The organism is Lawsonibacter sp. OA9 (genome assembly GCF_022440585.1).
Window position 1 is genome coordinate 1,997,201 of the sequence record NZ_JAKNTI010000022.1, and the last position, 56,320, is coordinate 2,053,520.

Below are 56,320 nucleotides of genomic sequence, written 5' to 3' on the forward strand. Positions count from 1 at the left end.
TGGCCTTCAGTACCGGTTCTTCCAATGCCGCTCTTCCTATGGGCTTCACCTGCCAGGAGAAGCGCTGCGGCGTACCTGAGAAAATTTACAGTTTTTCTCTCCCACTGGGCGCGACGGTCAACATGAACGGTTTTGCGGCCTCTCTTGGTATCATTGCGGTCACTGCTTTGGAGCTGTATAATGTTCCTCTGACTCCCGTTCTGGTGATTCAGGCAGTGGGCATGGGCCTAGTTTTATCCATTGGAGCCCCGGGTATCCAGGGTACTGCAGTAGTGATGTCAGCCATAATGTTTGAGGCTTTGGGTCTGCCCATGGGTATGCTGCCCCTAATCGCTGCCATCTGGCCACTGGTGAACATCGGTACCACTACCGTTAATGTGACCGGAGACCACATCGGTACCTGCGTTATTGCCTCTAATTTGGGTATGATAGACAAAAAAGTGTTTGATCAGAAGAATATGGATAAGTAATCCTGCGTGTAAGATTAGCATTTTATATATTAGGGAGAATCTGATACTATGGCAACTATACTTGCTGAACGCATGAGCAAATTCAGCGGTTCGCCTACCTCGGCGCTGATCGCCAAGGTGGCAGAGCTGAAGCGGCAGGGGAAAGATATCATTTCCCTGAACGTAGGGGAACCGGATTTTGGGACCCCGGACTACATCAAGGTGGCAGGGATAAAGGCTATTACGGACAGCTTTACTAAATACACCCCGGGCAACGGTATCTTGGAACTACGAGAGGAGATCATAAAAAAGCTAAAGAAAGAAAACGGCATAGAGTATGCCCTGAATGAGGTGACCACGGCGGTGGGGGCCAAGCAGGCCATTGCTAGCACCATGATGGTCATTGCTGGGCCAGGGGACGAGGTTCTGCTGCCCATCCCCTGCTGGGTAAGCTATACGGAGATGATCCGTCTGGCGGGTGCTGATCCGGTGCTCGTCCCGGTACGTGAGGACAACTATGAGCTAAATCTGGACTCCATTCAGTCGGCCATCACCCCCAGAACCAAGGCCATCATCATCTGCACCCCCAACAATCCCACCGGTGCGGTGTACAGCGAGGAAAGCCTGCGCAAGCTAGCCCAGTTGGCGGTGGAGCACGACTTCTTCATCGTAGCCGACGAGATCTACGAGAAACTGGTCTATGACGGCGCCAAGCACTTCAGTGTCGCCTCCATCTCTAAGGAGGTAAAGGACCATACCATCACCGTCAATGGCTTTTCCAAAGCTTATGCCATGACCGGCTGGCGCATCGGCTACGCTGCTGCCCGGGCGGATGTAATCAAGGGCATTATGGCGGTACAAAGCCAGACCACTTCCGCCACCAGCTCCATCTCCCAAAAAGCCGCTGTGGCCGCCCTCCAGGGTCCCCAACATGACCTAGAGGAAATGGTAAATGAGTTCAAACGTCGCAAGGACTATGTGACAAAGCGACTGAACAGCATCCCTGGGATCATCTGTCCCAACGTGAAAGGTGCCTTCTATGTGTATCCCGATATACAGTCTTATCTGGGCAAGTTTTTCGGAGTGAAAAAGATTGAGACATCTGTGGATCTATGTCAATATCTGTTGGACGAGGCGCTGATCTCCACGGTGCCGGGAGAGGCCTACAATGTTCCCGGAAAGATTCGGATCTCCTACTCCAACTCTATGGAAAATTTGAAAGAGGCCCTGGACCGGATGGAGTGTGCCCTAGCTGCACTTACTTAAGGAAAGATTCTGTTTCAATTGTGGGGTGACGCAATTTGCGCCACCCCACGCTGTATTTAAAGGGAGCCCCAGTGATTGACCGGGACGGTGGTTATGTGGTATCCTGTATTTATTAAATAAGGGTGGGGATATCATGGAAGAATTGGCAAAGAAAATTCAAAGCATGACACTGACCCGGACGGACGTGGAAATCGCGGAGTATATTCTAGCGCATTTGAGCACCATTGGGTTCCAGACCTCCACTACACTGGCCGAGGCTATAGGGGTGAGTGACACCTCGGTAATCCGCTTTATCCGGAAGCTAGGCTTTAAGGGCTACTCGGAATTCCGCAGTGAGATGAACGCCCGAGTGGCCAAGCAGATCGCTCAGGCCCACAAAGACCTTTCACCGGGAGAGAAATACGCCAAGAGTCTGGAGAAACTCAATCCTAGCAACCTGATTAACGATGTGAGCCGGTACACTCTGGAAAACCTGCAACGCACCTACTCTCAGATGGATCAGGACACTGTGGAGCGGATCGTAGATATCCTACTGAAAAGTGACCGGAAGTACATTGCCGGCTTTCGAGGAACCGCCTGCTGCGCCCAGTACATGGCCAGCAAGCTCCTGTTCCTTACCCCCCATGTAGTCCCTGTGGTCCACGGGGATGCCACCGCGGTAGAAAATATTTTGGATATTACCCAGCATGACTGCCTGTTCCTGTACAGCTTCCCCAAGTACTCCGAGATTAACCGCGCACTGATGGACATTGCCAGAGAGAATGGTGCCAAGATCATCCTGATGACCGACCGCCACACTAGCCCCTTAGCCAGCAAAGCGGACGTGGTGGTATTGGCCCAAGTGGAAGGTCTGGGATTCACCAACTCCTATGTGGCTCCTCTGAGTCTGTCCGAGGTAATCCTGCTGGCCATGAGCGACCGCAGAGATGTAACGCGCACAGTGCGCTTCAAACGTATCGACACAGTAATGGATAAGGAACACCTGTATTAATTTTCCAAAATGTTTTTACTGGTCAGTCAGAATTGTCAGAACTCAGTTTCATTGGAGAAGTTGTACACTTCTATTCAAAAGTTGGCTCATAATTTACAAATTTGCTGGTAATCTCCAAGCATAAACATCAAATAGTAGTCCCTACTGCTAGTCTGTTTTGTCAAGCTGGCACTCAGACTGTAGACAAAGCGGCTCTGGAATTTACATTCCAGAGCCACTTTGCTTTTATTAACTGAATTGCATTATAAAATAGAATTTTTGAGTGGGCCTTCTTCCCCAGAAGATCCCATTTTGCCTTAATTTTAAGATTCATGCAGGCACATGTAAGCCCGGCTTTCATTTCTCTTCTGGTTTTTCCAAGGATTTTTGACCGAACGGTGGCCATATTTAGAAAGTGTTGACAAACATCTGCTCTGTTTTGTGATAGGTCAATTTGGGGAAGAAAATTTTGTCCGGCTGAATATCCGCTATATTGTTATCATGGATAATATCGACATCGCAAATGGCATCAGCGACATCGTATCCTGGAGATGGAGGTCAGTTAGGAAGCCACTACGGACAAGACAGCTGACCTGCAGTGGTCCAATTGAACGGGCTAAAAAGGCGACCCGGTTGGCAGGCTTGACGTCTGAGATAATCCAATTTATTGAAAAACGTGGTGTCTAAGCCCGACAAGGTAGACAGCAAGCAGTATCACCAGGTGGACATTTACTACAACACCATTTGCCTACGAGCAGCGCCGGAGCCGGAACCGCTGGAACAGAAATATATGATCACCAAGCCAAAAAAGACATCGTAGCTGAAGCTATGCCGCTCGAATAGGTAATTTGTCATCTGCAACCCCGCCCCTTGGGGCAAATTCCTAACGGAATTTGCCCCAAGGGGCGGTTTTTTCAGGCCATTTTGGAAACCAGCTTGCTGAAGGCGCGGGGATCGACGTTGTCCTCCGCTACCACATGGGCCTTCTTCCCGATCAGGGCGAACAGCCCCAGCAGGGAGCGGGCATCCAGCATTACAGTGCCGGAACTGAGCCACACCTCATAGGGGGCCTTGGCCGCCAGCCGGTTTATTTTTTCGATCTGAGCACCATTCTTGATCTCGATCTCACAAATCATATCTATTACCTCCTTGATATCCGCCCGCGCGTTCTTAAGGTGCGGGCGGCCGTCGTGCCTCACCTCCATGCCGTCGGCCCGTGGAGGGAGGGGGCAGTTTCCTGTCGCTCTTGCCGTCGAGCGGACCGCCTCCTTCTGCGGTCGCCCGTATTGTATCAGGAAGGACTTGCCTACGTCAAGGACGATTTTTGTTGAAGTCGCATAATTTATATCTTCATTTTTTGTATATAAATCACAATTCAAATCCTCAGCCACAGTATGGCCGAGGGTCTGATACCTCTAATCTTCCGGTCCGGCCATGAGGTCCATCTGCACTGTTTTAAAGGTTTCATCGTCAAACAGATGGATCTGCCGGTGCTCCCAGGCCGACAGCAGGGGATAGCACAGCCAGCTATTCTGGTGGGTGTAGTCCATCTGGGATAAGAAGTATATCTTATCCTCCCCCTTGCCCCCCACATAGGACACATAGCCCCGGCAATTCTCTCCCCACAAGGGCAGGGAGAACTGGGCGGACATGTCCCGCTGGAGGTTCGGCCCAAAGGAAAAGCCTCTTGAGGTATACTCATCCCACCCCAGGCTGGTGTACTCTCCCGTAAAGGTCTGTCCCTCCCGGTCATAGAGCAGCCGTCCGGAGAACTCTGTGGGGTACTCCTCCCAAGCCGCATACTGACTTTCCGCCGTAATTGCGGCGATTTGAAGGCGGATGCTCTCCGTCCCCCGGACCTTGGGCTCCTCCTGCCAGAGGAAGTGCTGGATCACCTTCCACCGCCCATCAGGAAGTTCCAGCGCCACACTGGTAAGGCGCAGCTCATACACATCATAGACCCGGCTGATGTGGGTGCTGTTCCCCACAGTTTCCCGCACCTCACGGCCCTTATTCATGGGAAATTCCCTTTGCTCCACCACCGCCCGGATACTTTCGGCACAGTCAGCCAGATCCTCCGGAGCCAGGTCGGATGTCACGTCCTCCGGCACCCCCAGGTCCAGAAGGTGGGCTGCGGTTTCCTCCCATCCCGTCTGCTCCCCGGCAGGCCGCGGGACCCACTCCATAGGGAACCGGCCAAAAAGGAGGGTGGCCAGAGGCAGACAGACCAGCAGAGCCCCAAGCCAGGACAGGCACACCGTCCTATCAGACAGGCGGACAGGGGCCGCATTCACTTCATATCCGGCTCCGTCCAGGAGATTGGCCAGCCTGGCCAGGTTGCGGAGCAGGGCGATATAGCAGACCAGCAGGACCAGCAGCATCGGCCAGCCCTCCGCATCCAGGAAGGCCAGTCCGGTCAGGAGCAGATAAAACACGACCAGCGCGCCGGCGGCGCCGGCTCTTTGTTCCTGCCCGGCTTTCCGCTGGACAGCCCTGATCCCCTGCCACAGGCAGATATACTGCAGCAGAGGAATAAGCAAGGTCAGATACATCCAGGTGGGGGTCCCCTCGATTCGCAACAGGGTGGCGTTAGCCAGCAGCCGGAAAAATTGACCCATAACCCGGTATAGACTGATGGCCCAGCCCAGGGCAAACCACCCATTCTCTCGACGCAAAGTTCGGAAACCCAGCCACATCAGCATCAGGCCGGCGGTGGGCAGCAGATACTGCAGCCACAGGAAATGGATTAAAATGGTGGTCAGCCCCACGCCCCAGACAACACGCCTAAGGGCCCGCTTCCAGGGCGTGATCTCCTCCAGCACTTCCGCCGGAGGCGGTACAGCGGACATCCCATCCTCTACCATCTGGTCAAAGCTCCGGTCGTCAGACATTCCACTCACCTCTCAATTCCTTGCGCAGGCGTAGGCGGATTCGGCGCAGGCGCCCCTCTACGCCGCGCTCAGTCAGCCCTAATTCGGCGGCCATCTGGGCAGCAGACTGAAGGTAATAGTATTTCCGGTAGAACAGACTACAATCGATTTCACTCATCCGACGCACCGCCAGCAACAGGCGCTGGGTACGCTCCTTGCGCAGCAGCTCCTCCTCCGGTCCGGGGGCAGGGTCCAGCATACTGTCGTCCAGCGGCTGACAGTCCCCGGTCCCGCGGCGGGCGGCCCGCCGCCGGTTTAGGGCTGTATTCCGAGCAATGGCCGACAGCCAGGCGGTCAGAGAACCCCGCTCCGGGTCGAACTGGTCTGCCCTCTCCCATATCTGGAGGGCCACATCAGACAGACACTCCTCCCGTTCTCGCGGGTCGTCCAGGATTGGGCACAGGATATAGCGCAGCAGCGGGCCGTGCCGGACCAGCAGCTGATCCAGCCCCCGCTGATCCCGGCTCCGCAGCAGCCGGAGCAGCTCCAGGTCGTCCATGGGTTCCCCCCTCTCTGTTCTCTCTACCTTACTATACACCCATTGGAGGGGATATCCCACGAAAAATTATTCTTTTTAATAAATGGAGAGAGGACGCCGGTATGCGTCCTCTCCCCATTTGCTATTTCGCTCTTTAGAGCGCGAGATAGAGTTTTTCAATTTTCTCCACCGCTTCGTCAGCAGTCTGTGCGCCCATATCCAGCTCAAGATCACAGCCGCTTCCCCATTCCTGCCCTGTATAGTGCTCATAGTAGGCGCGGCGCCGCTTATCCATCCGTTTGACCATCCGGACCGCCTTGCCTGGAGAGAGCCCCTCTTGGGCCATCTTCCTCCGCACCCGGTATTCAAAAGGGGCACGGACAAAAACCTTCAGCAGCCGTACCTCCGCGTCCCGCAAAACGTAACCGGCGCAGCGGCCTACGAAGATACAGTCCTCCTCACTTGCCAGGCGGCGTATTTCATGGCTCTGAAGGGCAAAGAGCACCTCTGAGGTGGGCAATCCCCGGACAATGTGCTGGTTTCCCTCATATACTCCTTGAAACAGGAATGGGTTGGTCGCTGTTTCGTCCGCCTTTTCCAGCGTCTTGACCGCCAGCTCCCCATATTTGCAGGCCAGATGCAGAATGTCCCTCTCATAGACCCTGATCCCCAGCTTCGCTCCCGTTCTGACCGCAATCTCATGGCCTCCGCTGCCAAACTGGCGCCCAATGCAGATGATCTTATGTACCATGGTCATCCCTCCTCTCTCTTGACCGCCTCCTCCACTGGCGCCGGTATTGAAATCTCCTCCGTTTCCTCAGGGAAGGTAAAGCTTCCGGATATAGACACAGGGGCGTTGATAGATAGGACATGGACACTGCCACGAACCTGGAATGAGATACGTTCGATTCCCTGGTCTGTCAGTTCGATCTGGAGCTTCCCGGCAGTCAGGCTGGTGTCCAGCCCTTCCGCCTCCGGCAGGAGCGCCTGGATCACCTCTTCGATTTCCTCCTGCCGGAGGGAAAGGGTGTACAGACCGGTCCCGTTCCGCTCCTCATATTCCAGGCCGCCCTCCAGCCAGAGATGGAGCAGCACGCCCGGCAGGCTGACCAGCTCCTCCTGTCCAGACACGGAGCCTCCCTGCTCATCCAGGACCCCTCCATCCACCATATACAGGGTCTGGCCGCTTTTTCTCAGCCCGACCACCTCTCTGCCGTCCACATAGGTCCGGAACAGCTCCAGTTCGCTGTCCACTACCAGTGGGCCACAGTCCGCCTGGTAGGACAGTCTGGATACCAGTGGGTCCTCCGCGTTCAATCTCCGCCAAGCCAGGAGCAGCCGGAGCAGGTCTGGGGCCGTTTCCTTCTGGTCCCCGGCCAGGATACGGGCCCGTACAGGCTGGGGCAGGTCCACCTTCCCCTCCGCGGTGTGTATTCTCAGCTCAACGGCCAGGGATATACAGTCGTGATCCGTCGTATCTGCTGTTCCCTTCGTCCAAAGTCGGAGGGCAGAAAGCTCATTCCCCTTCGCGACCAAGTCTAAGTTTAGGCTCTCCAGGGAGGCCAGATACGATGCGGAATCAGGAAAGAGCGCTTTCAGAATGGAGGAGACCCGCTCACCGCTTACTGTAACGCTGTATATGTTCTCTCCACTGTTGGAAAAGGCGGAAATATCCCCATCCCGGTATAGCCCTGCCACTGTGTCCAGAAGGGCCGCGTAGTCCGGGAAGCCCATATCCACACGGACGGAGGTTCCATCTCCTAAATAGAGCATCCCATCACTGTAATATACCGCCGCTCCATCACGTTCTAGCCTCGTGGTAAGATGCTCCCCCACCTGAACGATGTCGATCAGGGCATCGATGCGGTAGCGCCGACCGCCTGCCTCCGCCTGGGCATCCATCTCTATCGTCAGATCGGGCTGTTGGGCATACCGGTGCAGCAGACGGACAGCGGCGACGGTATTCCAGCCTCCAGAAACAAGGAACCACGTCGCTCCCCCTATCAAACAGGCCAGCACCAGCACTGCGGCGGCCAGCCGAGTCCTTCGGGTCTTTTTTCCGCCGCCTGCTGATCCAGCCGGCGTTTCCCTGTCCTGTGCTACAGCCCTTTGGAGCAGCCTGCGGTGTTTCGCCCAGCCCACCGCACAAAACACGAGTCCGGCCACCAGGGCCGCCGCAATCGGCCAGACCCACCATATTGGAGTCCGGGTCACTACCGCAATCTCAGGGGTATCCCCCTCCAGCTGGACCAGCAGATAGCTGCCAGCCGTTTCTGTATCCAGACGGGTCCATCTACCCTCGGAAACAGCATAGAACTCCGTCCGCTCCGTCTTTCCGTTGGGAGATAGGTAGCGTACCGTATGAATAGACTGTCCATCCGCCGGTATGGTCACCTTCCACCGCTCTAAGACCCTACGGCGGTCCGCCAGGGTCTGGAGCTGTCTAGGATAATCCTCCCCCGTTTCCAGCAGCCTGGCTTCCAGACTGTCCCCCTGGTCGAACTCCCCCTCTACAAAGAGGACCGGCCGGCCGTCGTCCCGCAGTTGGGCAGAGGACAGCGCGGAGCGGTATGCGGTGTAGACCGCGGTCACATCTGTGTCAAACCGCAGATCCGTCAGATCCTCCCGGTCCCACACCGCAAAGCATCCCTCCTGGTGGGGGATCTCCGGCAAAATCGAATCGTCAAAGGAAGCGCCATAGTCAAAGGGGACCGTCTGGATCACTCGGCCATCCGCCCAGAAGCGCAGCTCCAGCCGCTTCATAGGGGTGGGGATATCCTCCATCTGGAGCAGTTGTTCGTAGGAAATAGGTTCCGCTCGGCCGGCGGCACTGACGCGGTTTAGGCCAGCCAAATCGTCTGACACAAATCGGTTATTCTGGAATAGGCCCTGATCTGTGCCGGATATCGCACCGGCATACTCCTCATACTCTGGGATAAGGACGAAGGAACAGCACCCGGTGACTGATCCCCCGGAGTCCCTGGCTCCGGCGGCCCCCACGATACCGCCCACATAACGCTTTCCGGACAGGGCGCATTTGGCAAAACTCTCCCGTATCGTCCCCACCGCATAGCCGGCGACACCGCCCACATAGTCTCCGTTCTCGCTCTCCGCGCTGCCGTAGGCCTCACACTCCAGGATAAGCCCCAAATCCATCCGGCCGCAGACACTGCCTACATGGTCCCGCCGGCCAACTACGGCTCCGGTGTTGGTACACCGCTGGAGGATGGCCTTCAGCTCATAGGCTCTCCGGTAGATAGGCGCGCTGTTGGAGATCAGGTCATCCTCAGGGTCCAGCTCATACTCCACTGCCATGGAGCCAGCCACTCCGCCTACATTGAGATCCCCGGAGATGGCCGCCGTGTTGGAGCAGGACAGGAGCCTGCCGCTGGTCACCTGGTCGATATTCTCCTCTGAGGTATCCGAGATACTGTCTTCCAAGTCGTAATTTTCGATCTCCCGGATGGCGTCAATCAGAGTATCTGTCACCACCCCGACCTGGGCACTAATGGCCCGGATGTCGCCGGTCAAGTCGCCTACTGAGGCGGCAGCCGTGTCATTCAGGAGGCCCATCTGGTCGTTCAGCCGTTCCATCGTGTCATAGAGGGCGTCAGAGGCGGCGCTGACCTCCTCCCCAGGGTGGGCGATCTGGATAGGGTCCACCCCAGCCAAGTAGCCGAACAGATCCTCCAGCCCAGCAAACACTTCTGTCCCAGTTTCTCCCGCCTGTTCAAACGAGCTCACGGCATCCGCCAGGGCGTCCAGGCCGTCACTCAGTTCCTGCCCCACGGCCTTCAACTCATCCAGGGCATCCCCCAGGCTGTCCACCGCCTTCATGGCCGCGCCGGAGGAGTCCACCACGTTTTTCACACCACTCCGGATCTGCCGCAGGCCCTCCCGGATATCCTCCAAATCGAAAGAGATGTTCAGACGCACGGTTTCCGCGCCGCCGCCCACCTGGGTCAGGGCATCAGAAATCTGCCCCATCTCTCCCCCCAGCTCCTCCATGCTCTGGGCGGCCACGTCTTCCACCACGCCGGACTGGGCCGCCAGATCCATGGCTCTTCCCAGCTCCTCTGCCGCCTGGGCGGTCTCTCCAACCCCCTCCTCAATCTTTTCCAGGGCCTCCCGGCTGCCAGTCTCATCCTCAATGCGGACGAAGTTCCGCAGCTGTTCCAACCCGTCGATGATCTTTCCTATGCCGCTTTTCAGCAGCCGGCCGGCCTTCTCGATGCTGTCCGCCGCCCGCTCCAGTTCATCTACCGCCTGAGAGCCATCGATCCGGGCCAAATCCCGCAGGGCATCCTCCATCAGGTCCAAACTGTCCGTCAGTTCTTCCGCAAAGCCGGTAGCATCGCTGGAGATGTCCGCCATCTGATCTAGGGCGTCAGCCAGGATGTCGCTGCCCCGGTTGATTTCTGTAATCACCTCGTCCCCGTAGTCTGACAGACGATCTGTCAAGTCCTTGGCGTGTCCGGTGGCGTCATCAACGGAGGCTCCGATGGCATCCAGATTGTCTGAGATCCGGCCGGCGGCTCCATCGGCGTGGTCCGCCGCCCGGTCTACCAGCCCTCCCAGGCGGTCCAGCTCCTTCTGAATGGTATCCAGCATATCCTCTGATAAATTCAGCACAATGTAGGGCTCTGCCTGGCCAACGATACCGCCGATATCCTTGCGGCCGAATACCTGTCCGCGGTTGACGCAGTAGGCCACATGGCCGCAGCTTCGCCCCGCAATGCCGCCTACGTTGTAGCCGATGTGGGGATATCCGACAACACCGGCATTGATGCAGCTGAGAACCAAACCAGATGAGTACCCTGCTATACCTCCAGTATCCGTGGCGATATTCACCGTATCCAGCGCGCTCAGGGTAAACAGGGACTTGGACACATCCAGATCCAAATTCGTCAGCTCGAGCCCAGGGTCTGTGCTGGTAATATTGACATAGCTATTGTTTCGGCATCCCGACAGCACACCGCAGTTTTCGCCAGCGATGCCGCCAGTCATGCTCTTTCCAGTGATACCTCCGGCGGCAGAACAACCCTGGATCTTACCTGTCAGCCCGTTCAGTCCGGCAATGCCTCCCACCCGGTCTGTCCCGGTAATCGTCCCGGAGAAGGAGCAGGCCGCGATCACGCCATAGTTCTCTCCCGCGATGCCCCCTATGGACGAGCCATGGCCAGACGGCTCAATACTGCCGGTCACATGGAGGTCCTTTACCACCGCGCCCTCCTGCAGGGTGCCGAACACGCCCGCCGGGGTCAGCCCGCTTGACAGGTCCAACCCGCTGATAGTATAGCCGCCACCGTCAAAGGTACCGCCGAACGTGGGGATCGGGGTATATCCCGTACCCGCCAGAGAGATATCCGCTGTCAGCGCCACGTGCTTGCCCTGGGACCAGGTGTCCAGCGCACAATTACGGGACAGTTCCAGAAGGTCCTCGGCGCAAGTGATCCGGATCACCCCGTCTTCCACCGCCAGTATAGGGCCTGCTGCCTGGGCACACAGGATAAGGGTGAGCAGGACACTGACCGCTCTCCTGATCCAATCAGTTCTCTTGCGTTTCATGCTCTGCCTCCTCCTGCGCATAACCTGAGATCAGGTTCAGATCCACATCTCCGTCTACGATGGCATGGACGGTGCCGCTGATGGTGCCAGATATCTCTCCCCGCACCAGCCCATCTACTCGGACCCGCCCGCTGGCCCTGTGTTTTTTCACCGCACTGGGCACGGAAAAGGATGTCTTTTCCACCACCGCGCCGCCAATCAACAGAATCTGAGGCAGGACAAACATGACCAGAACAATGGACAAAATCGTTCCCCGTCCAAGGCTTTGCCCGATACCCACGATGGCCGCCTCTGACGTCATCTGCCCGATGAGCAGGCCGGCCACGGTCAAAATACTGCCCGATGTAACAATGGTTGGAAAGGCAAAATTCATTGTTTCAATGATGGCCTGTCTGTGGTCCATTTGGTCTTTCAGCTCCATGTAGCGGCTAGCGATCACGATGGCATAGTCGATGTTAGCCCCCATCTGGATAGAACTGACTACCAGATAGCTGAGGAAAAACAGCGGGGTCCCGGTGAAGGCCGGAATGGAGAAATTGATCCAGATACTGCCCTGGATGACCAGGATCAACAGTACCGGCATCCCCGCAGATCGAAAGGTGAACAGCAGCACCACCAGGACGATGAGGATGGACACCACGCTGACCACCGTGTTGTCCGTGGCAAACGCGGCCTTAAAATCAGCCTCTGTGGTGGAGTTTCCAGCCAGGTAAATACTCTCTCCTGGGTAATATTTCTGGGCAGTTTCCTGGATCGTATCCAGAAAGGCGTAGGTCTCCTCTCCCCCCTCAGGCAGGGTCAGATAGACCAGCATCCGGTCATATTCGCTTCCTTGGAGCTGCAGCTTGGCATGTTCAATCTGCTCCCGCGCCTCGTCCAGATCGTCGGTCTGCTCCTTGTCTAAGGTGACATAGCCCTCGTCCAGCTGGTCACAGATAAACAGAAACATATCCATCAGCGGGACCCGGTAGGCGGAAATGCCGCCAATGATCCGTCCATAGTCCTCATTCTTGACCGCGTATGCTGTATAGACCAGCTTGGCCAACTCATAATCCAGATCCGCCAGTTCGGCAAACTGTCTGGGCGTTAGCCGGTCGGCCAGCATATAGCCGTCCATCGCCTCCACATTGGACAACCCCATGGTGTAGTCCACTTCCGTATATTGTTCCAACTCGTCCAGGATCATCCGTTCCTTCTCGTAGTCGCCGGTGGGCACCATAAGCGCCACAAGGTTTTTCGATGTAAAATTCTCCTCGATCATCTGGGAGGCAATCTGCACCTCATTCAGTTTCGGCGTTTCGATACTCCCGTACCCATAGACATAGGGACAGTCCGAGGAGAAATGGATACCCAGGACCACCAGGACCAGAAATACAGGCGGTATCACGAATCGGGACAGATAGGCAAATTTTCCTACAAAGGGGATCTTTGGGATAAAGCTGCGGTGCTGTGTCTTGTCCATCAGCGGACCGAACAGGATCAGCAGGCCCGGCATCACCACAAATACAGCCAGTAGGGCAAACAGGATGGCTTTAATCAGGCAGACCGCCATATCAGGTCCCAGCTTGAACTGCATGAACATCATGGCCACCAGCCCACCGATGGTGGTCAGTGAGCTGGCGCTGATCTCCGGAATGGCTTTGCTGAGAGCTATGATGGTCGCCTCCCGGATGGGAAGTATCTGATGCTCCTCTTTGAAGCGGTTACAGAAGATCACGGCGTAGTCCAGGGACAGGGCAAGCTGGAGGATGCTGGTCACGGAATTGGACACGAAGGAGATTTTTCCCAGCAGGAAATTGCTGCCCAGGTTCAAAATCATGGCCGTAACAAAGGTCAGGATAAGCACAGGGACCTCGGCGTAAGTCTGTGAGGTCAGCAAGAGCACCACTAGCACGATCACCGCCACATAGACCATGATGACATTGACTTCAGCGTCAATGATATCCCCCTTGGTGTTGCCCAGCTCCGTGGATACGAACACATCCCAGCCAGTGAGGCTCTCCCTGGCCCTGTCCAGGGCCTCCAGGCACCTCTCATCGTCCTCGTCATAGTCAAAGGTAAGCGAATAGAGGGCGGAGGCATGGGCATAGTGGTCTGTTGTGTCATCGAATTCCACGCTCTGCACGCCGTCCAGCTCCAGGAGCTCCGCCTTCACCCGACGGGCCTCCTCCAGAGAAATGTTGGCCACCATCAGATCCGCGGTACCGAAGGTGGTGAACTGCTCCTCCATCACATCCAGTCCCTGGCGGGTGGTGGAGTGGATGGGCAGATAGGAGGAGAGATCGTTCTCTACCTCCACCCAGTTCCTGGAAAACAGCGTGAATATGGTACCGATAATGACCAGCAGGAAAAACAGGTTCCGTTTGTCCACAACAAAGGTGGCAAGACGCACCATAACGCTCTCCTGATCCTTGTTTCCTTTTTTCATCTCTTGGCGGCTCCTTTACTACCCGCAATACACCATTATCATAACACTTTATTATATTCAAATAGAGGCGGCTCCAGCAAAGGTCAATCCCGCGGCAGTGTCATAAATCGGTCCTCTGTCCCATAGATCAGTTGAGCCTCCAGCCCCTTTGTGCTATACTAACAGGCACAGGAGGGCATTCTATGGAGAAAAAATGCTATGTCGCTTCCCAGCAGACAAAATGGGCTCTGGCTGCGGCGTTAAAAAAATTGATGGCTCAGAAGCCTTTGGAGAAAATTACGATCTCAGAGCTCACCGACCTATGTCATATCAAGCGGCAAAATTTTTACTACCATTTTGAGGACATCTACGACCTGATGCGCTGGATGTTTCAGAATGAAGCCGTATCTCTGCTGGAGCGACGGGAAGGAGCTCTCCTGTGGCGGGAGGGCCTTTTGGAGCTCTTTCACTATTTACAAAGCAATCGTGCAGTCTGCCTTTGCGCGCTGCGCTCTCTGGGCCGTGGGCATATCCGCCGCTTTTTTGAGGAACAGCTCCATACCATCATCTCACAGACCATTGAAGGCTTTCTTCCCGACCTGCAAGACCCATCGTCCTCAGACCATGTGGCTCTTCTGGCCCACTTCTATGTGGTGTCCTTGGCCAGCGTCATGGAGAGCTGGCTATTGGGAGAGATCGATCAGACTCCGGATGAGCTGATCAATTTTATCAGCACTGTTTTGGAAGACCACCTCCGGGGAGCCGCATTACGCCGAGGGCAGATCTCCTCTATCCCTTCTGGCGATCCCTCTTTTCCAAGAGGCTGCTCCTTAGAAGAGGAATAATGCAAAAAACGTCCCGGAACTGTGATTGTTCCGGGACGTTTCCTATTTCGATATCAGGTTGACCAGACAGCTGCCCCTCGCGCGGATTCTCTTTGTGTTTCAGTCCCAATCCGCTTCCCAGTCAATGATCGCGCCGGTTACGGCATCAATTTCAAACTCATACTCCATCCAGCCGCTTCGCATCTCACCTTCGTACAGCACACGCCCGTCGTCTACCTCCAGCTTGAAGTCAGTGTAAACCCCTGTGGTACCGGCAGCCTGTTCCACGATCTGCTTTGCCTTGGCCTCACCGATGTAATCGCTGTCCGTGGTGGAGATGGTGTACCACTCAATATCATAGTCAAAGCCCAAGATTTCCCCCGTAGCCGCGTCGATCTTGTAGTCGTACTCCTTATTTTCAGAGAAGAACTCTACATCATAGACCCGTAGTCCGTCGTCATAGTCCAGCTCCGCATAGAGGAACACCGTGTCCTTCGCCTTCACACCGGCATGGTCCAGAGCGATCACCTTGGCCTCTTCGGCGCCGATATCGCCGCTAGCCTGGGCCGGGGTCCCAACACCCATGTACCATTCAACATCATAGTCAAAACTCAGGATGTCTCCACTGGTTGCGTCGATCTCGTAATCATACTCCTTGTTGCCAGAGAAGAATTCCACGTCATATTCTACACGTCCATGGTCATGGTCCAGCTTGACATGGATCCAGGAGAGCTGGGATGCCTCTATCCCGGCGTGGTCAAGGGCGATTTCTTCCGCCCTGGATCTCCCGATAAAGTCTGTGTCAGCAGTCTGCCAGGGGCTGGATGCATTGGCACCCATTACGGGGGTAAGCAGGGCCCCAGTCACCATTACTGCGGCGGCGCAACCCACCAAAGTCTTTGAGAATGTCTTTTTCATTTTTATGTCCTCCGTCAAGTTGTTATTTCAGCAATTTTTGGGGGGCTGATTTGCTGTTCATCTATATAACGCACGGCCCTTCCATTTTATTGCACCAAAAGAAAATTTTTTCTATCGGCTCCATTTGCCCGAAGGTCTGCGCAGATCCCTAGCTGATGGCACGATTATATCGCAAATTCGGAACTGAATAAATAAACGGTGGTGGAGTCTCTGATTTCATAGCGAAAGCAAAATACGCAAGAATACCCAAAATGGTTTTCAGAAGAATAACAAAACCCCGGAGTCCTTTCAACGCAAGGATTCCGGGGCGTAAAGAGTACAAAAGACGGTTAAAGCCGATATTTTTTCAGAAACGAAAATAGCCGCCCATAGGGCGGCCCCAAATCAAAGCCCAACGCAGTGGGTTCGATTTGGAAAGGAGAAGCAAGGGAGCGGGCGGATGACGTCTTTTTGTGCCGTGGACATAAAAAGACGTCGGAGCAAAGCGGACTTTGCTCCGACGTGGTGCGGCTGACGGGAGTCGAACCCGTACGCCCATACGGACACAAGCACCTCAAGCTTGCCAGTCTACCAATTCCAGCACAGCCGCAAAGAGCGGTCTAACGACCGCTTGATTATTATACTGTCCCAGCGGAGATTTGTCAACGGGATTTTTCCCACTTTAGTCCTTTTCCGCCTTCTGGGCAGCAATGGCCTCCCGCTCCTTCTTCAGTTCCTCATAGAGCTGGTGGGTATCCCACTCCTGATTGGAAGCAGTCAGAACAGCCTTCAGAGGGATCGGAGGCAGCTTTGCCAGACGGATAACCTCCAGCACCTGGTTGAGCAGAGCGTTGTTCAGTCCGCAAAAAACCAGCATAGCTTCTGGAAGCGCCTCACTCATTTCTCCGCCCTCTCCTCTACCAGCAGCCAGATCAGACAGAGCTATGTGGTAACGGTCCGGCTCTACTACCCGCATCCGCAGCCGCAGCATGGCGAAAATCTGCCGCAGCTTAGAAAACTCCGGTCCGGAGAGGTTGTACATCAGGATAGTACCTGCGTTTCCTACACGCTTCATATCAAAAATCCTTTCCATGCCGGCACGGGGTTCGCCGCGCCGGGTCGTTTCTGATTCAGACTGCCTCCAGGGCCTGCTCGATGTCAGCGATCAGGTCGGCCGCGTCCTCGATGCCGCAGGACATCCGCACCAGGTCCGGGGTAATCCCAGCGGCGGCCAGCTCCTGGTCGTTCATCTGCCGGTGGGTGGCGGAGGCGGGATGGAGGCAGCAGGTCCGGGCGTCAGCCACATGGGTCTCGATGGCAGCCAGCTTCAGGTGCTTCATAAAGGTTTCAGCCGCCTTGCGTCCGCCCTTGACTCCGAAGGATACCACACCGCAGGTCCCGTTGGGCATGTACTTTTTGGCGACCTCATAATACTTGTCCCCCTCTAGGCCGGGGTAGGTGACAAAGCTGACCTTGGGGTGGTCCTTCAAAAACCTGGCCACAGCCAGACCGTTCTCACAGTGGCGGGCCATACGGACGTGGAGGCTCTCCAATCCCAGATTCAGCAGGAAGGCGTTCTGGGGGGACTGGATGGAGCCAAAGTCCCGCATCAGCTGGGCGGTACACTTGGTAATAAACGCGCCTGCCTGCCCGAACTTCTCGGCGTAGGTGATGCCGTGGTAGCTGTCGTCCGGGGTGGTCAGGCCAGGGAACTTCTCAGCGTGGGCCATCCAGTCAAAATTGCCGCTGTCCACAATGGTGCCGCCCACAGCCGCTCCGTGGCCGTCCATATACTTGGTGGTAGAGTGGGTGACGATGTCACACCCCCACTCGAAGGGGCGGCAGTTGACTGGAGTGGCGAAGGTGTTATCCATGATGAGGGGCACACCGTGGGCATGGGCCGCCTTGGCGAACCGCTGGATGTCCAGCACGGTGAGGGCGGGATTGGCGATAGTCTCGCCGAACACTGCTTTGGTATTGGGCCGGAAGGCGGCCTCCAACTCCTCGTCAGAGCAGTCTGGCTCTACAAAGGTAAAGTCAATGCCCATCTTCCGCATAGTTACGTGGAACAGGTTATAGGTACCGCCATAGATGGTGGAGGAGGCAACGATATGGTCGCCGCAGTTGGCGATATTGAAGATGGCGTAGAAGTTGGCCGCCTGACCAGAGGAGGTGAGCATGGCGGCAGTTCCCCCCTCCAGCTCACAGATCTTGGCAGCAACATAGTCGTTGGTCGGGTTTTGCAGCCGAGTATAAAAATAACCACTGGCCTCCAGGTCAAAGAGCTTGCCCATGTCCTCGCTGGTGGCGTACTTAAAAGTAGTAGACTGGACAATGGGGATCTGCCGGGGCTCTCCGTTTCCAGGGGTATAGCCGCCCTGGACACACTTGGTATTGATTTGATAATCACTCATAAAATTTCCTTCTTTCTTATGGGGCATGGCGGACAGGACCGCCCCAACATCTGGGGGATAGTTAAGCTTACCCTCCCGTCCGCGATTTGTCAAGTAGCCGAATCGGCCCCCTCCATCAGTTCTTCGGTCAGTACCGCCTCCCCAGCCTGAAGGAGCTGGTGGCTACGGTAGCTGGAGGTGTGACCCTCTGAACGTATCTCTACCCACTCTACGCCCTCTAATTGTGACAGGGTAAGGACGATGCAGTAGTCGGCAAGCGTCAGGGCCATATCGGTCAGTCCCCCGTATTGCTCTGACAGATAGACAGTGACCGTTTCACCCTCCCGCTCCCAGGAGCGCAGAGCTACTCCTCTGGGGAATGGGGAGCGCAGTCCCTCCTGTGAGGGACCGGACAGCAGAGCCAGAAGCAAGTCTTCCGGGGTGGGCCGTCCACGGTCCTCCGGCCAGTCCAGGGGCTGGGTATCCAGTGCCGGCCCGTGTCCTACCCCACTGCTCACGGCGAAATAGAGCTCATACTCTCCCTTCTCTTCCCCGCCGCTCCCGCAGCCCGGCAGCAGGCGCAAAGCAAGAAGGAGTACCAAAGCCAGAGCGAGGGTCCTTCTCATCCTTCTCCCTCCTCGTCCCGGTCCGGCTGGGCGGTATACTGGGGGAATCCCACGGTAAAGAGAGTCCCCTCTGGGTGGCGGGGCCTGGCAGTAATCCAGCCCCCGTGACGGCGGACCGTGTCCCGCGCGATGGACAGGCCCAGTCCGGTCCCGCCGGCCGCCCGGGAACGGGCCTTATCCACCCGGTAGAAACGGTTGAATATCTTGGGCAGGTCCTCCTCCGGGATCCCTACCCCCGTATCCCCCACCTCAAGCAGGACCTGATCTGTGTCCCGATAGACTGACACAAACACCTTACCGCCTGGGAAATTGTATTTCACGGCATTTTCGATCAGATTGAAACAGATTTGATACAGGTCGTCCCCTGTGCTTCGGACCATACAGTCCGCCTTCAGGTCCTTCTCGATGGTCACACCGGCAGCGTCAGCCACAGGAAGGAGCATAGACACCGCCCGGTCTGCCACTTGGGACAGGTCCACTGGCTCAGTCTGTCCAGCAGGCAGGCTGTCCAACCTGGTCAATGCCAGTAAATGCTCAGTGATGCGGGTCAGTCGGTCTGCCTCCGCGCCGATATCAGAGACAAACTCCCTTGCTGTGTCACGGTCAATCTGGTCGTTCTGGAGGATGGAATCCGCCAGTAGACGGATGGAGGCCAGCGGTGTTTTCAATTCATGGCTGGCGTCAGACACAAAACGGCGGCGGACCTCCTCCGTGGTCTGGAGCCGGTCGGTCAGCTGGTTGAACTCCTCAGCCATCTGGGCCATCTCGTCCCGCCCCTCGATCTGAAGCCGGTGGCCGTACTCCCCTTCGCCCACAATGCGGATGGCCCGCAGGAGGGCGGCAATCCGGGCGGTAAGCATCTTGGAGAAAAATGTGGACATGACCAGGGTGGCCGCGGCGATGACCAGTGAAATGGTGCGCAGGTTCTGCTGTAGGCTGCTCAAAAGCTGCCCCTGGGCCGCGTCTACCTCCAGAATATAGATGGAACCGATGATCATGCCTCGGTAGACGATGGGGGAGGCGGCGGTTGAGGTAAACACATCGTTCTCATAGCGGGAGTAGAACACATCCTTCCCCCGCAGCGCCCCCACCACCTCCTGGTAGAGGGCATACCGGTAGTGTGGTTCCTCTGGCTCCTCCTGGTTCTCCTGGTCCTTCTCCCCCGCCTCCAGGCTGTCATAGAGGATCAGACCTGCCGGATCAGTAACCAGGATACGGGACAGCCCCATGTTGTCCAGCATATTCATTACCCTGGCCACCTGGTCGGCGGAGAGAGACTCCAGCTCCATGAGAGCGGAGGCCATCACCGCCGTCTGGCTCTTCAGCGAGTCCCGTTTGGAGGTAAAGAGGAGATCTTGGGAGGCGATGACCGGATAGGTATTCAGCAGCACCAGCACCACGGCGAAAATGACCAGGTAGCTCATGGCATACTTGACCTGAAGAGAGGCAAAAAACGGCACAGTCTTGCCCGGCTTCTTCTGCTGCGGCCCCGCCATTTTGTCTCCCTCCTTCCTTAGTCTGTCCACCCACACCCACTCGAGGCCGTCGCTTAACGCTCCCGCTCCTCCGGCCGGTTAGACAGAAAGTAGCCCACGCCCCACTTGGTACGGATATACTCCGGGTTGGCCGGGTCCAGCTCCAGCTTCTCCCGGAGCCGGCGGACGTGGACATCCACTGTGCGGTAATCTCCAATATACTCATAGCCCCAGACCACATTGAGCAGATTTTCCCGACTGTACACCCGGCCTGGATTGCGCATGAGCAGCTCCATCAGGTCGAACTCCTTGGCGGTGAGCTCCACCATCTTGTCCCCCTTCCAGGCTGCCCGCTCCCCGGTATCCAGCCGAATGTGGCCTATGGACAGAACGCCGCCCGACTGCTTCTGTCCGGCGGCGCCGGAACGGCGGAGGAGCGCCCTCACCCGCGCCTTCAGCTCCAGGATGTTGAAGGGCTTGGTGATGTAGTCGTCCGCCCCGCTCTCAAATCCCATGAGCTTGTCCGCGTCCTCCCCCTTAGCCGTCAGCATGATGACGGGCACATTGGAGAACTCCCGGATACGCATACAAGCCTGAAGGCCATCAATCTTGGGCATCATCAGGTCCAGCAGGATCAGGTCAAAGCTCCCCTCCCGGGCCAGCTCAACCGCCTGCTCCCCATCGTAGCCCACCTCCACCTGGTAGCCCTCGTGCTCCAAGTTGAATTTGATGCCCTTGACCAGTACCTGCTCGTCGTCTACTACTAATATTTTCGCCATGGATAAAAACTCCTTATTCCCTGTCCTAGCCCACACAGGCATACTCCCGCAGCCCATCCAGGATCCCTGGTCCGATCCCGGACACATTGTCCAGCTCGTCCACCGACTGGAAGGGCCCGTGCGCCTCTCGGTAGTCTACAATGTCCTGGGCCCGCTTCTCCCCAATGCCGGGCAGGCGCCGCAAATCATACTGGTCCGCGGTATTGAGATTGATCTTCTCCCCGGGCAGAAGGCTGTCCGGCCTCCCCCCGAAGGAGGAAGATCCCTTTTCCGTCTCCTGGGGCTCCTCCCGGTCGTTCCGGGCGGCAGTCACCTGATAGGGCTGGGCCGCACTCCTCTGGGCCAGGAACCAGCCCCCAGTAAACAGCACAAACCCCGCGGTTAGCAGCAGTATCACCTTATCGAAGCGGGATATATCTCTCATCTTTCTCCCCCCTGCCGCTTGCGGACTGCCGCTGCTTTTGCTATAATACTGCTATCCGACTTTGCCAGATGAACGGATATAAAATTAGTATATCATACATACGGAGAATTTCCTATGAAAAAATATCGCTTTCTCTCTCTACTTCTGCTGTTCCCCATGGTACTGACTTTGTTCACCGCCCCAGCCGCTGCCCTGGAGGAGCCTGACCTGTTTTGCACCAACGCGGTACTGCTGGATGCCAATTACAACGAGGTACTGTACGACAAGGGGGCCTATGAGAAGGCCTATCCCGCCAGCACTACCAAGGTCATGACCGCCCTTCTGGTGCTGGAAGCCATTGAGAACGGTCAGCTCTCTCCCTCTACCATGGTCACCGCCGGCCCTACCCGGATGCAGGATATCCCCTCCGGCGCCGGCTATGTGGTGGCCAGCTTGAAGGAGGGCGAAGTCATGTCGGTGGAGGACCTGCTCTACTGTGTCATGCTCCCCTCCGCCGCCGACGCCGCCAATGTATTGGCGGTAGAAGTAGATGGTACCATCGAGGATTTCGTAGCCCATATGAACCGAAAGGCCGGGGAACTGGGTTGTCAGAACACCCATTTCACCAACACAGCCGGCATGCACAGCGAGGACCACTACTCCACAGCCTATGACCTGGCCCTGATCTTCCAGGCGGCCTTGGAATACGACCTGTTCCGCACCATCATCAAGACTGCCGCTTACACTGTACCCGCCACCAATCTGTCGGCGGAGCGGTATTTCTACAACACCAACGGACTTATCTCCAACCTCTGGTACTCCGGCTATGTCTATGACAAGTGTATCGGCGGCAAGACAGGCAACACGGACGAGGCTGGCCGCTGCCTCATCGCCGCCGCCGAGGACGGGGACACTCTGCTCATTTCGGTGGTGCTGGGCTCCGGCCCCATGGAGCAGGAGGGCTATGAGGACTTGCGCCAGGGACAGTTGGTAGAGAGCAAACGGCTGCTGGAATACGGCTTCAACAATTTTGAACGCGTCACCATCACCAAGGGGACCGAGCCCGTGGACAAGGTGGCGGTCACCATGTCCCGCCAGGCGGACGAGGTCAATGTCAAGCCCCAGGGCTCCATCACCCGCACGCTCCCCAAGGACATGGATTTGGACGCCATTGAAACCAAGATTGCCCTCTTTTCCCAGGAGGTGGAGGCCCCGGTGGAGGAGGGACAGGTGCTCGGCGTTATGACTCTGTCCTATGAGGGCGAGGTATACGGCAAGCTGGACCTGGTAGCGGTCAATTCCGTGGAACGGTCCGAGCTGTTGTATAAAAAGGAGCAGTTCATCTCCTTCTTCCAGGATACCTGGGTCCAGATCGTCCTGGCTGTCGTTCTGCTGCTGGCCGCCTTTATCCTGCTGAGGCTGCTGGTCTTCCGCAAGAAGCGGCGGTATCGCTCCGGCACCGGCGCCCGCTCCCGGAGCAATTATCGGGGCATTCGAAAATAACCTTCTCCTCCAGTGGGATAGAGCGGGACCTGTCAGCTAGTTTGACCAGGTCCCGGTCCACCCGTCAGGGCGCCCCTTTCCGCGGACCTCGCGCCCGTGCGACGTCATGTGCTCCAACATAAAAAAACAGGCACGGCTGGGCTGAGGACAGCTCCCTTCCGCGCCTGTTATCTATGGTCATCATGTCGAGCTCACCCAGCTCAAATGAGAGTTTTCAGTGCCTGGGCCATCTGGTCAGGACAGGAGGTGCTCTTAGCTCCGCAGCGGATGCCCTCCAGCCGCCCTATGGCTTCTTTGACTTCCATCCCCCGCAGCAGTGAGGACAAGCCCTGCAGATTTCCGCTGCAGCCGCCCTCTACCCGGACTGAGAGGATGCGTCCCTCCTCTACCTCTATTTCAAACAGATGGGAACAGACACCCTTAGGTCTGTATCTAATCGTCATATGGTTCACCCCATTTCCTCCGCTATCATAGCAAAATCGGAGGAAAAAGGCAAGTATTTCTCTCCTGTATCCGTTATGCCTGGTGTTTTCTCTGCAGTTGAAGCCGGTCGGCGATCATGGCGATGAACTCACTGTTGGTGGGCTTTCCCTTGGCGTTGGAAACGGTATAGCCAAAGTATTTCTGCAGCGTCTCTAAATCGCCCCGGTCCCACGCCACCTCGATGGCATGACGGATCGCCCGTTCTACCCGGCTGGCAGTAGTATTGAACCGCTTGGCCACTTCGGGATAGAGGACCTTGGTCACCGCATTGATCACGTCCATATCCCGGACCGCGATCAGGATGGCCTCCCTCAAATACTGATAGCCTTTGATGTGGGCGGGCACTCCCACCTCGTGGATGATGGCCGTGACCTGCTTCTCCAGATCGACGCCCCGATCACCCTCTGTTTCTATGGCTGTCCCACCGGTGAGGTCCCGAATCCGCTCACACAGGGCACTGCTTCGACAGGGCTTCACCATAAAATAGTCAGCCCCCTTTGCCGCAGCGGCATCCGCGATCCCGCCTCTGGTATAATTGGACAGCACCAGGATCTTGGGGCGTTTCTCCATCTTGTTCAGCTGTTCCAGCACCTCCAGGCCGTCCAGGCCCGCCAGCACAATCTCCATCACCACCGCGTCCGGCATCAGCTCGCTCACCATACGGACTAACTCAGCCCCATCGCCTGTCTGACCGGCCACTTGGATATCCGCCTCTCCGGACAGGCTGTCTACCAGACCCCGCCGGAAGTCCTCTCCAGCGTCTGCAATCAATATTCGTTTGATTGCTTCCATCATGATATCACTCCTACTGCTTCATATGTCCTCGTCCACAGTTGGGACGGGTTTCGACCGGCCACCTATAATCTAGCATAATCAGACAGCATATTCAAGCCAATTCTTCTATATTTTTCCATGAACTTTTCTTTAATTTTCGACATTTTTGGAATATTTTGGATGTTATCTGTGGAAGTTTGTGTCGTATTAGAAAGAAAAAGGGCCTCAGGTGTGGTATCCTGAGGCCCCTGGCTCAAGACATCTGGGCTTGGCGGCAGCTGTCGGCCTGTCGGATCATATTTTCCGCCAGGATGCCATAGCCCCGCTGGGGGTCGCTGACCAAGACGTGAGTCACAGCGCCCACCAGCCTGCCGTCCTGCAGGATCGGGCTGCCGCTCATTCCCTGGACGATGCCGCCGGTGGTCTCCAGCAGCTCCTGATCGGTCACCTGGACCATCAGGTTACGGGTCCCATCCCCATCCAGAAAGAGTTTGGTAATCTCGATGTCAAACTCTTCCACCTTGTCCCCCCGGATATTGGACAGGATCGTGGCTTTTCCAGTGTGGATCTGCTCCCTGTCAGCCACTTCTACCGGCTCCAACCCCTGGGTCAGCTCGTTTTGGTCCAACTGGCCAAAGATACCCAGATTGGTGTTGGCGTAGAGTGTTCCCAAGTCCCGGGTCAAATCAAATTGCCCATGGAGTTCACCGGGCTGGCCGCTGACCCCTTTTTTCACATCAGACACCGTCGCCTCCATGATAGCGCCCGATTCCAGCGGCATAAGCATGGCGGTATCCACGTCGTTGATGCCATGGCCTAGGGCGGCGAACACACCGGTCTCCGGGTCATAGAAGGTCACTGTTCCGATGCCCGCCATTGAGTCTCTCAGCCAGACGCCCAGTTGGTAATTCCCCTGACTGTTGGCTACAGGGGCGGTAGTCAGCTGCAACTGCCGCTGGCCCCGGACCGCCTGAATGGTCAGTTGCTCTCCCTGCTGCTGTGCCACCATCTCCTGTATTTCTTCGATGGTGTCCACCTCTTCCCCATTGATATGGGTAATCACGTCTCCCGCCTTCAAGCCGCAATCCCGCCCGGGGTATTGGGCGCCCCGCTCTGTTTCCACCGGTGAGAGGCCCACCACCAGCACACCGTCAGAAAAAAGCTTGATACCCACTGCCCGGCCCAGGGGGATCACCTGTTCGCCAATCTCGGTATCCACGGAAGCGGCGGCGGACAGTCTAGGCATTGTCAGCATGGCGGGCGCGGCCGCTTCCGAGGCCCTTCCCCCATCTCCGGTCAACAGGATAGCCGCTAGAAGACACAGCCCCAGCACACCCGCCAAAGCGCCGGCCATACCGGGGCCGCCCTTCTGTTTTGGTCCTTTCTCCATTTGTTCCACCCCCTTAAAAACGAAAGGGCGGACGGCACGTTCAAGCCGTCCGCCCTCTCATTATGACCGTGTCGGGGGAGATTCAATCAAGGGTAGACCTTCCACCCTTTCCAGCTGTCCGCGCTTCGTCCTATCTGGGACGGACAATGGAAAAAGGACCCTGGACCCTAATGTCAGCAAAGGAATATTTTTTAGCAAAGACAGACTGGAGGACCCCCAATGGAATCCCTCCAGTCTGTCCGATCCATTTCCTTTCCCTGAAGCTGGGCGCTTTTTACAGCCGCGCGGACCACTCCGCCTCTCGGAAGCCCACCAGCACAAAGTCATCCGCCACCAGGATGGGCCGTTTGACCAGCATTCCGTCGGTGGCCAGCAGTGCCAGCTGATCCTCCTCCGTCATGGTGGGGAGCTTGTCCTTCAGTTCCAAAGACTTGTACAATAGGCCGGAGGTATTAAAAAATTTTTTTAATGGCAAGCCGCTGGCCTGCCACCATCCGCGCAGCTCTTCCGCCGTAGGATTATTCTCCTTAATGTGTCTCTCGGTGTAGGACACGCCCCGGTCGTCCAGGAATTTTTTGGCCCGCTGGCAGGTGGTGCATTTGGGGTAACATACAAACAGCATGGTCGCCGCCTCCTTTTTTCCTATGGTATCATGTTTCTCAGGGCGGCGCAACCAAAAGAGAACATTTCAGCCAGAAGTTCTCTGCTGAAAAATATCATAGTTGGAATGAAAATCCTTTTTTACCTCATTTCGGGCGGTACGGTCGTATCCCGTCCCAGCTCCTCCCCCAGCTTTTGCAGCTCTCCCAGGGTCGATACGCTGATATCGCTCTCCAGCAGACGCAGCCGGGCCCGTGGGGGCATCTTGTCCCAGTAGGACAGCAGCACCGGGTCGTGGCCCACCACATCCTGTGGCAGACGGTAATATTGCTCCATAAGCTCTCCTCCTTCTCCCACAGCTTGCCCGAAAAAGGGGGAGAGCATACGAAAAAGAGCCTGCCATGTCAAATCATGGCAGGCCCCTAGCGGCGGTGTTATTCCTGGGGCGGATTCTCCTGGGCTTCTGTTTCCTGAACCTCCGCTTCCTGATGGGCAGACGGCTCCGCTGCGCGCTCCACAGGCTCCACCCGCGCGACCACCTCCACCTCATCGTCGGCAGAACTCTTCAGCTCGGCGATGCGGTCGTTGTTGGCCTCGATCGCCGCCTTGGCCGCAGTGATCTTCTCGCAGGAGGCGGCATAGGCCGCCTCAGGGGCGGCACCCTTCTCCGCGTAGTACAGCTTACCCAGCTCGATGTACGCCTTTTTGATGGTGTCCTCCTCGCCCATGTTGGCGGTCTTTAGCTTGGCGATCTCCGCCAGCCGCTTGGACTGGGCTACACCGGCCTGGGCCAGGTCAGTGGCCTTTTCCTTGAAATTATCAAAAAATCCCATGGTATCGTTGCCTCCTTCATTCCATACGGTCGCCCGTTTGATGGCTTCATTTTATCCTATTTTGTTTTCCCGCGCAAGGACCTTGCCCCCGATTTAATGTTTTTTTCATCTTTGCTATATCTTTCTTTCAGGAATGGAATAAAAACGGAGCCTCCGGACATTCCGGAGGCTCCCGTTTCCAACTACATGTATCGCTCAATACCGTCCAAAGTCACCGGAGCGGCCCTTGGTCACATCGGTGCCGAATTCATAGTCCTTGCCGGGCAGGATGGCGTTGAGGGCGATGCCAGCGATGGCCGCAATGGCCAGGGAGGTCAGCGTCACGGAGGCGCCGCCCACATGGAAGGTCAGTCCGGAGAACTCGTTGTTGTTGCCCCAGATCTTGAAGCCCAGGCCGCACACCATGATGACGGCCGCAATAATAAGATTGCGGGAGTTGGTGAAATCCACCCGGTTCTCCACCACGTTGCGCACGCCGATAGCGGAGATCATGCCATAGAGGATGAAGGACACGCCGCCGATAATGGCGGTGGGGATGGAGTTGATGACGGCGGCAAACTTGGGAGAGAAGGACAGCACCACCGCATAGACAGCGGCCAGCCGGACCACCTTGGGATCAAAGACCTGGGACAGCTCCAGCACACCGGTGTTCTCGCCATAGGTGGTATTGGCGGGACCGCCAAACATTCCGGCCAGGGAGGTGGCGATGCCGTCGCCAATGAGGGTGCGGTGGAGGCCCGGATTCTCAATAAAGTTCTCCCCCACCGTGGCGGAGATGGCAGACATATCCCCGATATGCTCCATCATGGCCGCCACGGCGATGGGGGCCATGACCAGGATGGAGGTAAGGTCGAACTTGGCCAAGACAAAGGGCTGCAGTCCGACCAGTTCCGCAGCGGCCATGCCGGAGAAGTCCACCTGGTTGGTAGCCAACGCTACCACATAGGGGATCACAACGCCCAGCAGAATAGGAATGATCTTGATCATGCCCTTGCCCCAAATGTTCGCCGCGATAACAACAGCGATGGACAGAAGGGCCAGCCACCAGTTCGTGGAGGCGTTATTGATCGCGCTGGGGGCCAGGGACAAGCCAATGAGGATGATGATGGGCCCGGTGACTACGGGGGGCAGGTAGCGCATGACCTTGCGCACGCCCAGCAGCCGGATCAGAGCGGCCAGCACCAGATACATCAGGCCAGCTATCACGATGCCGCCCAGGGCGTAGGGCAGCTTTTCCTCTCCGGTCATATTGGCATAGATGCCGGAATCTAGCTGGGCCACCGCGCTGAAGCCGCCCAGATAGGCAAAGGAGGAACCCAGGAACGCTGGCACCTTCAGCTTGGTACATACGTGGAAGAACAGGGTGCCCACACCGGCGAAAAACAGGGTGGTCTGGATGGAAAGGGGCAGCCCGTAGCCCTGGACCAGGATGGGGACCAGCACGGTAGCGCCGAACATGGCGAACATATGCTGAAGGCCGAGGATCAGCATTTTGGGCAGGCCCAACTGACGGGCGTCGCGGATAGGCTCGTGGTGATTCATTTACATTTCTCCCTTCACGTTTGGCACACAAAAAAAGACAACCACATTGTGATTGTCAGCGGCAGATAGAAATGAGGGCCCCGTCAAACTTAGGCCAGCTAAAAGGCTCATACATGGTCATGACGCGCTCCCCCTTTCTCGTTCCGAAGTATCATAACAGAATTTCCGACAGGACGCAAGAGAAAATGTTATGTTTTCGGGATTTTTTCTCGAAAGATAAAAGATTTTTTCTTCTCTGCCGGCTTGTTGGTCGTTCCGCGCATTGACTTTTTTCCCCTGGGGAGATAAACTAGTTTTGATTTTTCCCTCTTGGGGAGTTTTTTGCCTTCCCGCTGGGAAGGCTTTTCTCTGTCCCGCCCCATACCAAAGATAAAGGAGCGATCTGCCATGAAGCGGCCCTTCGTCACCCTGGAGCAGCTCCAGGAAATCGTCAAACAGTACCCCACCCCCTTCCACCTTTACGATGAGAAGGGCATCCGTGAAACCGCCCGCGGCCTGTACCGGGCCTTCTCCTGGAATCCAGGCTTTAAGGAGTATTTTGCCGTCAAGGCCACCCCCAATCCCCAAATTCTGAAGCTCCTGCGGGAGGAGGGCTGTGGCGTGGACTGCTCCTCCCTCACCGAGCTGATGATGAGCCAGCGGTGTGGCTTTGCCGGGGACGAGATCATGTTTTCTTCCAATGATACGCCCGCCGAGGAATTTCAGCTGGCCGCCGAATTGGGGGTCACCATCAATCTGGACGATATCAGTCACATCGACTTTTTGCGGAACACCATCGGCTATATCCCCAAAAAGATCTCCTGCCGCTATAACCCTGGCGGCACCTTTACCCTGGGCGAGAGCAAAGAGGGCTTTCAGGTGATGGATAACCCTGGGGAGGCCAAATACGGTCTGACCCGGCCCCAGATGACCCAAGCATTCCGCCGGCTGAAAGAGCTGGGCGCCGAGGAGTTCGGCATCCACGCTTTCCTGGCCTCCAACACCATTTCCAACGAGTATTACCCCGCCCTGGCCGCCATTCTCTTCCGCACCGCTGTGGAGTTGAAGGAAGAAACCGGCTGTCATATCACCTTTATCAACCTGTCCGGCGGAGTGGGCGTCCCCTACCGTCCGGATCAGCCTGCCAATGACATCGCGGTCATCGGCGAAGGGGTACGGAGGGCCTACGAGGAGATCCTGGTCCCCGCGGGGATGGGTGATGTGTCCCTCTGCACCGAGCTGGGCCGGTTCATGCTGGCTCCCCACGGCCACCTGGTCACCCAAGTTCTCCACGAGAAGCGCACCTATAAGGATTATATTGGGGTGGACGCCTGTGCCTCCAATCTGATGCGGCCGGCCATCTATGGGGCCTATCACCACATCACTGTGATGGGCAAGGAGGACCTGCCCTGTGACCACAAGTACGACGTCACCGGCGCCCTGTGTGAGAACAGCGACAAATTCGCCATCGACCGGATGCTGCCTGAGATAGACATTGGTGATCTGTTGGTCATCCATGACACCGGCGCCCATGGCCACGCTATGGGCTATCAGTACAATGGACGGCTCCGTTCCGCCGAGGTCCTGCTGTGCGAGGACGGCTCTACCCGCCTGATCCGTCGGGCCGAAACGCCGGAAGACTATTTCGCCACCGCTATTTGGGAGTAAGGCGTCTGCCGGGGACAGAGGGCTGTATACAACTCCGCGCCCATTTCCAGGGCGATTTGGAATTTGTACTCCATGTCCAGGCACAGCTGGTGCGTCAGACTGTTCATCAGCTGGTCCAAAAGCTGGCACCCCTCCTCATTCAGCCGCCCCTTCAACTGATTGTAATTTTTATCCACGATTTCACCACTAGCCCGATAGTCCGGGTCTTTCATCATTTCATTTCGGCATTCCAAGACATAGTCATACAGGATTCTTACCGTTTCTGTCATTTTTGTCTCTCCAAAAATACATCCAAACGGATTTATTTTATTGTAGTAAATCCGTTTGGATTTGTCAAGAGGTAAAATAATAAATGACCAAATTACCAGAAAGACTCCGCCTTCTTCGGAAAGAGCGCCACATGACCCAGGCGGAAACTGCCCAGGCCATGGAGATGGTCTATATCACCTACCGCCGTTACGAAACCGGAGAACGGGAGCCGGACGCCTCCACCCTGGTCCGGATGGCCGACTTCTACCAGGTCACCCTGGATTACCTGGTGGGCCGGTCTGAGAAAAGGAGCTAGTATTTTGAACATCATGGGTGAGATCGCCGTTGTGTTCGGCGTTTGTCTGATCTCCGAGGGCATCTCCTTTCTGCTGCCCTTCCCCTTTCCCGCCGGGGTCATCAGTCTGGTGCTTCTCCTGCTACTCCTCTTTTCTGGAGTGGTAAAGGAGCGGCACATTGGCCGGGTCTCCGGCTTCCTGGTGGACAATATGGCCTTCTTCTTCGTCCCGCCCTGTGTAGCCATCATAGAGCATTGGGAGAAGCTTCTTCCCTACCTGATCCCCTTCTTTTTTATTGCCGTAGTCACCACTCCCCTGGTCTATCTGGTCACCGCCTGGACCATCCAGCTACTCATTCGTCGGAAGGGGGGGAAAGGCCGGTGAGAGACATTCTTTTCTCCTCCCCCTTCTTTGGCATTGTGCTGACCTGCGCGGCCTGGAGCGTGGCTCAGTGGATCCAGAAACGGACCGGCTGTTTCCTGCTCAACCCCCTTGCCGTGGCCGTGGCTCTGATCCTGTCGGTATTGGCAGCCCTCCGTCTCCCGTATGAGGACTACCAGCAGGGCGGCGATGTCCTCTCCCTGCTCCTGGGCCCAGTGACCGCGGTGCTGGCCCTGAATATCTACCGCCAGCGTCAGCTACTAAAGGAGTATTTTTTCCCTGTCCTGGCGGGGTGCTTCACCGGCTGTCTCACTAGTCTTGGGTCCATCCTTCTGCTGTGCAAACTGCTGTCTGTGGACAGTGTCATTGCCTCCTCCCTCCTGCCTAAAAGCGTCACAACCGCTATCGCTGTTGCCATCTCGGACAGCAACGGTGGTATTCAGGGCATCACAGTCACCGCCGTGCTAGTGGCCGGAGTAATAGGCGCTATCTTTGCCCCCCTTTTCGCCAAACTGTTCCGCGTCACAGACCCGGTGGCGGAAGGGGTGGCCATCGGGGCGTGCAGCCATGCTCTGGGTACCTCCAAGGCCATGGAGATTGGCGCTCTCCAGGGGGCTATGAGCTCTATCGCCCTATGTGTATGCGGCATCATGACCTCCATCATCATCATGTTTTTCTAATCCGCATAAAAGCAGCCCGTGCCATCGGCACGGGCTGCTTTGTCTTTTATCATAAATTAGCGTTTCTTGCTGAAAATACGCTCCAAAATATCCCAGTCGTCGTCACTGACCTTGGGCTTCTCCGGTTCGGCAACAGGAGAAGCGGCCGACTGCCCCTCTCCAGCTGGCTGCCCAGCATCCTGGGACGGAGCCTGGACTGCGGGACGCTCCCCAGCAGCGCTGGGGGCAGTTGGAACACTGTTGGGCGCCTGGTCAAACCCGGTAGCGATGACAGTGACCCGAATCTCGTCCTCCAGGGACTCATCAAAGGCAGCGCCGAAGATGATATTGGCGTCGGGGTGAGCGGCCTCTTGGACCAGGTTGGCCGCTGTCTCTACCTCCTCCAGGCCGATATCCATAGAGCCGGTCACATTGATCAGCACGCCCTTGGCGCCGTTGATAGAAGTCTCCAGCAGGGGGCTGGAAATAGCCATCTTGGCAGCCTCCTCAGCCTTATTCTTGCCCGCGGCGCGGCCAACGCCCATGTGGGCGCACCCCGCGTCCTTCATGACGGCGGACACATCGGCAAAGTCCAGATTGATAAAGCCGGTGTTATTGATCAGGTCAGAGATGGACTGGACGGCCTGCTGCAGGACATCGTCCGCAATCTCAAAGGCGTTGAGCATGGTGATCTTCTGGTCCGTGGCCAGCTTCAGCCGCTCGTTGGGGATGATAACCAGTGAATCCACCTTGTTGCGCAGTTCAGCAATCCCGTTCTCCGCCTGCTTCATACGGCGCATTCCCTCGAACCGGAAGGGCTTGGTGACCACACCCACGGTAAGTATCCCCAGCTCCTTGGCAATATCGGCCACGATGGGGGCCGCGCCAGTGCCGGTGCCACCGCCCATGCCGGCGGTAATAAAGACCATGTCAGCGTCCTCCAGGACCTTGGAGATCTGGCTACGGTTCTCCTCGGCAGACTTGCGGCCCACCTCAGGATCGGAGCCCGCCCCCTGGCCGTTGGTCAGCTTCTCGCCGATCTGTATCTTCTGGCCTGCGCCAGAGAGCGACAGCGCCTGCTTGTCGGTGTTGACCGCGATGAAATCCACGCCCTTGGTGCCGGTACGGACCATACGGTTGACCACGTTATTGCCGCCGCCGCCGACGCCCACTACCTTGATGTTTACTACGCTTTCAGGACCCATATCCAATCCGAAGGCCATTGTCGTTCCTCCTATGTAAATGTGGAAGCTATCGCCGCAAAACAACCTGTTGTGGATAGCTTCCGCTTGTGAAGTCTACATTTTGTTATATTGTATCGCTCTTTCCTTTGCCGGTCAAGAGAAAATCTCGCTTCCGACGAAACTTTCCGTCATTTTCCAATACTTCCCATCAATCGGGAGAATACACCGCGGCGTAGTCCTGCTGTGTCAGGTCCATGGTGCCGGATGCCTGACTGCCAAACTCCTCCTCCGCCTTGGCCACCGCCTGCTCCAGCACTCGGAGCTTATAACTAAAGTCCGCGTTAAGGGGCATTTTTACCTCAAACCGCTCCAGATAGTGCAGTTTGACCTGGGTGTCACTCAGTTGGATGGAGGACACCCGGTCCACCGCCTCCATCTCCTCCAGAGTGGCCAGCAGATCCAGCAGGGCATCCAGTCTGGGCTGCTCCGCCTCTGGGATCTCCAGCATGGTACCCGCCTTTGGTGACAGGGCGGTGAGCCCTGTCACCTCGATGGCTCCGCTGTCGGCGGGCGCCGGCTCCAGCAGCTTGCCCCCCACACTGATGAGCCATGGCTCCGAAGCCGCCTGGAGGGTGGCCGGCTGACTGCCGGAGGAGCTGGCCTCTGGGTCCTCCGCCGGCTGCTCCGGTTCCTCCACTGTCACCGCCGCACCCGGTTCCGGGGGCAGGATCTGGGCGACAGCGTCCCACTCGGACACCGTAATGACGATGGTGCTGGGCAGAGAGCGGCGGATCAGAATCTTCTCCACATAGGGCAGCTGCCGCAGCACCTGATTCCCGATCTGATACTTATTCATTCGGTAGAGATTGTCGCCGATTTGGATGCCGGAGGCGTCTATCACCTCTTGCTGTGTATAGCGGCTGTTTCCTGTCACAGCGATGGTCTCCACCTGGAAAAATACTGTGGCCCCTATGGTCAGGGCGATGACCACAGCCAGGGCGCAGAGCAGCTTGAACAGAGGGCCAAAGCGCCCTCTGTTCTTCCTGCGTGTTCTGCTGTGGTTCTTTCTCGGCATACGATCCTCCCTGGCTCCGCCGGGCTCCCATCCGGTTCCTGCCGGAAGTCTGCACAGCTTCGCCGCTGGTTCTCTGTGTTCCCAATGGTCCCCCTCTGGTCAATCCGGAAGCTCCTGAATATCCGCTCCCAGGGCCCGCAGGTTCTGAGGCAGCTTCTCATAGCCCCGGCAAATATGGTGCAGGTCGGACACCTCCGTGGTCCCCTCCGCCCCTAGTCCGGCTACCACCAAGGCGGCCCCGCCTCTCAGGTCCGTGCTTCGGACGGCGGCTCCATGGAGCCTTCCTACCCCGGTGACTACCGCCACCCGGCCGTCTACCCGGATATCCGCCCCCATGCGGCGCAGCTCGTCTACATGGCCGTACCGGCTATCAAACATATTCTCCACAAACATGGTGGTCCCCTGCCCCCCAGTCAGGGCGGCCATCAGGATGGCCTGCCCATCGGTAGGGAAACCGGGATAGGGCGCGGTACGCACAGTTGGGATGCTCTGAAGCGGCCCCCGGCTCTCCAGCAGAATGTGGTCCGGTCCGGAAGTCAGGCGGCAGCCCGCCTCCTCCAGCGCACTGAGCACCGCGGTAAGCGTCTGGGGCTCCGCCCGGGTCAGCTCCACCTCTCCTCCGGCGGCGGCCGCCGCGCATAGATATGTAGCCGCCGCGATCCGGTCCCCCATGACGCAGTGCTCCGCCGGATGGAGCGGCACGCCGCCCCGGATGGTGATAACCGAGGTCCCTGCCCCCGACACCTCCGCCCCCATAGCCCGCAGAAACCCTTGCAGGTCCACAATTTCCGGCTCGCGGGCGGCGCCTTGGATCAAGGTGACCCCCGGACAGCCGCAAGCGGCCAGCATGGCGTTTTCCGTCGCGCCCACGCTGGGCAGGTTCAGGCAAAGCTCCCTTCCCCGGAGGGCTCCGCCTCCCTGGCAACGCAGGCACCCCTGGTCCTCCCGGATCTCCGCACCCAGACGGCGCAGAGCGGACAAGTGCAGGTCGATGGGCCGGGGGCCCAGCTCACAGCCGCCGGGATAGGTCAGCTCCGCTTCCCCCAGCCGGGCTAGCAGCGCGCCCAGAAAGATCACAGAGGAGCGCATCTCCCGCATCAGCCGGTCCGGAATGTCCGAACGGCACAGGGCAGAGGCATCCACCAGGACAGTATCCCCCTCCCGCTCCGTCCGGCAGCCCAGAAGGCGCAGGATGTCCAGGGTAGCAGATACGTCGGACAGGTCGGGACAGTTGTGGATGACACTCTGACCCGGGGCCAACACGGCGGCGGCCAGGATGGGCAGGACACTGTTCTTGGCCCCCTGAACGGACAGGCTGCCCGATAGGGGCCGTCCGCCCTCGATTCGATAAAAGCTCATGGGATAGCCTCCAAATTTCTTTGATTCAGGCTATCCTATGCGGAAACAGTCCATTTGGTTTATGAGGCGGTCCCGCCCCTTCTTATGCTTTGTCTCGCATGATTTCCCGCAGGGTCTGGTATATCTTCTCCCCGGCGTTGGGCACAGCCATGGCGTTGAGGGCCCGGACCATGGCGTCCCGCCGGTCCCGCTCCTGCATCAGCAGCTCCACAGTATCGTAGAGGGTATGCTCCCCGCAGTCCTGCTCCCGCAGGAGGATCGCCGCCCCCTGGTCAGCCAGCACCCGCGCGTTCTTTTCCTGGTGGTTGGCAGTGACATTGGGGGAGGGGACCAGCACCGAGGGCTTGGCGATGGCGGTGATCTCCGAGATCGTGGAGGCCCCCGCCCGGCACAAGACCACGTCGGCGGCGGCCATGACCAGGGGCATATCATAGATATACTCCCGGACCTCCACCCCGTTGTCCCCCAGCTTCAGCCCCCGGCGAAGAAGCTCCTCCCGCATCCAGGGGAAGTCCCGGCCGGCGCCATGGATATGGCGGATGGGAGCGCCCTCATAGCACTCCTTGGCGATGAAATCCACCATCTTCTGGTTCATGACCTCTGCCCCCAGCGAGCCCCAGTAGGACAGCAGCAGAGGCCGCTCGTCGGCGAGGCCCAACTTCTCCCGCGCCTCCTGGCGGGTATACTTGAAAAAATCGCCCCGGACCGGGGTGCCGGTGACCACCACCTTGGAGGGGTCGTCGTAGTGGGAACGGCTCTCCTCAAAGCCCACCATCACCCGGTCCACCACTCTGGCCAGGGCCTTTGTGGTCAGGCCTGGGACGGCGTTTGACTCATGGACGGCGGTGGGGATCTTCCGGCGGGCGGCCTCGTTGACCACAGGGAAGGAGGCGTAGCCGCCGGTGCCCACCACCAGGTCAGGCTTAAACTCATCCAGAATAGCCTGAGCCTGCTTTTTGGACTTCCGCATATTCATCAGGGTGCCCAGGTTGTGGGCGATATCAGCAGGGGCAAAGGAGCGGTGGAAATTGGTGATGGTAACGGAGCGGATCTCGTAGCCCTCCTTGGGCACCAGCTTATTTTCCATCCCTCCATCGGCCCCCACGAAGAGGACCCGGCAGCCTGGGTGCCGCTCCTGGAAGATATGGGCCAGAGCCACCGCGGGATTCACATGGCCGGCGGTACCGCCGCAGGTAAACAGAATGTTCATAAAACACCTCTTCTGTGAGCGTGAAGAACAGATGCCTTATCTTAGCTCTCCACGCTTTCTATCAGTCCTTTTTCGGCGCCGGAATCTGCCGGGAGATGCTCAAAATAATGCCCATCTCCGCCAGTTGTATCATCAGCGCGGTACCCCCGTAGCTAAAGAAAGGCAGGGAGATGCCCGTGTTGGGGATCAAGTTGGTGACCACCCCGATGTTTAGAAATACCTGGGCGGCCAGCAGCGTGATGATACCCACGATGGTCAGGGTGCCGAATTTGTCTCTGGCGTGGAGGGCCAGCCAATAACCACGCATGATAAGCAGGGCGAACAGGATCAGGACGATGGCCGCTCCAATGAAGCCCAGCTCCTCCACTACGATAGAAAAGATAAAGTCATTTTCCGGCTCAGGGATGTAGAGAAACTTCTGGCGGCTCTTGCCCAGCCCCAGGCCCAGCAGGCCGCCAGAGCCGATGGCATAGAGGGACTGGATGGGCTGATAGCCCGCGCCCTGGGGATCGGACCAGGGGTCCAGCCACAGGTTGATCTTCCGCGTCATATAGTCGGTGGCAAAGACCACAAAGGTAAGGGCGGCCACAGCAAAGGAGCCCAGCCCTACGAACCATCCCAGATTGATGCCTGATGCGAAAAGGACGGCGGCGGCCCCCACCATGATGAGGATGGTACCCGACATATGGGGCTCCATGACCACCAGTACCAGCACCAGGGAAAGCACTGCGCCGTAAGGCACCAGCTCCAAAAATCCGATGCGCTCCAGCCGATTCAGAGTCCGCCCGGTGAGCGTCCGGTTGGTAAACTTCTTTTTCCGCTCGGTGTCCCGCTTGGACAGCCGGGCCGCGAAAAACAGGACCACCGCCACCTTAGCAATCTCGGAAGGCTGAAAGGTGGGGCCGGCCACCAGGAAAAGATAGAGCCAGCGTTTCACCTGGTTGATCTCTACGCCGATGGGCGTCAATACCAGCACCAGCAGCGCAATCGCGCCCACCAGCACAAAGACAGACATCCAGCGAAAACGCTGGTAATTGATCTTGGATGTCACATACATCACCAGCAGACCTGCCGCGGCATAGGCGGCCTGCCTTCGGATGTAGAACATGGGGTTGTTCTGCACATTTTGGGACGAGTCATAGTAGGCCGAGGCAAAGGAAGCGGAAAACATCATGATGAGCCCGATCCCCACCAGCATGAGCACCAGCATCAGGAAGGGCAGGTCCATGGGGCCGCGGGCCAGCTGCTCCTCCATGGTCAGGTCACGTTTTGCTTTTCTGGCGATAATGTCCACCTCCTTTGATCAAATGGGGACGTACTCGGACAGGGATCCGGAAAAGCGCGGGGCTGCTCTCTCCCGGCGTCAGACCGGATAGCGGTTCATTACTCCCAGAAAGGCCACGACGCACAGCACCAACGTCAGTCCGGAAAAGACACAAAAGAGCTTGGTTTCGCTCCAGCCGCCCATCTCCAGATGGTGGTGGAGGGGCGCCATGCGAAAGAACCGCTTTCCGCCTGTTTTCTTGAAATAGACTACCTGGATAATATCGGACAGCACCTCAGCCACATAGACCAGGCCGATGATGGGGATGACCAGGGGGATATTCAGGGCGAAGGCCAGCCCGCACACCATACCGCCCAGAAAGAGGGAGCCTGTGTCCCCCATAAAGACCTTGGCGGGATGGAAGTTATAGAGCAGGAAGGCGGACAGACCGCCGGCCAGGGCAGCAGAGAGTACCGTCAGGTCATCCCGGCCGTACCAGGCGGATACGCCCACATAGAACAGGGCCACAGGGATGGTGACGCCGGTGGCCAGCCCGTCGATGCCGTCGGTCAGGTTGACGGCGTTGACAGTGCCCACCATGACAAAAGCGGCGAACACCATGTACACCACCCAGGGAAGGGCCAGCTCTACATTCAGGAAGGGGATATACAAATTGGGGGTCAGATAGCCGCTTCCGCGCAGCAGCACAGTGAAGACGATAGCCGCCGCAAGCTGGAGCAGGAACTTCTGACCGGCAGTCAGCCCCTCGTTGGCGTGGTGGCGCAGCTTCTGAAAGTCATCAATAAAGCCGATGATTCCGAAGACCAGAGCAAACAGAAACACATACAGGTGGTTTCGGCTTCCCCGAAGCAGGTCCTCCCACCCGGCTGTAAGCACGGCCACGCCGATGGCCAGGATAAACATGATGCCGCCCATGGTGGGGGTCCCCTGTTTGGCCATGTGCCAGGTGGGTCCATCCTCCCGGATGGACTGGCCCGCCTTCAGCCGGCGAAGCAGCGGAATCAGGATCTGGCCCGCGATAGCGGCCACGCCAAAGGCCACGATAAAGCTCAGTATATATGTCATGTCGGAACCCCTCCAGGTCGTCTTTCTCTCAAGTAAGTCAAACCGCGCATATGCGGCCTATTATTATACTATGCCCGCCGGAGTTTTTCCAGTCCTTTCTTGTCGTTCCGGCAGAGTTTTAAGCCTTTGCACACACTTTCCCGTCCCTTTTCTTGGAAATGGCACGCCTTTCTCACGGCTCCGCCCCACTCCCCGCCAGCGCCGTGCCGGCCCGCGCTTGGGCGGCCGCCTTAGGAGGCGTTTTTTGCGCGGCAAACCAGTCGGCTACGATCTCCCGCTCGTCCAGATGATGGAACACGCCGTTGATCTCCTGATAGGTCTCATGGCCCTTGCCCGCCAGCACGATCACATCGCCAAGCTGTCCCTGGGACAGGGCCCAGCCGATGGCCGCAGGCCGGTCCGGCTCCACATGGACCTTCTCCAGCTCCCCCTCCATACCGGACAGGATATCGGTGATAATGGCCTGGGGATCTTCCGTCCGGGGATTATCCGAGGTGACCACCACCACATCGGCCAGGTCCTGGGCGATGGCCCCCATAATGGGCCGTTTGGTTTTATCCCGGTCTCCCCCGCAGCCAAACAGACAGATGAGACGCCCGGCGGTAAAGTCCCGCGCGGTGGTCAGGATGTTCTCCAGGGCGTTGGGGCTGTGGGCGTAATCGATGATGACGGTATAGGCTGGAGGAACAGGGACCACCTCCACCCTGCCCTTTACCCCGTGGACCGCAGGCATGACCCGAGCCATCTCCTTCAGACCCAGGCCCAGGCACAGTCCGGCGGACAGGGCCGCCAGGGCGTTGTAGATAGAAAACCCTCCGGGGATGGGCAGGTGGACGCGGACTAACCTGCCGGTGGAGAGCGCGTCAAACTCCACGTGGCTGGGGAACAGGCGGATATTTTTGGCGCTCAAATTCGCCTGGGTCCTGTTTTCCGAATAGGTAAACACCGGACATCTGACCCGTTCCAGATACCAGCGGCCCGCTGGGTCGTCCAGGTTCAGCACCGCCTGGCGGCACTGGTCAAAGAGCAGTCCCTTGGCCGCTCGATATTCCTCCATGGTGTGGTGATAATCCAGGTGGTCTTGGGTCAGATTGGTGAACAGCCCCAGGTCAAAGGTCAATCCCGCCGTCCGGTGCTGGACCAGGGCGTGGGAGGATACCTCCATTACCACATAGGTACAGCCATTGTCCAGCATCTGGCGCAGAAGGGCTTGGAGCTCATAGCTCTCCGGGGTGGTGCGGTGGGCAGGCAGCTCCTCCCGCCCTATCATGTTCCGATTGGTGCCGATCAGGCCCACCTTGGCCCGGCGCGTCCCCTCCAGCAATTCTTTGATGAGGCTGGTGGTGGTGGTCTTGCCGTTGGTCCCGGTGACCGCCACCAGGGTCATAGCGTCCCCCGGATGTCCAAACCAGTTGGCCGAGAGAAGGGCCAGAGCCAGTCTGGTATCCTCTGTCACCAGCCAGGGACCCGGCCGATCCGGAGCCCGCTGGCACAGGACGGCCGCGGCGCCTCTCTCCAGAGCCGTGTCGATGTACCGGTGACCATCCGTCTTATCTCCGGGCAGAGCCACGAAGAGAGCGCCGGGCTCCAGGGTCCGGCTGTCATAAGAAATGGAATTTATTTCCATCTCCTGGTCAATGTTACCCCCCTTGAGGGGGACGCCGTTCAACAATTGGCGCAATTTCATGTCGTCACCCCTCAAGGGTGGGTTTGATTCTCTATAAATTTTGCCAAAATGATGCAGCAGTCTAGCGAGCCGGAGGGATCTCCCTATCTCGAGTCTACCGCACCGTCCTCCACAATGTTGGAGAACTGAACATCTACCACGGTGCCCATGGCGGCTGTTTCTCCGCCCAGGATGCTCTGGTCACTGGCAGTCGTGGTATTACTATAGTACACAGATACGCCGGAGGCCCGCATAAAGAACCCGGCCTCCTCCAGCCGTTTCTTGGCGCCCTCATAGCTCATGCCCACCACATCTGGGACAGTACCGCTCTCCTCGGGCACCGCGTCCCCTAGGTATAGCACCACAGTGGAACCTCCTGGGACGCTGGCCCCGGCGGCAGGGAGTTGAGCGGTAATGCTCTCTCCCTCGCCCACTGTGCGGTACTTCAGGTTTTTCTTGTCTAACGCCTTTTTGGCATCGGCCACTGTCATACCGGTGACTTTGGGGGTATTTACATCCACGGCGGCGGACTCGTCGGCGTTGTACTTCTTCTCCACTCCCATATAGTCCAAGATCTGGGCGATCAGGGGGCCAGCTTTTGGGGCGGCCATATTGCCGCCGCTGATGTACACCCCTGTGGTGGATTCTTTGGGGTTAGTGGCGCTCTCCTGAGGTTTGTCGTAGGCCAGCAGGACGATGACCTGAGGGTCGTCAGCCGGAGCGAAGCCCATAAAGGACACGATAGTGCGCCCCGTCTCCCCTGTTTCCGAGGAGCCCGTCTTACCGCCGATGCGGTACCCCGCCACATAGGCGTTCCTGCCGGTCCCCTTGGACACCACCTGCTCCAGGATATCGGTGGCCCGCTGGCTGGTCTCCTGGCTGACCACTTGACGGACGACCTCGGTCTCCGTGTTCTGGACCACGGTGCCATCCTTCGTACTGATAGACTGGACCACATAGGGCTTTACCAGGTTACCGCCATTGATGACGGCCGCAAAGCCTCGAATCATCTGGAGGGGGGTGACGTTGAATCGCTGGCCGAAGGAGGCTACCGCCAGGTCAGTGGGAATCATGTCTTCCCGCTCCCAGACCACGCCCTTGCCCTCTCCAGGCAGGTCAATGCCTGTTTTTTCCTTCATGCCGAAGGCCTCGAAATAGTCGTAGAACAAATCGATGCCCAGCCGCTGACCGATGGCGATGAAGGCGGGGTTGCAGGAGTTGCCCACCGCCTCCGCCAGGGTCTGGGAACCGTGGCCAGTGACCTTGGAACAGTGAATCGTGTGATCGGCGATCTTCACGCTGCCGGAGCAGTAAAAGGTGTCGCTCTCACTCACCACCCCCTCCTCCAGGGCGGCGGCCAGCACCAGGGCTTTGAAGGTAGAGCCCGGCTCATAGGTATCGTCGATGGCCTTACTCCGCCACTGGCTCATCACGGCCTGACTGTATGCCTGACTCTCTGCCTGTGCCATGAGCTCGGCGTCGGTCAGATTTTCCGGATTGTCCGCCTTCAACTGCTCGTAGATGGCCTGAGTGTTCTCATCCATCTTTCCATTCAGCATATCATCCAGAATTTTTGAGTAGTTATTGGGATCAAAGTCCGGGGAACTGGCAATCCCCAGGACAGCACCAGTGTTGGGGTCCATGGCAATGGCGAAGGCGCCGTTGCGCACGTCATAGTCCTGGATGCCCTCCTCAATGGTTTTTTCCAGATAGGACTGGATGGTAGCGTCGATAGTCAGGGTCAAGTCATAGCCGTCAATGGCGTCCACGAAATCAGAGTATGCGTTGTACATCTGGGTGCCCGCTCCGGTCTTGGTGGTGACCACCCGGCCGGCGGTGCCCTCCAGCACGTCGTTGTACGCCGCCTCGATACCGTAGGCGCCCCCCTCGTCATTGACAAACCCCAGGGCCTGGGCAGCTAGGCCGGAGTAGGGGTAGTAGCGTTTGGTCCCGGGAGTAAGGTATAGGTAGGCGGAGGTCTTGTTCTCGGTGATGTATTCCCGGATGGCCTGGGCCTCCTCCTCCTCGATGTTCTTCTTGATCTCACGGTAGGAATACTTGGTGGCGTGCACCTGGGTATCTACTCTCTCCTCGTCCAGGCCGGGGACGAGAGCCATCAGGTCCCGGACCATCTGGTCCTGCTTGGCGGCCACCGCCGCCTCGTAAGCCGCCTGGTCCAGATTGCCCTCCTCATCGGTAAAGTCCTTTTTGGACACGCTCTTTTCCAGGTCGTTGGGGGATAAGATCAGGTTGTATACTGTGGCTGACATGGCCAGCACGTTGCCGTTTCGGTCGTAAATGTTCCCCCGGCTGGAGGATACAGACAGGTCCAGCGTCTGCTGCTTGGTGGCCAGCTGCTGGTAGTAGTCATGGTTGACAATGGCGATGTTCCACAGCTTCCAAAACAGAGGGATGAACATAAGCACACCGCACACCGCCATCAGGAAGACCGTGCGCCGGAATATAGACCGTTTGGAGTGGCTGCCCCGGGTCCCGCCGCCCGCGCTCTGGCGGCTTTTTCTCCCGTATTCCTCCCGCATAACGCTTCCCTCCTTTGCGGTAGAAGGGCGCAAGAAATATCCTTTCTTGCGCCCCTTGCTCTATCTTTCGTCTTTCATCTATATGGCCGGTTCAGCGGAAATATTCAATCATTTCTCCCAACACTGTGCCCGCTGCCTTCAGGGCGCCGACGATGCCTCCGGAAGCCTCCTGCTCACCGTAGACCACCACGGTATCCGGCTCGGACAAATCGATGTACTCTACCTGGTCGCTGGTGGGCCGCACCATGCTCTCTCCCACCGCGGCCTGGATCGTCTCCATATCAAAGACCTTTTCGTACTGGGCGGACAAGGTAGCGTTCTCTGTCTGGAGTGTGGTCAGCTGGTTTTGGAGGGATACCACCTCCCCATTTAGGGCGGTAAACTGGGCAAAGCTGGTAATGAGCAGGGCCGCAAAGACTGCCACCGCAATGAATCCCACCACCGCGAAGGGAGCCACCTGACCGGCCTCTCGGACCTGGACCTGGGTGCGGGTCAGCTGCTTGCGGCGGACGTGCTCCCGTGTCTTGGGCTGGGGACGGCGCTGAAGCTCCTCCTCCCTTCTGGGGGCACGGACGGCAGAGCCGTCATAGGCGGGGGCATAGGCCACGCTGCCATAGGTGTTATATACGGTTGTGCTGCGACGGCGGGCGGCCATAGCGCTCACTCCTTCTCTTTGGTAGGAAGCGGGCACGCCGGACGTGCCCTTCACAATTTTTCCGCCACCCGCAGCTTGGCGCTGCGGGAGCGGGGATTCTCCTCCAATTCCTGGGCAGAGGGGAGAATGGGTTTTTTATTCACCAGCCGGATGTCCGGCGTCTTGCCGCAGACGCAGACGGGAAAATCCGGCGGGCAGGTACATCCCCTGGCAAAACCGGCCAGGCTGGTCTTGACAATGCGGTCCTCCAGAGAGTGGAACGTAATCACCGCCAGCCTTCCCCCTCTGTTGAGATGGGAGACCGCCCCCTGGAGCATCCGGTCCACAGAAGACAGTTCGTCGTTGACCGCGATCCGAATGGCCTGAAAGGTCCGCTTCGCGGGGTGCTGTTTTTCTCTCAACGCCTTGGCGGGCATAGCGCTTTTGATGATGTCCACCAGCTCCAGAGTAGAGAGGATAGGCCTCTCCGCCCGGCGGCGGACGATAGCAGCGGCGATCTGAGGAGCGCAGCGTTCCTCACCGTACTGAAAGAGGATGCGCCGCAGCTCCTCCTGGCTCCAGGTGTTGACCACCTCCGCGGCGGTCAGCCCCTCAGACCGGTCCATCCGCATATCCAGGGGGGCGTCAGCCATGTAGGAGAACCCACGGGAGCTGTCATCCAGCTGCGGGGAGGACACCCCTAAATCAAAGAGCATCCCATCCACACCGGACAACTCCAGCTCCTCTATAATCTGGCCCACCCGGTCAAAGTTGCTGTGGACCAGGGTGACCTTATCCATGTATTCGTCCAGCCGCCGACCCGCAGACTCCAAGGCCGCCTCGTCCCGGTCCACACAGATGAGCCGCCCGGTATTCAATCTCTTTGCGATCTCCCGGCTGTGGCCTGCCCGGCCCAAGGTCCCGTCCAGATACACGCCGTCCGGGCGGATATTCAGCCCCTCAATGCACTCATTGAGCAGAACTGGGTAGTGGGTAAACTCACTCATATCAGAATCCCAGCTCCGCCATACAGGCAGCCATCTTCTCCGGCGTCATTTCTTCCTCCTCCTGGGCATTCCAGGCATCGGCGGACCAGATTTCCGCCCGGTCATTGACTCCGATGATGACTACATCCTTCTCCAGGCCGGCATATTTGCGCAGCTTCTGGGGGATGACGATGCGCCCCTGGCTGTCCAGCTCGCACTTGGCAGCGTTGGCGAACAGCGGCCGCATGGCCTTGGACTGGCTCATTGGCAGGGAAGCGAATTTTTCAGTAAAGCGATCCCAGGTGGCTTGGGGATAGATGGCCAGGCAGGCATCCACGCCCATAGCCAGGTAGAAGGTGACCCCCAGCTCCTCCCGGAGCTTGGCGGGGATGAACAGCCGACCCTTAGCATCGATGCTGTGCTCGTATGTGCCGGTCATGTTCCTCACCTCTCCCCCACTTTAGTGGTTTATATAGGGATTTTACTCCACTTTACTCCACCTTGCCTTTTAGTATAAAAGGTGTTGACATAAAATGCAAGTCTTTTTTTCATGGTTTTTTATAGAAAAAACCGCCGCTTTCCTTCGAAATCGGCGGTTTCTTTACAAAAACATCTGTTCCATTTAGTTTACAATAACTTCCAACCAGTCCAGTCCCATTGATATCTTGTGCCACTCTCTTCTGTCCATCGCAATATGTTGTGCTTGTTTTTCTTTTCTGACAAAAAAAGTCCGTCCGCACCCGAAACGGGCGCGGACGGATCCATTGTCATCTCCGACAAACAGGGGTTCAGTTGACTTCAGCCTCATCCTCCAGCCTCTCCAGCTCCTCCAATCGCTGGGCTACGGGGGACTCTAGCGCGCTCTGGCTACAGGATGTCTGCATATAGGCGGCCACAGCGGTGGTGCTCTTCTTCACCGGAGTGATGGTTCCCGCGCCGGCCACACAGCCGCCGGGACAGCCCATCCCTTCCAATAGATAGCCATTATACTTGCCGGCCTTAGCCATTGCCAACATCTTCCGGCACTCCCGCAGACCATCGGCGTGCTCCACCAGAACCTCTCTTTCGGGGTCCAGCTCCTTGATGGCAGCCTTGACCGCGGCGGCCACTCCCCCCGTCACCGCGAAGCCACGGCCAGCGCCAGTGGCTCGCATAAAGTCGTTCTCGGGATCGCCGGGCATCTTGCTGGGGTCCACGCCCTTAGCGTCGAACACGCCCTGCATCTCCTCAAAGGTGAGGACGAAGTCCACATAGCTTCGGATGGTACGCCGGGAGGCCTCCAGCTTCTTAGCGGCGCAGGGGCCAATGAATACCACACGGGCCTCGGGGTCCTCCTTTTTGATGAGCCGGGCCGTAAGCACCATGGGCGTCAGGGCCATGGAGATGTTGTCCTTGAACTGGGGGTACAGCTTTTTAGCCATCACAGACCAGGAGGGACAGCAGGAGGTGGCCAGGAAGGGGAGCTCGTCCGGCACCTTCTCCAAAAAGTCCTTGGCCTCCTCGATGGTGCACAGGTCGGCGCCCACCGCCACCTCCCGCACATCGGCAAAGCCCACCTGGAGCATAGCCTCCCGCATCTGGGCGGCGGACACATTCTCACCGAACTGGGTGACGAAGGCGGGGGCCACAGCGGCGACGACTCGATCCCCCCGCTTGATGGCCTGGATCATCTGGAAGATCTGGCTCTTGTCCGCGATGGCGCCGAAGGGGCAGTTGACCAGACACATTCCGCAGGATACGCACTTGTCATAGTCGATCTTGGCCCGGCCCAGCTCGTCAGAGCTAATGGCATCCATGCCGCAGGCCTCGGCGCAAGGCCGCTCAAACTTGATAATGGCGTTATAGGGGCACTGGTCCACGCACTTGCCGCACTTGATGCACTTCTCCTGGTCGATGACGCTCTTACCCTGGACCACCTTGATGGCATCCTTAGGACAGACTTCCCGACAGGGATGGGCCAGACAGCCCTGGCACATATTGCTCACCCGGACCTGCTTTGGGGGGCAGGCGTTGCAGGCAAAGGGAATAATGTTGATCAGCGGGGGCTCATAGTACTTCTCCGCCACCACGCTGTCCTCCAGATGGTCGATGGTAGGGGCGTATTCATTCAGATCCCGCAGAGGCAGGCCGATGGCCAAGCGCAGCCGCTCGCTGACGATGGCGCGCTCCACCAAAATATTCTGGCGGTAACGGGCCACCTCGCCAGGGATGATCTTATGGGGCAGGCGTCTAAGCGTCTCCCCATAGTCGCCGCCCTCAAAGGACATCCTCGCCACCTCGGTAAAAACCTTGCGGCGAATGTCGTTGACTACGGTATGCACTCCTCGCATCCCAGTTTCCTCCTTAGAAAGATACAGATAAGATTCTTTTTCAATCGGTATCATACCACAATATCCTGTTGCTTGACAATGCCTCATCTGACAAGTATTCCCGTTTTTTTGCAGGAAAAATTGTATTTTTGTGTGAAGACTGGGATTTTCTAGGATGTGTTCTCTTTATTTGCAGAGTTTGATTCAGGAACTATCCTGTTTTTATAGGGTCTGGAGTAATCTTTTTCTTTGCGCGGCAGGTAAATCGTGTTATACTGAAAGCAAGGAGCTTTGAGATATAGAAAGGAGTGATCAGCGGTGGCGATGCTGGATTGGGGACCTCTGGAACAGGCCTGTATGTCCTGTCAGAAATGCGCCCTGGCGGACACTAGGCACAACGTGGTCTTTGGGGCAGGTGTGCCAAACGCGGAAGTCATGTTTATCGGGGAGGGCCCTGGAGAGAACGAGGACTTGCAGGGCGAGCCCTTCGTAGGCCGGGGCGGGAAGCTGCTGGACGATATGCTGGAGCTCATCGACCTGGACCGGAAGAGGAACGTATACATCGCCAATATCGTCAAATGCCGCCCGCCCCAGAACCGTGACCCTCTCAACTCGGAGCAGGACGCCTGCATCGGCTATCTCCGCAACCAGGTCGCCCTGATTCGCCCCAAAATCATTGTGTGTCTGGGGCGCGTCGCCGCCATCCGTCTGATCAAGGAGGACTTTAAGATTTCAAAGGAGCACGGCCAGTGGTTCGAAAAGGCCGGTATCCATATGACCGCCCTGTTCCACCCGGCGGCCATCCTCCGGGACCCCCGGCGGCGGCCGGAAACATTTGAGGATTTAAAGGGCCTCCAGGCCAAGATCCAGGCGATCTGTGAACGGACCTATTGACGTTGTTCTGCCGGCAGCTGCTCTGCCGGCAGATTTTTTTCGATACTGTGAAACGCCGCCCCACCCCCAGCCGTACCTATAAGCAGAACCAAACGTACGAATGGTCTACACCCTACTGAAACAGAGAGGAGGAAGCTCCTTGGACGAAACAGGTCTGGTCCTGGCGCTGGCCCAGGGCGACCGCGCCGCGCTGGAGGATACCATCCGGCGGTATACCCATTATGTGGCCGCAGTAGCCGCCAGGGCCCTGGCCCCTGAGCCGCTGAGGGAGGATTTGGAGGAGGTGGTCTCCGACACCTTTCTCGCCCTGTGGCGCAGCCGGGAATCGCTGGACCCGGTCCGCTCCCTCCGGCCATGGCTGGCGGTGACCGCCCGGAATCTGGCCATCGACCGGGTCAGAAGGCGGCGGGAAACGGACGCCATTCCAGACCATCTTCCCGACAGCCGGCCGGGCCCCGAAGAGCTGGCGGAGCGGCACCAGCTCCACAGTCAGCTCCGGCGGCTGGTGGACAGCATGGAGGAGCCGGACCGGACTCTGTTCCGGCGCTATTACTTTGAGGAGGAGCCGCTGCACCAGGTGGCCAAAGAGATGGGGCTGAACCAGGCCACTGCCCGGACCCGGCTGGCACGGGGACGGCATAAGCTGCGGGAGGCCCTGTGTGGGAAAGGAGGGACGCCCTGTGTCCAGTCACATTCATGAGCTGTGGAACGACTTAGGTCTGCCCGAGGAGTACCCCGAGCTGGACCCGGAAGCTATCCTCTCCCGTGTCGAGGCCGCACTGGAGCAGGAAGAGGCGGCTTCCGCTCCGCCGGAAGGTCCAAGGCAGAACAGTATGAAGAAAAAAATGAAATGGGCGGTCCTGCTGGCCGCCACCCTGGCACTGACCACGGGGGCCGCCCTGGCGGCGGCCTACCAGATGGGGGTACTGGACCTGTTTTTCACACGGGGGGATGCCAGCGTGGTGGAGCCCTATGTACAGGACACCATCAAAAGCGTGGAAAACGAGGACTACCGCCTGACGGCGGACAGTATGCTCTATGACGGTCAAAACGTCTTTGTTGTTCTCACTGTGGAAGGGCTGAATCAGCAGGCTATCGACGACCTGATGAGCAACCGGGCCTTTGCCGAGGCCCACCGAGAGCCCTGGGGGGAGGATATGGTAAGCAGGCTGCTGGAGAGCGGCAGCACCGGCCCCGATGGGATCTCCTACGATCTTCGCACCCATTCGGGCAGTATGGGAATCCATGACCTCCCCAATCCCAGCGGCACCAGCCGTTCCTGGCAGATCGACATTCAGTTCGGCGAGTATGTCGGCCCTTTGGAGGAGCCTCTGAATGTATGGCTGGCCTTTATGGGCCGGGATTACGCCGTACGGCTGCCTATGGATTCTGTGGTGGAGCCCATCCGCGTCACCCCGGACCTGGAGGTCATCTCCAATGAGTTTCTGGGGCTCCGGGGCCGGTTGAAGGAGCTTATCCTCACCCCAGTGTCCTACTCCTACGAGTTGGAACGCCTCGGGGACTGGTCCTCCTACGCCGACTCTATCACTGACCTGGGCGTTGCCACCGACCTGTTCTATCTGAAGATGAAGGACGGCTCCACCCTGACTCTGGCACAGTTGGGAGAAGTGGACCAGCAGTTTGAACAGGTGGTGGACCTGACCCAGGTGGATTCCATCGTCTTTGACCAGTGGGAGTTCCCCGTGGACGGCTCCCCCGCCAGAGAGGCGGAACTGGACCCCCGTCTGCGGCCCTTCCTGATGGACCCGCCCAGCCCGGTCTATGACCTGGAGGGGCTGCGCCTGGGCCATCTGTCCCTCCGCCAGCTCTGCGAGAGGCTGGGCGCGGAGTACCGCTGGGACGAGGACAGCCAGACCGCCACCGCTCGGTACCGCGGGGTGACCATCACCGCCACAGCGGGCAGTTCCACCATCCTGGTGGACGGACAGCCTATTGAGGCCACCTACTACTCCACCAAAACAGACGAAAACGGCGACGAGATGTATCTCCCCAACCCCGCCGTCCCCGTCCCGGACGGGTGCGACCTGCTGGTGGGGCACCATCTCCTGGAGGACGCCTGGAACATCTGGTGTCTGGGATGCTGGAGCCACGATGTTTCTCCCGAGGGCTTCCAGTTCGACGCCTGGCTCATCATCCCCTGATCCTGCCGCTTGCGCCCCTGCCTGAATCCAGGCGGGGGCGCTCTTGACTTTATTTTGCCAGTTCCTTATACTAAAAACGAATTCTGGCGAAGAACGCCGTCCATCACCCGGCTTCGGCCGGAGAGAGAGAAGTGTCCGCCTTGCACAACACCGCTCATCCGTCCGTCGGGCTGGAGCGTCCCCCCTCCCGCCTGCCTGTTTTAGATGACTTCAATGCCCTGTGCTGCCTGCTGGTCATCATGATCCACGTCATGTCTCTAGGCATCACCGACGCCGACCCCACCTCCTGGCAGGGGGCGGTGGTCTTTGTCCCCTGGCTTCTCAGCCGGTGTGCTGTCCCCGGCTTTCTGTTCAGCGGCGGGATGAAGATGGGGCTGGAGCTGGCGAGGGACACCCTGTCCCCCTACGGGCCCTATATCCTGCGCCGGGCCAAAAAGGTCTATTTCCCCTACCTCTTTTGGACTTTGTTCTACTATCTCTGCTTTCTGCCCATCGGCTATGTGCGGGGCAGTCTGGCAGAGCTGGGAAATTATTTATGGTTCGGCTCCCTGTCGGCCCAGTTCTATTATGTACTGGTGGTCATGCAGCTCTATCTCCTGCGCCCCCTGTGGCGGCAGCTGGTCCGGCGTGTGGGCTGGCTGGCCGGCTGTGCGGGCGCCCTGGTGGTCATGCTGGCCGCTCTCTGGCTCCAGGGCGCGGCCGCCCGGGCCCTTCCCTGGTTCGCGCCCTATCAGGGCAAGCTGTTCATTACCTATCTGTTCTATTGGGTGGCCGGTCTGTACGCCGGCTATCTCCGGCCGGAGCGCCCGGCCCCGACCCGCCGGCTGTGGGCCATCCTGGGCTCAGGGCTGGTGGTGCTGACCTATCTGGGCCTGTGCTATCTGGAATTTTCCGCCGGGGTGGTATTTTTTAACCTGGAGCTGATGAAGCCCCTCTCCAACCTCCTGTCCATTTACCTGCTGATGGAGCTGTGCGCCGCCTTGAAGAACTGCGGCCCTCTGCTCCGGCGGTTCCTCAACTGGCTGTACCAGGCCTCTCTCTTTGTGTTCTTTGTCCACTGCCTGGTGCTGACCTACGCCACCGCTATCCTGCAGAAGCTGGGCGTCCACTCCCTCTCTCTGCTGCTAATTGGCCGTCTAGTTGCCGCCTATTTGGGCTCCTTCCTTCTCTATTGGCTCTGGAACCGGCTGCGGCAGACGATTCACCCCCGCTGATTTTGTTCATAAACGAAAAAGAGCGCGGACAGGGTTTCTGTCCGCGCTCTTTATTAACGTCCATCTCACCTGGCCTTGGTTTCTCGCTGGAATTCCTCCATACAGGCGCTCTGGAGTAAATGGAATCGTTCCCGATCCCTGCCACCCACAGGGATGCCGTCGATGGACTCCACTCCCATGCACAGGGCGCTGGAGCTGGTGACAATGGCCTCGTCCGCGTTCATCAGCTCCACCATGGAGAAGGGTTCCTCCACCACCGGGACGCCGTTCTCTTTCGCCAGGGCAATCAGATGCTTCCGGGCGATGCCGGGGAGGATGAGCTCGTCTGTGGGGGCGGTGCGCAGCACTCCGTCCTTCAGCATGGAGATATTGCTGTGGGCGCACTCGGTGACTCGGCTGCCTCGATGGAGCACAGCTTCGTCACATCCCCGCTCCGCCGCCCGCTGGCTGGCCAGTACGCTTGGGATCAGATTCAGTGTCTTGATATGACACAGCTTGTACCGGTTATCCTCTAGGGAGATAAGCCGATAGGGCTGATTCAGGTCCTTCATCCTGTGGGGCCGCACATAGGCCAGCAAAGTGGGGGCCACCTCTGCCGGAGGGAAGGCGTGCCCTCTGGGGGCTACGCCCCGGGACACCTGCCAGTACAAGAAGTGGTAGGGGGCCTCCTCCGCCGCTTCGATGACCTTCTGCAGCTCGGCCCGCACCTGGTCCCGCTCCATCCGGAAGGGGATCTCCAGCAGCCGGAGGCTGTTATACATCCGGTCCAGATGGTCCTCCAGCGCGAAGGGGACGCGGTTAGCCACACAGGCGGCCTCATAGATGCCGTCGCCGAAGTAGAGGGCCCGGTCCCCCATGGGCACCTTCATCTCCTCCAGAGGGCCAATTTCTCCGTTGTAATAACCGACGTTCTTCCACATATCACTTGGCTCCTTTCCTATTTTCTTTCAACCGATCCGTCCTGTAACCGTCCAGCTTCAGTGCCACCCAGGCGCACAGTGTTCCGATCAAAGCCCCAGCCAGCACATCCGTGGGATAGTGGACTCCCACATACAGCCGGGACAGCCCCATCAGGACCGCCAGCAGTACAGCCCCGATCCGTCCCCAGCGCCAGGGCAGGGTCTTGGCCCAAGCCACCCCGGCCGCAAAGGCGGCACAGGTATGTCCGGAGGGGAAGGAATGGGGGTCGTTTTCCACCACCAGGGGAAGGATGGGCAGGTCCAGCCAGGGGCGGGTCCGCTCCACCAGCGGCTTTATGGTCACATTGGTAACCAGCAGTCCCAGCACCATAGCTGTCAGCGCCAGGGCCCCCGCCCGCCGGGTAGGCCGCCAGCACAGCACGGAAAGGGACAGTACGATCCACAGCAGCCCGGCGTTGCCAAGCTGGGTGTAGAAGGCCACGATGGGGTCCAGCCAGTCCAAGCGCAGGTCCTGAATGGCCAGCAGCAGCGAGGCATCCAAATTCAATAAGGCTTCCAGCATTCTCGTTTCCTTTCCAGACGGAGCCCCTGCCACCCCCGGCTCCGCCAGCCAGAGGGGGGCAGGAAAAACCGCCCGCTTGACGGTATCTCCCTCTCCATACTATAATAGGTAAAAAGGTCCCATAAGTCAATGTCATTTTACCGGGAGGTCTCCTCTTTGAAGCAGATCCTATGTCTATCCAATGAGCCCTGGAGCACCTCTCCGGGCCGGACCCAGCAGCTCCTCTCCCGGCTGCGGGACACACAGATCTTATATTTCGCTCCCCCTGCCGGCAGACGGGACCGGAGCTTTCGGCAGAAGGGGCAGAAGGTGCGCCCCAACGTGACGGTCTACACCCTTCCCCCCACCCTATTCCCGGTGTCGGAGCAGTATTCCCGGCTGTTCCTGCGCAACCAGAGGAAGCTGGGCCGATTCATCGCCGACAAGGCCGCCCGCCACCGTTTCCAATCACCCCTGCTGTGGACCACCAGTCCAGAGCAGGTCCACCTGCTGGACCACCTGGAATATGACGGGCTTGTCTACGACTGCGACCGGGATTGGGAGGAGCTGCCCCCACTGTGGGAGGGCGCCCTGGCCAACAACGCTGACATAGTCTTCGCCGCCTCCCCCCTGCTGGCCGACCGGCTGTCCCCCTGCAGCTCTAACATCGCTCAACTGCCCAATGGGGTCAACTACCCCATGTTTTCCGGCGAGGGGGGCTCTATTCAGTCGGACCCTCTGCCCCAGGTCCACGGCCCGGTGCTGGGCTGGGCCGGGGTCATCCACCGGGAACTCGATCTGTCCCCCATCCTTTACGCCGCCAGGGAGCGGCCTGGCTGGACCTTCCTGCTGCTGGGCCGGCAGGAGGACAATCCCCTCCTTCCTCGACTCAGGCGGCAGCCCAACGTGGCGCTGGCCGGCCCCTGCCCTCTCAATGAGGTACCCGACTGGCTGTTCCGCTGCGATGTGCTGTTGGAGCTGCTGCGGGAGGACCGGCCGGACAGCGATGTGATCTCTGGTCGATTGTATGAGTACCTGTCTACCGGGAAGCCCATCGTGTCTATGCTGTGGCCCGAGCAGGTAGAGATCTTCCCCGACGTGGTCTACGGAGCCCATGACGAGCGGGAGTTCCTCACCCTCTGTCAGCACGCCTTGGAGGAGGCCCCCGGCTTCGTCTCTCAGCGCCGCCAGAGCTACGGCGCAGCGGCGGCCTGGTCCCTCCGAGCCGCTGCGGTATCCCGTATTTTGGACACTGCCGGCCTGCTGTGAGCAGAGGATGCCAACTTTTTTGTCCCGTATTTCGCAATTCCTTGTACAAGCCTACGAAATTCATTCCCTCTCTTGCAAAGCCCGCGTTTTTTCGATAAAATGGAACCCTAATGGATGGAAGGGGGCTTAGTCATGGGCTTTATCCGGGTGTTTTCTCCTAGGTTCGTCACTGGCTACGGCCCCAATCTGCCCAAGGCCGAACACTAACATTCTATCAGGCTATCTGTACCCGCAGATAGCCTGAATCTTTTTTGACAAAGGAGAGGTTTTGATGAAAAAAGTCGCTGTCATCATGGGCTCGGATTCCGACTGGCCGGTGGTGAAGGGAGCCTGTGAGCAGCTCCAGAGCTTTGGCATCCCCTTCGAGGCCCATATCTTCAGCGCCCACCGCACCCCCGCCGCTGCCGCCGACTTTGCCAAAAGCGCCCGTAAAAACGGCTTCGGTGTCCTCATCTGTGCCGCCGGCATGGCGGCCCACCTGGCCGGGGCCTTTGCGGGCAACTCCACCCTGCCGGTCATCGGCATCCCCATGAAGGGGGGCGCTATGGACGGGCTGGACGCCCTGCTCGCCACCGTCCAGATGCCCAGCGGCATTCCTGTGGCCACTGTGGCCATCAACGGGGCTAAGAACGCCGCTGTACTGGCCGCCCAGATTTTGTCTGTCTCCGACGACGAGCTGGCCGCCCGGCTGGACCAGGCGAGGGAGAGCATGGCCGCCCAGATCGCCGAAAAGGAGAAGAAGCTCCAGGCCGAGCTGGGGTAGTAAGAGGCAGCCCGCTCACTGTGGAGGCGCGTCATGAAGAAGTCGATTCCTATCTGCTTGATTGGCGCTGCTCTCGGCGCCCTGTCCGCCCTGATCTCCCATCTGCAGAAGGTCTTTTACTGCTGCATCGCCCTGTGGTCCATCCCCGCGGGCATGGATATTTTCTTCGCCGCCCTCTTTACGGCTGTCTGTGCCGTGGCCATGGCCGCTCTCTATCTCCCCCTTGGGAGGGGACGGTATGGCGGGGTACTGCTCCTGTGGATCCTCTCCACCCCCCTCTGGGGAATGCTGTTCCCCACCCCGAATGAGATCTACCGGGCCGTCTTTCAGACAGAGGCCTCTCTGGGCGGTGGAGGCGGATTCGCCCTCCTCTTTGTTTCGTTGTGCTCCTTTTTTGTCTATATCCCCGTTTTCCTTTTCGCCTGTTCCATTTTTTATCCCAAATACACTCAGCATCCATTTCAATTTCATACATGGAGGAATGTCATCATGGAAAAGAAGCTTGTTTACACTGGTAAGACCAAGGACGTGTTTGCTCTGGACAACGGCAACTACCTGCTGAAGTTCAAGGACGACTGCACCGGCAAGGACGGCGTGTTCGATCCCGGCGAAAACTCTGTGGGCCTGACCATCGATGGCGTGGGCGACGTGAACCTTCGGATGTCCATTTATTTCTTTGAAAAAATCAACGCTGCCGGCATCCCCACCCACTATGTGTCCGCCGACCTGAAGAACACCACCATGGAGGTCAAGCCTGCCAAGGTGTTTGGCCACGGGCTGGAGGTCATCTGCCGCCACAAGGCAGTGGGCTCCTTCCTCCGCCGCTATGGGGAGTACATCGCCGAGGGTGCCGACCTGCCCGCCTATGTGGAAACTACCTTTAAGAATGACGCCCTGGGCGATCCCCTGGTCACCAAGGACGGTCTGGTCGCTCTGGGTGTCATGACCGAGGAGCAGTACGACGCCATCAAGGAGGAGACTCAGAAGATCACCCAGATCGTGGCCGACGACCTGAAGGAGAAGGGCATGGTCCTGTACGACATCAAGTTCGAGTTCGGCTACGACGCGGACGGCAAGGTTATGCTCATCGACGAGGTGGCCTCCGGCAATATGCGGGTCTACAAGGACGGCAAGTACATCGATCCCATGACCCTGTCCAAGCTGTTCTTCGCCTAAATCGTGGACGTCGGTATCATTGGCGGGCAGGACGGCCCCACCGCCATTCTTATCAGCAGCAGCCCCATCGCGTTGCCTTTCATGCTGCTGATCCTTGCGGGACTGGTTGGAGCTGCCTGGTTTTTCCTGCACAAACGCAAAAAGTAAGGAGCAAATAAATGGGTGGTTTTTTTGGGGCCGTTTCCAAGCGGGACGTGACCCTCGATATCTTTTTCGGAGTGGACTACCACTCCCATCTGGGTACCC

At 58.2% G+C, this 56,320-nt stretch carries 56 protein-coding genes and 1 tRNA gene (2 of these 57 cut by a window edge); 19 read left to right on the plus strand and 38 right to left on the minus strand.

The window, feature by feature from the left end; genetic code table 11:
* The 3 genes from MCG44_RS10880 to MCG44_RS10890 form a co-directional block, all read left to right on the plus strand.
* Nucleotides 1-470 carry the end of a dicarboxylate/amino acid:cation symporter gene (locus tag MCG44_RS10880; protein ID WP_240288229.1) on the plus strand. 736 nt of this gene lie to the left of the window's left edge, so only the last 470 of its 1,206 coding nucleotides appear in the window; its start codon lies beyond the left edge, outside the window; the stop codon is at nt 468-470.
* Nucleotides 471-518: 48 nt separating this feature from the next.
* Entirely contained in the window at nt 519-1,715 is a 1,197-nt protein-coding gene (locus MCG44_RS10885) for a pyridoxal phosphate-dependent aminotransferase (protein WP_240288231.1), read from the plus strand.
* 133 nt (nt 1,716-1,848) lie between these two features.
* On the plus strand, nt 1,849-2,706 hold the full coding sequence (locus tag MCG44_RS10890) for a MurR/RpiR family transcriptional regulator (RefSeq protein ID WP_240288233.1): 858 nt from the start codon (nt 1,849-1,851) through the stop codon (nt 2,704-2,706).
* Between the two features lie 172 nt (nt 2,707-2,878).
* Here MCG44_RS10890 and MCG44_RS10895 read toward each other — a convergent pair whose 3' ends face one another.
* The gene (locus MCG44_RS10895; protein ID WP_240288235.1) at nt 2,879-3,091 is read right to left on the minus strand and encodes a hypothetical protein; all 213 of its coding nucleotides are present in this window, start codon (nt 3,089-3,091) and stop codon (nt 2,879-2,881) included.
* A 273-nt stretch (nt 3,092-3,364) separates the two neighbouring features.
* Here MCG44_RS10895 and MCG44_RS10900 point away from each other — a divergent pair, with 273 nt between their 5' ends.
* Nucleotides 3,365-3,505, plus strand: coding sequence for a hypothetical protein (locus MCG44_RS10900; protein WP_240288237.1), 141 nt, complete (start codon nt 3,365-3,367; stop codon nt 3,503-3,505).
* Nucleotides 3,506-3,599: 94 nt separating this feature from the next.
* Here MCG44_RS10900 and MCG44_RS10905 read toward each other — a convergent pair whose 3' ends face one another.
* From MCG44_RS10905 to MCG44_RS10930, 6 genes are all read right to left on the minus strand, one after another.
* On the minus strand, nt 3,600-3,821 hold the full coding sequence (locus MCG44_RS10905; protein ID WP_147571468.1) for an HPr family phosphocarrier protein: 222 nt from the start codon (nt 3,819-3,821) through the stop codon (nt 3,600-3,602).
* A gap of 279 nt (nt 3,822-4,100) precedes the next feature.
* Nucleotides 4,101-5,576, minus strand: a complete 1,476-nt coding sequence (locus tag MCG44_RS10910) for a DUF3488 domain-containing protein (protein WP_240288239.1) — start codon at nt 5,574-5,576, stop codon at nt 4,101-4,103.
* Nucleotides 5,569-6,114 carry a sigma-70 family RNA polymerase sigma factor gene (locus MCG44_RS10915; RefSeq protein WP_186851942.1) on the minus strand — a complete coding sequence of 182 codons (546 nt, stop codon included), beginning with the start codon at nt 6,112-6,114 and terminating at the stop codon, nt 5,569-5,571. The genes MCG44_RS10910 and MCG44_RS10915 overlap by 8 nt, the downstream gene beginning before the upstream one ends.
* A 133-nt stretch (nt 6,115-6,247) precedes the next feature.
* Nucleotides 6,248-6,844, minus strand: a complete 597-nt coding sequence (locus tag MCG44_RS10920; RefSeq protein ID WP_186851941.1) for an AAA family ATPase — start codon at nt 6,842-6,844, stop codon at nt 6,248-6,250.
* Nucleotides 6,845-6,846: 2 nt separating this feature from the next.
* Nucleotides 6,847-11,661, minus strand: coding sequence for a hypothetical protein (locus MCG44_RS10925; RefSeq protein ID WP_240288241.1), 4,815 nt, complete (start codon nt 11,659-11,661; stop codon nt 6,847-6,849).
* Nucleotides 11,642-14,089, minus strand: coding sequence for an MMPL family transporter (locus tag MCG44_RS10930; protein ID WP_147571478.1), 2,448 nt, complete (start codon nt 14,087-14,089; stop codon nt 11,642-11,644). The genes MCG44_RS10925 and MCG44_RS10930 overlap by 20 nt, the downstream gene beginning before the upstream one ends.
* A gap of 182 nt (nt 14,090-14,271) precedes the next feature.
* Between MCG44_RS10930 and MCG44_RS10935 the strand changes: the two genes are divergently transcribed.
* Nucleotides 14,272-14,913 (plus strand): TetR/AcrR family transcriptional regulator, encoded by a 642-nt coding sequence (locus MCG44_RS10935; RefSeq protein WP_147571480.1) that lies wholly within the window; start codon nt 14,272-14,274, stop codon nt 14,911-14,913.
* A 99-nt stretch (nt 14,914-15,012) separates the two neighbouring features.
* Here MCG44_RS10935 and MCG44_RS10940 read toward each other — a convergent pair whose 3' ends face one another.
* The 8 genes from MCG44_RS10940 to MCG44_RS10975 form a co-directional block, all read right to left on the minus strand.
* Nucleotides 15,013-15,810 (minus strand): PepSY domain-containing protein, encoded by a 798-nt coding sequence (locus MCG44_RS10940; RefSeq protein ID WP_240288243.1) that lies wholly within the window; start codon nt 15,808-15,810, stop codon nt 15,013-15,015.
* A gap of 502 nt (nt 15,811-16,312) precedes the next feature.
* Nucleotides 16,313-16,399 (minus strand) — tRNA-Leu (locus tag MCG44_RS10945).
* A 72-nt stretch (nt 16,400-16,471) separates the two neighbouring features.
* Complete coding sequence (locus MCG44_RS10950; protein ID WP_186851937.1) at nt 16,472-16,864, minus strand: DUF3783 domain-containing protein; 393 nt, start codon at nt 16,862-16,864, stop codon at nt 16,472-16,474.
* 55 nt (nt 16,865-16,919) lie between these two features.
* A complete protein-coding gene (locus MCG44_RS10955; protein WP_240288245.1) occupies nt 16,920-18,203 on the minus strand; it encodes an O-acetylhomoserine aminocarboxypropyltransferase/cysteine synthase family protein in 1,284 nt (427 codons plus the stop codon).
* A gap of 89 nt (nt 18,204-18,292) precedes the next feature.
* Nucleotides 18,293-18,808 carry a GerMN domain-containing protein gene (locus tag MCG44_RS10960; protein WP_186851936.1) on the minus strand — a complete coding sequence of 172 codons (516 nt, stop codon included), beginning with the start codon at nt 18,806-18,808 and terminating at the stop codon, nt 18,293-18,295.
* Nucleotides 18,805-20,304 (minus strand): sensor histidine kinase, encoded by a 1,500-nt coding sequence (locus MCG44_RS10965; RefSeq protein WP_240288247.1) that lies wholly within the window; start codon nt 20,302-20,304, stop codon nt 18,805-18,807. The genes MCG44_RS10960 and MCG44_RS10965 overlap by 4 nt, the downstream gene beginning before the upstream one ends.
* Before the next feature lie 53 nt (nt 20,305-20,357).
* Nucleotides 20,358-21,062, minus strand: a complete 705-nt coding sequence (locus MCG44_RS10970; RefSeq protein ID WP_147571494.1) for a response regulator transcription factor — start codon at nt 21,060-21,062, stop codon at nt 20,358-20,360.
* 25 nt (nt 21,063-21,087) lie between these two features.
* Nucleotides 21,088-21,486: a ComEA family DNA-binding protein gene (locus tag MCG44_RS10975; protein WP_240288248.1), complete on the minus strand. Its 399-nt coding sequence runs from the start codon at nt 21,484-21,486 to the stop codon at nt 21,088-21,090.
* Between the two features lie 114 nt (nt 21,487-21,600).
* Between MCG44_RS10975 and MCG44_RS10980 the strand changes: the two genes are divergently transcribed.
* Complete coding sequence (locus tag MCG44_RS10980) at nt 21,601-22,968, plus strand: D-alanyl-D-alanine carboxypeptidase family protein (protein WP_240288250.1); 1,368 nt, start codon at nt 21,601-21,603, stop codon at nt 22,966-22,968.
* A gap of 200 nt (nt 22,969-23,168) precedes the next feature.
* On the opposite strand, the gene MCG44_RS10985 is transcribed toward MCG44_RS10980, so the two are convergent.
* The 8 genes from MCG44_RS10985 to MCG44_RS11020 form a co-directional block, all read right to left on the minus strand.
* Nucleotides 23,169-23,411, minus strand: coding sequence for a TIGR03905 family TSCPD domain-containing protein (locus tag MCG44_RS10985; RefSeq protein ID WP_147571500.1), 243 nt, complete (start codon nt 23,409-23,411; stop codon nt 23,169-23,171).
* 73 nt (nt 23,412-23,484) lie between these two features.
* Complete coding sequence (gene spo0A, locus MCG44_RS10990; RefSeq protein WP_186852151.1) at nt 23,485-24,243, minus strand: sporulation transcription factor Spo0A; 759 nt, start codon at nt 24,241-24,243, stop codon at nt 23,485-23,487.
* 235 nt (nt 24,244-24,478) lie between these two features.
* A complete protein-coding gene (gene spoIVB, locus MCG44_RS10995) occupies nt 24,479-25,615 on the minus strand; it encodes a SpoIVB peptidase (protein ID WP_240288252.1) in 1,137 nt (378 codons plus the stop codon).
* Between the two features lie 274 nt (nt 25,616-25,889).
* Nucleotides 25,890-26,237, minus strand: coding sequence for an arsenate reductase family protein (locus MCG44_RS11000; RefSeq protein WP_147571504.1), 348 nt, complete (start codon nt 26,235-26,237; stop codon nt 25,890-25,892).
* Between the two features lie 119 nt (nt 26,238-26,356).
* Nucleotides 26,357-26,551: a hypothetical protein gene (locus tag MCG44_RS11005; RefSeq protein ID WP_147571506.1), complete on the minus strand. Its 195-nt coding sequence runs from the start codon at nt 26,549-26,551 to the stop codon at nt 26,357-26,359.
* Between the two features lie 98 nt (nt 26,552-26,649).
* Nucleotides 26,650-27,048: a serine proteinase gene (locus tag MCG44_RS11010; protein ID WP_147571508.1), complete on the minus strand. Its 399-nt coding sequence runs from the start codon at nt 27,046-27,048 to the stop codon at nt 26,650-26,652.
* Between the two features lie 195 nt (nt 27,049-27,243).
* A complete protein-coding gene (locus MCG44_RS11015; RefSeq protein ID WP_240288253.1) occupies nt 27,244-28,590 on the minus strand; it encodes a uracil-xanthine permease family protein in 1,347 nt (448 codons plus the stop codon).
* 188 nt (nt 28,591-28,778) lie between these two features.
* Nucleotides 28,779-28,979 (minus strand): hypothetical protein, encoded by a 201-nt coding sequence (locus tag MCG44_RS11020; protein WP_240288254.1) that lies wholly within the window; start codon nt 28,977-28,979, stop codon nt 28,779-28,781.
* On the opposite strand from MCG44_RS11020, the gene MCG44_RS11025 reads away from it, so the two are divergent.
* Nucleotides 28,978-30,237, plus strand: coding sequence for a diaminopimelate decarboxylase (locus MCG44_RS11025; protein ID WP_240288256.1), 1,260 nt, complete (start codon nt 28,978-28,980; stop codon nt 30,235-30,237). The genes MCG44_RS11020 and MCG44_RS11025 overlap by 2 nt on opposite strands.
* Here the strand turns inward: MCG44_RS11025 and MCG44_RS11030 are convergent.
* Nucleotides 30,210-30,506 carry a DUF6809 family protein gene (locus MCG44_RS11030; protein WP_240288257.1) on the minus strand — a complete coding sequence of 99 codons (297 nt, stop codon included), beginning with the start codon at nt 30,504-30,506 and terminating at the stop codon, nt 30,210-30,212. The genes MCG44_RS11025 and MCG44_RS11030 overlap by 28 nt on opposite strands.
* 83 nt (nt 30,507-30,589) lie before the next feature.
* On the opposite strand from MCG44_RS11030, the gene MCG44_RS11035 reads away from it, so the two are divergent.
* Genes MCG44_RS11035 through MCG44_RS11045 form a run of 3 tightly spaced genes read left to right on the plus strand, consistent with a single transcriptional unit; the run spans nt 30,590 to nt 31,843 of the window.
* Entirely contained in the window at nt 30,590-30,802 is a 213-nt protein-coding gene (locus MCG44_RS11035) for a helix-turn-helix domain-containing protein (RefSeq protein WP_240288259.1), read from the plus strand.
* Nucleotides 30,803-30,815: 13 nt separating this feature from the next.
* Complete coding sequence (locus MCG44_RS11040) at nt 30,816-31,166, plus strand: CidA/LrgA family protein (RefSeq protein ID WP_240288919.1); 351 nt, start codon at nt 30,816-30,818, stop codon at nt 31,164-31,166.
* The gene (locus MCG44_RS11045; RefSeq protein WP_240288261.1) at nt 31,163-31,843 is read left to right on the plus strand and encodes an LrgB family protein; all 681 of its coding nucleotides are present in this window, start codon (nt 31,163-31,165) and stop codon (nt 31,841-31,843) included. Before MCG44_RS11040 ends, MCG44_RS11045 begins: the two co-directional genes overlap by 4 nt.
* A gap of 56 nt (nt 31,844-31,899) precedes the next feature.
* Here MCG44_RS11045 and ftsZ read toward each other — a convergent pair whose 3' ends face one another.
* The 12 genes from ftsZ to MCG44_RS11105 form a co-directional block, all read right to left on the minus strand.
* Nucleotides 31,900-33,045, minus strand: coding sequence for a cell division protein FtsZ (ftsZ, locus tag MCG44_RS11050; protein ID WP_240288263.1), 1,146 nt, complete (start codon nt 33,043-33,045; stop codon nt 31,900-31,902).
* 169 nt (nt 33,046-33,214) lie between these two features.
* Nucleotides 33,215-34,081: a cell division protein FtsQ/DivIB gene (locus MCG44_RS11055; RefSeq protein WP_240288265.1), complete on the minus strand. Its 867-nt coding sequence runs from the start codon at nt 34,079-34,081 to the stop codon at nt 33,215-33,217.
* A gap of 99 nt (nt 34,082-34,180) precedes the next feature.
* Complete coding sequence (gene murA, locus MCG44_RS11060; RefSeq protein WP_147571537.1) at nt 34,181-35,440, minus strand: UDP-N-acetylglucosamine 1-carboxyvinyltransferase; 1,260 nt, start codon at nt 35,438-35,440, stop codon at nt 34,181-34,183.
* Nucleotides 35,441-35,522: 82 nt separating this feature from the next.
* Nucleotides 35,523-36,650 (minus strand): UDP-N-acetylglucosamine--N-acetylmuramyl-(pentapeptide) pyrophosphoryl-undecaprenol N-acetylglucosamine transferase, encoded by a 1,128-nt coding sequence (locus MCG44_RS11065; protein ID WP_186851927.1) that lies wholly within the window; start codon nt 36,648-36,650, stop codon nt 35,523-35,525.
* Between the two features lie 61 nt (nt 36,651-36,711).
* Nucleotides 36,712-37,878 (minus strand): FtsW/RodA/SpoVE family cell cycle protein, encoded by a 1,167-nt coding sequence (locus MCG44_RS11070; RefSeq protein WP_186852149.1) that lies wholly within the window; start codon nt 37,876-37,878, stop codon nt 36,712-36,714.
* Between the two features lie 135 nt (nt 37,879-38,013).
* Nucleotides 38,014-39,000, minus strand: coding sequence for a phospho-N-acetylmuramoyl-pentapeptide-transferase (gene mraY, locus MCG44_RS11075; protein ID WP_147571541.1), 987 nt, complete (start codon nt 38,998-39,000; stop codon nt 38,014-38,016).
* Nucleotides 39,001-39,172: 172 nt separating this feature from the next.
* Complete coding sequence (locus MCG44_RS11080) at nt 39,173-40,687, minus strand: UDP-N-acetylmuramoyl-L-alanyl-D-glutamate--2,6-diaminopimelate ligase (protein ID WP_147571543.1); 1,515 nt, start codon at nt 40,685-40,687, stop codon at nt 39,173-39,175.
* Between the two features lie 83 nt (nt 40,688-40,770).
* Complete coding sequence (locus MCG44_RS11085; protein ID WP_147571545.1) at nt 40,771-43,206, minus strand: penicillin-binding transpeptidase domain-containing protein; 2,436 nt, start codon at nt 43,204-43,206, stop codon at nt 40,771-40,773.
* Nucleotides 43,207-43,297: 91 nt separating this feature from the next.
* A complete protein-coding gene (locus MCG44_RS11090) occupies nt 43,298-43,861 on the minus strand; it encodes a hypothetical protein (RefSeq protein WP_147571547.1) in 564 nt (187 codons plus the stop codon).
* Between the two features lie 50 nt (nt 43,862-43,911).
* Nucleotides 43,912-44,847 carry a 16S rRNA (cytosine(1402)-N(4))-methyltransferase RsmH gene (gene rsmH, locus MCG44_RS11095; protein WP_186851925.1) on the minus strand — a complete coding sequence of 312 codons (936 nt, stop codon included), beginning with the start codon at nt 44,845-44,847 and terminating at the stop codon, nt 43,912-43,914.
* Nucleotide 44,848: 1 nt separating this feature from the next.
* A complete protein-coding gene (gene mraZ / locus MCG44_RS11100) occupies nt 44,849-45,265 on the minus strand; it encodes a division/cell wall cluster transcriptional repressor MraZ (RefSeq protein WP_147571551.1) in 417 nt (138 codons plus the stop codon).
* A 349-nt stretch (nt 45,266-45,614) separates the two neighbouring features.
* Nucleotides 45,615-47,156 carry a 4Fe-4S dicluster domain-containing protein gene (locus MCG44_RS11105; protein WP_147571553.1) on the minus strand — a complete coding sequence of 514 codons (1,542 nt, stop codon included), beginning with the start codon at nt 47,154-47,156 and terminating at the stop codon, nt 45,615-45,617.
* Nucleotides 47,157-47,459: 303 nt separating this feature from the next.
* Here MCG44_RS11105 and MCG44_RS11110 point away from each other — a divergent pair, with 303 nt between their 5' ends.
* The 4 genes from MCG44_RS11110 (at nt 47,460) to MCG44_RS11125 (ending at nt 51,405) form a co-directional block, all read left to right on the plus strand.
* On the plus strand, nt 47,460-48,029 hold the full coding sequence (locus MCG44_RS11110; RefSeq protein WP_147571706.1) for a uracil-DNA glycosylase: 570 nt from the start codon (nt 47,460-47,462) through the stop codon (nt 48,027-48,029).
* A 139-nt stretch (nt 48,030-48,168) separates the two neighbouring features.
* Nucleotides 48,169-48,729: an RNA polymerase sigma factor gene (locus tag MCG44_RS11115; RefSeq protein ID WP_240288267.1), complete on the plus strand. Its 561-nt coding sequence runs from the start codon at nt 48,169-48,171 to the stop codon at nt 48,727-48,729.
* Nucleotides 48,710-50,191, plus strand: coding sequence for a stalk domain-containing protein (locus tag MCG44_RS11120; protein WP_240288269.1), 1,482 nt, complete (start codon nt 48,710-48,712; stop codon nt 50,189-50,191). The genes MCG44_RS11115 and MCG44_RS11120 overlap by 20 nt, the downstream gene beginning before the upstream one ends.
* A 140-nt stretch (nt 50,192-50,331) precedes the next feature.
* The gene (locus MCG44_RS11125) at nt 50,332-51,405 is read left to right on the plus strand and encodes an acyltransferase (protein WP_240288271.1); all 1,074 of its coding nucleotides are present in this window, start codon (nt 50,332-50,334) and stop codon (nt 51,403-51,405) included.
* A 65-nt stretch (nt 51,406-51,470) separates the two neighbouring features.
* On the opposite strand, the gene MCG44_RS11130 is transcribed toward MCG44_RS11125, so the two are convergent.
* Both MCG44_RS11130 and MCG44_RS11135 read right to left on the minus strand, forming a co-directional pair.
* Nucleotides 51,471-52,325: an aminotransferase class IV gene (locus tag MCG44_RS11130; protein ID WP_186851921.1), complete on the minus strand. Its 855-nt coding sequence runs from the start codon at nt 52,323-52,325 to the stop codon at nt 51,471-51,473.
* Between the two features lies 1 nt (nt 52,326).
* The gene (locus MCG44_RS11135) at nt 52,327-52,887 is read right to left on the minus strand and encodes a phosphatase PAP2 family protein (RefSeq protein WP_240288273.1); all 561 of its coding nucleotides are present in this window, start codon (nt 52,885-52,887) and stop codon (nt 52,327-52,329) included.
* Nucleotides 52,888-53,043: 156 nt separating this feature from the next.
* On the opposite strand from MCG44_RS11135, the gene MCG44_RS11140 reads away from it, so the two are divergent.
* The 5 genes from MCG44_RS11140 to MCG44_RS11160 all read left to right on the plus strand — a co-directional run.
* On the plus strand, nt 53,044-54,135 hold the full coding sequence (locus tag MCG44_RS11140; protein ID WP_240288274.1) for a hypothetical protein: 1,092 nt from the start codon (nt 53,044-53,046) through the stop codon (nt 54,133-54,135).
* 268 nt (nt 54,136-54,403) lie between these two features.
* The gene (gene purE / locus MCG44_RS11145; protein ID WP_240288276.1) at nt 54,404-54,898 is read left to right on the plus strand and encodes a 5-(carboxyamino)imidazole ribonucleotide mutase; all 495 of its coding nucleotides are present in this window, start codon (nt 54,404-54,406) and stop codon (nt 54,896-54,898) included.
* Between the two features lie 33 nt (nt 54,899-54,931).
* Nucleotides 54,932-56,074 (plus strand): phosphoribosylaminoimidazolesuccinocarboxamide synthase, encoded by a 1,143-nt coding sequence (locus tag MCG44_RS15175; RefSeq protein WP_366460491.1) that lies wholly within the window; start codon nt 54,932-54,934, stop codon nt 56,072-56,074.
* A gap of 3 nt (nt 56,075-56,077) precedes the next feature.
* The gene (locus MCG44_RS11155; protein ID WP_186851917.1) at nt 56,078-56,221 is read left to right on the plus strand and encodes a hypothetical protein; all 144 of its coding nucleotides are present in this window, start codon (nt 56,078-56,080) and stop codon (nt 56,219-56,221) included.
* Between the two features lie 11 nt (nt 56,222-56,232).
* A protein-coding gene (locus MCG44_RS11160; protein WP_147571569.1) for an amidophosphoribosyltransferase crosses the window boundary here: on the plus strand, nt 56,233-56,320 show its beginning. It continues 1,337 nt past the right edge of the window; only the first 88 of its 1,425 coding nucleotides appear in the window; the start codon lies at nt 56,233-56,235; its stop codon lies off the right edge, out of view.

What these genes read in the sequence shown, in the direction of transcription:
- MCG44_RS10910 (WP_240288239.1), bottom strand. Translation starts at nt 5,576, where the DNA reads ATGTCTGACGACCGGAGCTTTGACCAGATGGTAGAGGATGGGATGTCC.
- MCG44_RS10940 (WP_240288243.1), bottom strand. Translation starts at nt 15,810, where the DNA reads ATGAAAAAGACATTCTCAAAGACTTTGGTGGGTTGCGCCGCCGCAGTA.
- MCG44_RS11055 (WP_240288265.1), bottom strand. Translation starts at nt 34,081, where the DNA reads ATGCCGAGAAAGAACCACAGCAGAACACGCAGGAAGAACAGAGGGCGC.
- MCG44_RS10930 (WP_147571478.1), bottom strand. Translation starts at nt 14,089, where the DNA reads ATGAAAAAAGGAAACAAGGATCAGGAGAGCGTTATGGTGCGTCTTGCC.
- MCG44_RS11110 (WP_147571706.1), top strand. Translation starts at nt 47,460, where the DNA reads ATGCTGGATTGGGGACCTCTGGAACAGGCCTGTATGTCCTGTCAGAAA.
- mraY (WP_147571541.1), bottom strand. Translation starts at nt 39,000, where the DNA reads ATGACATATATACTGAGCTTTATCGTGGCCTTTGGCGTGGCCGCTATC.
- MCG44_RS11105 (WP_147571553.1), bottom strand. Translation starts at nt 47,156, where the DNA reads ATGCGAGGAGTGCATACCGTAGTCAACGACATTCGCCGCAAGGTTTTT.
- MCG44_RS11090 (WP_147571547.1), bottom strand. Translation starts at nt 43,861, where the DNA reads ATGGCCGCCCGCCGTCGCAGCACAACCGTATATAACACCTATGGCAGC.
- rsmH (WP_186851925.1), bottom strand. Translation starts at nt 44,847, where the DNA reads ATGAGTGAGTTTACCCACTACCCAGTTCTGCTCAATGAGTGCATTGAG.
- MCG44_RS10890 (WP_240288233.1), top strand. Translation starts at nt 1,849, where the DNA reads ATGGAAGAATTGGCAAAGAAAATTCAAAGCATGACACTGACCCGGACG.
- MCG44_RS11035 (WP_240288259.1), top strand. Translation starts at nt 30,590, where the DNA reads ATGACCAAATTACCAGAAAGACTCCGCCTTCTTCGGAAAGAGCGCCAC.
- MCG44_RS10975 (WP_240288248.1), bottom strand. Translation starts at nt 21,486, where the DNA reads ATGAGAGATATATCCCGCTTCGATAAGGTGATACTGCTGCTAACCGCG.
- MCG44_RS15175 (WP_366460491.1), top strand. Translation starts at nt 54,932, where the DNA reads ATGAAGAAGTCGATTCCTATCTGCTTGATTGGCGCTGCTCTCGGCGCC.
- MCG44_RS11080 (WP_147571543.1), bottom strand. Translation starts at nt 40,687, where the DNA reads ATGAAATTGCGCCAATTGTTGAACGGCGTCCCCCTCAAGGGGGGTAAC.
- spo0A (WP_186852151.1), bottom strand. Translation starts at nt 24,243, where the DNA reads ATGGAAGCAATCAAACGAATATTGATTGCAGACGCTGGAGAGGACTTC.
- MCG44_RS11030 (WP_240288257.1), bottom strand. Translation starts at nt 30,506, where the DNA reads ATGACAGAAACGGTAAGAATCCTGTATGACTATGTCTTGGAATGCCGA.
- MCG44_RS10925 (WP_240288241.1), bottom strand. Translation starts at nt 11,661, where the DNA reads ATGAAACGCAAGAGAACTGATTGGATCAGGAGAGCGGTCAGTGTCCTG.
- MCG44_RS10935 (WP_147571480.1), top strand. Translation starts at nt 14,272, where the DNA reads ATGGAGAAAAAATGCTATGTCGCTTCCCAGCAGACAAAATGGGCTCTG.
- MCG44_RS10955 (WP_240288245.1), bottom strand. Translation starts at nt 18,203, where the DNA reads ATGAGTGATTATCAAATCAATACCAAGTGTGTCCAGGGCGGCTATACC.
- MCG44_RS10985 (WP_147571500.1), bottom strand. Translation starts at nt 23,411, where the DNA reads ATGACGATTAGATACAGACCTAAGGGTGTCTGTTCCCATCTGTTTGAA.
- MCG44_RS11015 (WP_240288253.1), bottom strand. Translation starts at nt 28,590, where the DNA reads ATGAATCACCACGAGCCTATCCGCGACGCCCGTCAGTTGGGCCTGCCC.
- MCG44_RS11135 (WP_240288273.1), bottom strand. Translation starts at nt 52,887, where the DNA reads ATGCTGGAAGCCTTATTGAATTTGGATGCCTCGCTGCTGCTGGCCATT.
- MCG44_RS11040 (WP_240288919.1), top strand. Translation starts at nt 30,816, where the DNA reads ATGGGTGAGATCGCCGTTGTGTTCGGCGTTTGTCTGATCTCCGAGGGC.
- MCG44_RS10950 (WP_186851937.1), bottom strand. Translation starts at nt 16,864, where the DNA reads ATGAAGCGTGTAGGAAACGCAGGTACTATCCTGATGTACAACCTCTCC.
- MCG44_RS11005 (WP_147571506.1), bottom strand. Translation starts at nt 26,551, where the DNA reads ATGGAGCAATATTACCGTCTGCCACAGGATGTGGTGGGCCACGACCCG.
- MCG44_RS10895 (WP_240288235.1), bottom strand. Translation starts at nt 3,091, where the DNA reads ATGGCCACCGTTCGGTCAAAAATCCTTGGAAAAACCAGAAGAGAAATG.
- MCG44_RS11065 (WP_186851927.1), bottom strand. Translation starts at nt 36,650, where the DNA reads ATGAACATTCTGTTTACCTGCGGCGGTACCGCCGGCCATGTGAATCCC.
- MCG44_RS11010 (WP_147571508.1), bottom strand. Translation starts at nt 27,048, where the DNA reads ATGGGATTTTTTGATAATTTCAAGGAAAAGGCCACTGACCTGGCCCAG.
- MCG44_RS11020 (WP_240288254.1), bottom strand. Translation starts at nt 28,979, where the DNA reads ATGGCAGATCGCTCCTTTATCTTTGGTATGGGGCGGGACAGAGAAAAG.
- MCG44_RS11070 (WP_186852149.1), bottom strand. Translation starts at nt 37,878, where the DNA reads ATGGACCTGCCCTTCCTGATGCTGGTGCTCATGCTGGTGGGGATCGGG.
- ftsZ (WP_240288263.1), bottom strand. Translation starts at nt 33,045, where the DNA reads ATGGCCTTCGGATTGGATATGGGTCCTGAAAGCGTAGTAAACATCAAG.
- mraZ (WP_147571551.1), bottom strand. Translation starts at nt 45,265, where the DNA reads ATGACCGGCACATACGAGCACAGCATCGATGCTAAGGGTCGGCTGTTC.
- MCG44_RS11000 (WP_147571504.1), bottom strand. Translation starts at nt 26,237, where the DNA reads ATGCTGTTTGTATGTTACCCCAAATGCACCACCTGCCAGCGGGCCAAA.
- MCG44_RS11085 (WP_147571545.1), bottom strand. Translation starts at nt 43,206, where the DNA reads ATGCGGGAGGAATACGGGAGAAAAAGCCGCCAGAGCGCGGGCGGCGGG.
- murA (WP_147571537.1), bottom strand. Translation starts at nt 35,440, where the DNA reads ATGAGCTTTTATCGAATCGAGGGCGGACGGCCCCTATCGGGCAGCCTG.
- MCG44_RS10980 (WP_240288250.1), top strand. Translation starts at nt 21,601, where the DNA reads ATGAAAAAATATCGCTTTCTCTCTCTACTTCTGCTGTTCCCCATGGTA.
- MCG44_RS11025 (WP_240288256.1), top strand. Translation starts at nt 28,978, where the DNA reads ATGAAGCGGCCCTTCGTCACCCTGGAGCAGCTCCAGGAAATCGTCAAA.
- MCG44_RS10915 (WP_186851942.1), bottom strand. Translation starts at nt 6,114, where the DNA reads ATGGACGACCTGGAGCTGCTCCGGCTGCTGCGGAGCCGGGATCAGCGG.
- MCG44_RS11130 (WP_186851921.1), bottom strand. Translation starts at nt 52,325, where the DNA reads ATGTGGAAGAACGTCGGTTATTACAACGGAGAAATTGGCCCTCTGGAG.
- MCG44_RS10885 (WP_240288231.1), top strand. Translation starts at nt 519, where the DNA reads ATGGCAACTATACTTGCTGAACGCATGAGCAAATTCAGCGGTTCGCCT.
- MCG44_RS10905 (WP_147571468.1), bottom strand. Translation starts at nt 3,821, where the DNA reads ATGATTTGTGAGATCGAGATCAAGAATGGTGCTCAGATCGAAAAAATA.
- MCG44_RS10965 (WP_240288247.1), bottom strand. Translation starts at nt 20,304, where the DNA reads ATGGCGGGGCCGCAGCAGAAGAAGCCGGGCAAGACTGTGCCGTTTTTT.
- spoIVB (WP_240288252.1), bottom strand. Translation starts at nt 25,615, where the DNA reads ATGGAGAAAGGACCAAAACAGAAGGGCGGCCCCGGTATGGCCGGCGCT.
- MCG44_RS10960 (WP_186851936.1), bottom strand. Translation starts at nt 18,808, where the DNA reads ATGAGAAGGACCCTCGCTCTGGCTTTGGTACTCCTTCTTGCTTTGCGC.
- MCG44_RS10970 (WP_147571494.1), bottom strand. Translation starts at nt 21,062, where the DNA reads ATGGCGAAAATATTAGTAGTAGACGACGAGCAGGTACTGGTCAAGGGC.
- MCG44_RS10920 (WP_186851941.1), bottom strand. Translation starts at nt 6,844, where the DNA reads ATGGTACATAAGATCATCTGCATTGGGCGCCAGTTTGGCAGCGGAGGC.